Source organism: Shigella dysenteriae, assembly GCF_022354085.1.
GTDB lineage: Bacteria > Pseudomonadota > Gammaproteobacteria > Enterobacterales > Enterobacteriaceae > Escherichia > Escherichia coli.
Genome location: NZ_CP055055.1, coordinates 2,533,425 through 2,591,095, shown reverse-complemented (window position 1 = coordinate 2,591,095; position 57,671 = coordinate 2,533,425). Strand labels below are relative to the sequence as shown.

At 49.3% G+C, this 57,671-nt stretch carries 57 protein-coding genes, 1 other RNA gene and 1 other annotated feature (2 of these 59 cut by a window edge); of the genes, 33 read left to right on the top strand and 25 right to left on the bottom strand.

The annotated features are described in order from the left end of the window. Positions 1-126, top strand: partial view of a YniB family protein gene (locus tag HUZ68_RS12365; RefSeq protein ID WP_047644298.1) — the 3' end only. The gene continues 411 nt to the left of window position 1, outside the view; the window shows 126 of its 537 coding nt (coding positions 412-537); its start codon lies beyond the left edge, outside the window; its stop codon occupies positions 124-126. A 40-nt stretch (positions 127-166) separates the two neighbouring features. On the opposite strand, the gene HUZ68_RS12360 is transcribed toward HUZ68_RS12365, so the two are convergent. The 3 genes from HUZ68_RS12360 to pfkB all read right to left on the bottom strand — a co-directional run bounded on the left by HUZ68_RS12360 (position 167) and on the right by pfkB (position 2,453). Next, positions 167-1,027 (bottom strand): fructosamine kinase family protein, encoded by an 861-nt coding sequence (locus tag HUZ68_RS12360; RefSeq protein WP_000267654.1) that lies wholly within the window; start codon positions 1,025-1,027, stop codon positions 167-169. Between the two features lie 105 nt (positions 1,028-1,132). Beyond that, a complete protein-coding gene (gene ghoS / locus HUZ68_RS12355) occupies positions 1,133-1,423 on the bottom strand; it encodes a type V toxin-antitoxin system endoribonuclease antitoxin GhoS (RefSeq protein WP_000146159.1) in 291 nt (96 codons plus the stop codon). A 100-nt stretch (positions 1,424-1,523) separates the two neighbouring features. Then, the gene (gene pfkB, locus HUZ68_RS12350; protein ID WP_000251735.1) at positions 1,524-2,453 is read right to left on the bottom strand and encodes a 6-phosphofructokinase II; all 930 of its coding nucleotides are present in this window, start codon (positions 2,451-2,453) and stop codon (positions 1,524-1,526) included. 286 nt (positions 2,454-2,739) lie between these two features. On the opposite strand from pfkB, the gene HUZ68_RS12345 reads away from it, so the two are divergent. Next, complete coding sequence (locus HUZ68_RS12345; RefSeq protein ID WP_097470437.1) at positions 2,740-3,498, top strand: DUF481 domain-containing protein; 759 nt, start codon at positions 2,740-2,742, stop codon at positions 3,496-3,498. A 52-nt stretch (positions 3,499-3,550) separates the two neighbouring features. On the opposite strand, the gene yniD is transcribed toward HUZ68_RS12345, so the two are convergent. Then, positions 3,551-3,658 (bottom strand): small membrane protein YniD, encoded by a 108-nt coding sequence (gene yniD / locus HUZ68_RS12340; RefSeq protein WP_001142445.1) that lies wholly within the window; start codon positions 3,656-3,658, stop codon positions 3,551-3,553. Positions 3,659-3,832: 174 nt separating this feature from the next. Beyond that, positions 3,833-5,731 carry a type III secretion system effector EspL1 gene (espL1, locus tag HUZ68_RS12335; RefSeq protein WP_097470438.1) on the bottom strand — a complete coding sequence of 633 codons (1,899 nt, stop codon included), beginning with the start codon at positions 5,729-5,731 and terminating at the stop codon, positions 3,833-3,835. 522 nt (positions 5,732-6,253) lie between these two features. Between espL1 and thrS the strand changes: the two genes are divergently transcribed. From thrS to selO, 14 genes are all read left to right on the top strand, one after another. Further along, positions 6,254-8,182: a threonine--tRNA ligase gene (gene thrS / locus HUZ68_RS12330; protein ID WP_001144199.1), complete on the top strand. Its 1,929-nt coding sequence runs from the start codon at positions 6,254-6,256 to the stop codon at positions 8,180-8,182. 3 nt (positions 8,183-8,185) lie between these two features. Beyond that, a complete protein-coding gene (gene infC / locus HUZ68_RS12325; RefSeq protein WP_001700733.1) occupies positions 8,186-8,728 on the top strand; it encodes a translation initiation factor IF-3 in 543 nt (180 codons plus the stop codon). 96 nt (positions 8,729-8,824) lie between these two features. Further along, on the top strand, positions 8,825-9,022 hold the full coding sequence (rpmI, locus tag HUZ68_RS12320; protein WP_001124225.1) for a 50S ribosomal protein L35: 198 nt from the start codon (positions 8,825-8,827) through the stop codon (positions 9,020-9,022). 52 nt (positions 9,023-9,074) lie between these two features. Beyond that, a complete protein-coding gene (gene rplT / locus HUZ68_RS12315; protein WP_000124850.1) occupies positions 9,075-9,431 on the top strand; it encodes a 50S ribosomal protein L20 in 357 nt (118 codons plus the stop codon). 116 nt (positions 9,432-9,547) lie between these two features. Then, positions 9,548-9,672 (top strand) — a sequence feature (Phe leader region). Then, entirely contained in the window at positions 9,554-9,598 is a 45-nt protein-coding gene (pheM, locus tag HUZ68_RS12310; RefSeq protein WP_001386830.1) for a pheST operon leader peptide PheM, read from the top strand. Its footprint overlaps the feature before it by 45 nt. Before the next feature lie 208 nt (positions 9,673-9,880). Next, positions 9,881-10,864: a phenylalanine--tRNA ligase subunit alpha gene (gene pheS, locus HUZ68_RS12305; protein WP_000018588.1), complete on the top strand. Its 984-nt coding sequence runs from the start codon at positions 9,881-9,883 to the stop codon at positions 10,862-10,864. 14 nt (positions 10,865-10,878) lie between these two features. Then, complete coding sequence (gene pheT, locus HUZ68_RS12300) at positions 10,879-13,266, top strand: phenylalanine--tRNA ligase subunit beta (protein WP_000672327.1); 2,388 nt, start codon at positions 10,879-10,881, stop codon at positions 13,264-13,266. Between the two features lie 4 nt (positions 13,267-13,270). Then, positions 13,271-13,570 carry an integration host factor subunit alpha gene (ihfA, locus tag HUZ68_RS12295; protein WP_001229265.1) on the top strand — a complete coding sequence of 100 codons (300 nt, stop codon included), beginning with the start codon at positions 13,271-13,273 and terminating at the stop codon, positions 13,568-13,570. A 100-nt stretch (positions 13,571-13,670) separates the two neighbouring features. Next, positions 13,671-14,651, top strand: coding sequence for a vitamin B12 ABC transporter permease BtuC (gene btuC, locus HUZ68_RS12290; protein ID WP_000956517.1), 981 nt, complete (start codon positions 13,671-13,673; stop codon positions 14,649-14,651). 62 nt (positions 14,652-14,713) lie between these two features. Then, positions 14,714-15,265 (top strand): bifunctional thioredoxin/glutathione peroxidase, encoded by a 552-nt coding sequence (gene btuE / locus HUZ68_RS12285; RefSeq protein ID WP_001154187.1) that lies wholly within the window; start codon positions 14,714-14,716, stop codon positions 15,263-15,265. Further along, the gene (btuD, locus tag HUZ68_RS12280) at positions 15,265-16,014 is read left to right on the top strand and encodes a vitamin B12 ABC transporter ATP-binding protein BtuD (protein ID WP_000029466.1); all 750 of its coding nucleotides are present in this window, start codon (positions 15,265-15,267) and stop codon (positions 16,012-16,014) included. The genes btuE and btuD overlap by 1 nt, the downstream gene beginning before the upstream one ends. Before the next feature lie 77 nt (positions 16,015-16,091). After that, positions 16,092-16,556 (top strand): C40 family peptidase, encoded by a 465-nt coding sequence (locus HUZ68_RS12275; protein WP_001209785.1) that lies wholly within the window; start codon positions 16,092-16,094, stop codon positions 16,554-16,556. Positions 16,557-16,802: 246 nt separating this feature from the next. Then, positions 16,803-17,516: an anti-FlhDC factor gene (gene ydiV, locus HUZ68_RS12270; RefSeq protein WP_097489804.1), complete on the top strand. Its 714-nt coding sequence runs from the start codon at positions 16,803-16,805 to the stop codon at positions 17,514-17,516. 62 nt (positions 17,517-17,578) lie between these two features. Then, on the top strand, positions 17,579-19,015 hold the full coding sequence (gene selO / locus HUZ68_RS12265) for a protein adenylyltransferase SelO (protein WP_077039212.1): 1,437 nt from the start codon (positions 17,579-17,581) through the stop codon (positions 19,013-19,015). 3 nt (positions 19,016-19,018) lie between these two features. Here selO and hemP read toward each other — a convergent pair whose 3' ends face one another. The 3 genes from hemP to ppsR form a co-directional block, all read right to left on the bottom strand. After that, the gene (hemP, locus tag HUZ68_RS12260; RefSeq protein WP_021577553.1) at positions 19,019-19,210 is read right to left on the bottom strand and encodes a hemin uptake protein HemP; all 192 of its coding nucleotides are present in this window, start codon (positions 19,208-19,210) and stop codon (positions 19,019-19,021) included. A gap of 131 nt (positions 19,211-19,341) precedes the next feature. After that, positions 19,342-20,388: a 3-deoxy-7-phosphoheptulonate synthase AroH gene (gene aroH, locus HUZ68_RS12255; RefSeq protein WP_028132268.1), complete on the bottom strand. Its 1,047-nt coding sequence runs from the start codon at positions 20,386-20,388 to the stop codon at positions 19,342-19,344. Between the two features lie 156 nt (positions 20,389-20,544). After that, positions 20,545-21,378 (bottom strand): posphoenolpyruvate synthetase regulatory kinase/phosphorylase PpsR, encoded by an 834-nt coding sequence (gene ppsR / locus HUZ68_RS12250; RefSeq protein ID WP_000368046.1) that lies wholly within the window; start codon positions 21,376-21,378, stop codon positions 20,545-20,547. Positions 21,379-21,710: 332 nt separating this feature from the next. On the opposite strand from ppsR, the gene ppsA reads away from it, so the two are divergent. From ppsA to HUZ68_RS12225, 5 genes are all read left to right on the top strand, one after another. Further along, positions 21,711-24,089 (top strand): phosphoenolpyruvate synthase, encoded by a 2,379-nt coding sequence (gene ppsA, locus HUZ68_RS12245; RefSeq protein WP_000069375.1) that lies wholly within the window; start codon positions 21,711-21,713, stop codon positions 24,087-24,089. 489 nt (positions 24,090-24,578) lie between these two features. Next, positions 24,579-25,979, top strand: a complete 1,401-nt coding sequence (locus HUZ68_RS12240) for an anion permease (RefSeq protein WP_001278076.1) — start codon at positions 24,579-24,581, stop codon at positions 25,977-25,979. Positions 25,980-26,014: 35 nt separating this feature from the next. Next, positions 26,015-26,974 carry a 2-hydroxyacid dehydrogenase gene (locus tag HUZ68_RS12235; protein WP_021556864.1) on the top strand — a complete coding sequence of 320 codons (960 nt, stop codon included), beginning with the start codon at positions 26,015-26,017 and terminating at the stop codon, positions 26,972-26,974. Positions 26,975-26,984: 10 nt separating this feature from the next. Further along, positions 26,985-27,464, top strand: coding sequence for a NanQ anomerase/TabA/YiaL family protein (locus tag HUZ68_RS12230; RefSeq protein ID WP_000639093.1), 480 nt, complete (start codon positions 26,985-26,987; stop codon positions 27,462-27,464). Between the two features lie 12 nt (positions 27,465-27,476). Further along, positions 27,477-28,220 carry an SDR family oxidoreductase gene (locus tag HUZ68_RS12225; RefSeq protein ID WP_000160968.1) on the top strand — a complete coding sequence of 248 codons (744 nt, stop codon included), beginning with the start codon at positions 27,477-27,479 and terminating at the stop codon, positions 28,218-28,220. A gap of 50 nt (positions 28,221-28,270) precedes the next feature. On the opposite strand, the gene fadK is transcribed toward HUZ68_RS12225, so the two are convergent. From fadK to HUZ68_RS12200, 5 genes are read right to left on the bottom strand one after another with little or no spacing between them, the layout of a single operon-like run. Beyond that, the gene (gene fadK, locus HUZ68_RS12220; protein ID WP_033814689.1) at positions 28,271-29,911 is read right to left on the bottom strand and encodes a medium-chain fatty-acid--CoA ligase; all 1,641 of its coding nucleotides are present in this window, start codon (positions 29,909-29,911) and stop codon (positions 28,271-28,273) included. Between the two features lie 56 nt (positions 29,912-29,967). Next, complete coding sequence (locus tag HUZ68_RS12215) at positions 29,968-30,261, bottom strand: ferredoxin family protein (RefSeq protein ID WP_033814675.1); 294 nt, start codon at positions 30,259-30,261, stop codon at positions 29,968-29,970. Further along, the gene (locus HUZ68_RS12210) at positions 30,258-31,547 is read right to left on the bottom strand and encodes an FAD-dependent oxidoreductase (protein ID WP_115740035.1); all 1,290 of its coding nucleotides are present in this window, start codon (positions 31,545-31,547) and stop codon (positions 30,258-30,260) included. Before HUZ68_RS12210 ends, HUZ68_RS12215 begins: the two co-directional genes overlap by 4 nt. Before the next feature lie 55 nt (positions 31,548-31,602). After that, positions 31,603-32,541, bottom strand: a complete 939-nt coding sequence (locus HUZ68_RS12205) for an electron transfer flavoprotein subunit alpha (RefSeq protein WP_000080709.1) — start codon at positions 32,539-32,541, stop codon at positions 31,603-31,605. Between the two features lie 19 nt (positions 32,542-32,560). Next, positions 32,561-33,325: an electron transfer flavoprotein gene (locus HUZ68_RS12200; protein ID WP_001549257.1), complete on the bottom strand. Its 765-nt coding sequence runs from the start codon at positions 33,323-33,325 to the stop codon at positions 32,561-32,563. A 315-nt stretch (positions 33,326-33,640) separates the two neighbouring features. Between HUZ68_RS12200 and HUZ68_RS12195 the strand changes: the two genes are divergently transcribed. Then, positions 33,641-34,552 carry an AraC family transcriptional regulator gene (locus tag HUZ68_RS12195; RefSeq protein ID WP_097489808.1) on the top strand — a complete coding sequence of 304 codons (912 nt, stop codon included), beginning with the start codon at positions 33,641-33,643 and terminating at the stop codon, positions 34,550-34,552. Between the two features lie 42 nt (positions 34,553-34,594). On the opposite strand, the gene HUZ68_RS12190 is transcribed toward HUZ68_RS12195, so the two are convergent. From HUZ68_RS12190 to ydiK, 9 genes are all read right to left on the bottom strand, one after another. Further along, the gene (locus HUZ68_RS12190; protein WP_239593888.1) at positions 34,595-35,746 is read right to left on the bottom strand and encodes an acyl-CoA dehydrogenase; all 1,152 of its coding nucleotides are present in this window, start codon (positions 35,744-35,746) and stop codon (positions 34,595-34,597) included. A gap of 13 nt (positions 35,747-35,759) precedes the next feature. Further along, positions 35,760-37,355 (bottom strand): acyl CoA:acetate/3-ketoacid CoA transferase, encoded by a 1,596-nt coding sequence (locus HUZ68_RS12185; protein WP_077039209.1) that lies wholly within the window; start codon positions 37,353-37,355, stop codon positions 35,760-35,762. Between the two features lie 144 nt (positions 37,356-37,499). Then, positions 37,500-38,258 (bottom strand): type I 3-dehydroquinate dehydratase, encoded by a 759-nt coding sequence (aroD, locus tag HUZ68_RS12180; protein WP_115740034.1) that lies wholly within the window; start codon positions 38,256-38,258, stop codon positions 37,500-37,502. Positions 38,259-38,288: 30 nt separating this feature from the next. Further along, positions 38,289-39,155 carry a quinate/shikimate dehydrogenase gene (ydiB, locus tag HUZ68_RS12175; RefSeq protein ID WP_000383469.1) on the bottom strand — a complete coding sequence of 289 codons (867 nt, stop codon included), beginning with the start codon at positions 39,153-39,155 and terminating at the stop codon, positions 38,289-38,291. Positions 39,156-39,166: 11 nt separating this feature from the next. Beyond that, positions 39,167-40,432: an MFS transporter gene (locus HUZ68_RS12170; protein ID WP_032184339.1), complete on the bottom strand. Its 1,266-nt coding sequence runs from the start codon at positions 40,430-40,432 to the stop codon at positions 39,167-39,169. Positions 40,433-40,658: 226 nt separating this feature from the next. Continuing rightward, on the bottom strand, positions 40,659-41,873 hold the full coding sequence (locus tag HUZ68_RS12165; protein WP_239593887.1) for an MFS transporter: 1,215 nt from the start codon (positions 41,871-41,873) through the stop codon (positions 40,659-40,661). A 99-nt stretch (positions 41,874-41,972) separates the two neighbouring features. Beyond that, positions 41,973-42,329, bottom strand: a complete 357-nt coding sequence (locus HUZ68_RS12160) for a YdiL family protein (protein ID WP_001310864.1) — start codon at positions 42,327-42,329, stop codon at positions 41,973-41,975. Positions 42,330-42,464: 135 nt separating this feature from the next. Next, an RNA gene (gene rprA / locus HUZ68_RS12155) (antisense sRNA RprA) lies at positions 42,465-42,572 on the bottom strand. A gap of 185 nt (positions 42,573-42,757) precedes the next feature. Beyond that, entirely contained in the window at positions 42,758-43,870 is a 1,113-nt protein-coding gene (ydiK, locus tag HUZ68_RS12150) for an AI-2E family transporter YdiK (RefSeq protein ID WP_000248636.1), read from the bottom strand. A gap of 213 nt (positions 43,871-44,083) precedes the next feature. On the opposite strand from ydiK, the gene ydiJ reads away from it, so the two are divergent. The 10 genes from ydiJ to ldtE all read left to right on the top strand — a co-directional run bounded on the left by ydiJ (position 44,084) and on the right by ldtE (position 55,049). Next, complete coding sequence (gene ydiJ, locus HUZ68_RS12145; protein ID WP_115740032.1) at positions 44,084-47,140, top strand: D-2-hydroxyglutarate dehydrogenase YdiJ; 3,057 nt, start codon at positions 44,084-44,086, stop codon at positions 47,138-47,140. Next, on the top strand, positions 47,137-47,547 hold the full coding sequence (menI, locus tag HUZ68_RS12140) for a 1,4-dihydroxy-2-naphthoyl-CoA hydrolase (RefSeq protein ID WP_000637986.1): 411 nt from the start codon (positions 47,137-47,139) through the stop codon (positions 47,545-47,547). The genes ydiJ and menI overlap by 4 nt, the downstream gene beginning before the upstream one ends. 99 nt (positions 47,548-47,646) lie before the next feature. Further along, positions 47,647-47,835 (top strand): YdiH family protein, encoded by a 189-nt coding sequence (locus tag HUZ68_RS12135; RefSeq protein WP_001296104.1) that lies wholly within the window; start codon positions 47,647-47,649, stop codon positions 47,833-47,835. A 548-nt stretch (positions 47,836-48,383) separates the two neighbouring features. Next, positions 48,384-48,752 (top strand): Fe-S cluster assembly scaffold SufA, encoded by a 369-nt coding sequence (gene sufA, locus HUZ68_RS12130; RefSeq protein WP_115740031.1) that lies wholly within the window; start codon positions 48,384-48,386, stop codon positions 48,750-48,752. 8 nt (positions 48,753-48,760) lie between these two features. Further along, entirely contained in the window at positions 48,761-50,248 is a 1,488-nt protein-coding gene (gene sufB, locus HUZ68_RS12125) for a Fe-S cluster assembly protein SufB (protein ID WP_000089364.1), read from the top strand. A 9-nt stretch (positions 50,249-50,257) separates the two neighbouring features. Beyond that, complete coding sequence (sufC, locus tag HUZ68_RS12120) at positions 50,258-51,004, top strand: Fe-S cluster assembly ATPase SufC (protein WP_000948872.1); 747 nt, start codon at positions 50,258-50,260, stop codon at positions 51,002-51,004. Then, complete coding sequence (sufD, locus tag HUZ68_RS12115) at positions 50,979-52,250, top strand: Fe-S cluster assembly protein SufD (RefSeq protein ID WP_000908012.1); 1,272 nt, start codon at positions 50,979-50,981, stop codon at positions 52,248-52,250. The genes sufC and sufD overlap by 26 nt, the downstream gene beginning before the upstream one ends. Continuing rightward, the gene (gene sufS / locus HUZ68_RS12110; RefSeq protein WP_000144563.1) at positions 52,247-53,467 is read left to right on the top strand and encodes a cysteine desulfurase SufS; all 1,221 of its coding nucleotides are present in this window, start codon (positions 52,247-52,249) and stop codon (positions 53,465-53,467) included. The genes sufD and sufS overlap by 4 nt, the downstream gene beginning before the upstream one ends. Positions 53,468-53,479: 12 nt before the next feature. Further along, positions 53,480-53,896, top strand: coding sequence for a cysteine desulfuration protein SufE (gene sufE, locus HUZ68_RS12105; protein WP_000279734.1), 417 nt, complete (start codon positions 53,480-53,482; stop codon positions 53,894-53,896). A gap of 148 nt (positions 53,897-54,044) precedes the next feature. Next, positions 54,045-55,049 carry a L,D-transpeptidase LdtE gene (ldtE, locus tag HUZ68_RS12100; protein ID WP_060616590.1) on the top strand — a complete coding sequence of 335 codons (1,005 nt, stop codon included), beginning with the start codon at positions 54,045-54,047 and terminating at the stop codon, positions 55,047-55,049. A 63-nt stretch (positions 55,050-55,112) separates the two neighbouring features. Here ldtE and lpp read toward each other — a convergent pair whose 3' ends face one another. The 3 genes from lpp to ynhH all read right to left on the bottom strand — a co-directional run bounded on the left by lpp (position 55,113) and on the right by ynhH (position 57,274). Continuing rightward, the gene (lpp, locus tag HUZ68_RS12095; protein ID WP_000648420.1) at positions 55,113-55,349 is read right to left on the bottom strand and encodes a murein lipoprotein Lpp; all 237 of its coding nucleotides are present in this window, start codon (positions 55,347-55,349) and stop codon (positions 55,113-55,115) included. A gap of 310 nt (positions 55,350-55,659) precedes the next feature. Continuing rightward, positions 55,660-57,072: a pyruvate kinase PykF gene (pykF, locus tag HUZ68_RS12090; protein WP_001295403.1), complete on the bottom strand. Its 1,413-nt coding sequence runs from the start codon at positions 57,070-57,072 to the stop codon at positions 55,660-55,662. A gap of 7 nt (positions 57,073-57,079) precedes the next feature. After that, the gene (ynhH, locus tag HUZ68_RS24940; protein ID WP_240806354.1) at positions 57,080-57,274 is read right to left on the bottom strand and encodes a protein YnhH; all 195 of its coding nucleotides are present in this window, start codon (positions 57,272-57,274) and stop codon (positions 57,080-57,082) included. A 354-nt stretch (positions 57,275-57,628) separates the two neighbouring features. On the opposite strand from ynhH, the gene fumD reads away from it, so the two are divergent. Continuing rightward, on the top strand, positions 57,629-57,671 hold the beginning of the coding sequence (fumD, locus tag HUZ68_RS12085) for a fumarate hydratase FumD (RefSeq protein WP_000528342.1). The gene runs 167 nt beyond the window's last position; the window shows 43 of its 210 coding nt (coding positions 1-43); its start codon is at positions 57,629-57,631; its stop codon lies beyond the right edge, outside the window.

Sequence of the window (57,671 nt, the reverse complement as noted above, 5' to 3'; positions counted from 1 at the left end):
CAAATTGAGTCACGTATTGTTGTTCCGCACCATACTATTTTCCTACAGTTTTTCTCACTGTATATCCTGCCGGTTATTTGTATTGCTGCAGGTTATGTGTTCTTTTCTCTGCTTGGGTTTATTTAATCAAAAGGCCGCACGGAGCGGCCATTATCCTCAACCCATATCATGCTGCTAATAATCTATCCAGTGACTGCTGAGCAATAACCAAATGCTGACCGCCAAATAATCTTGCACGATTTAACAGCGTGTAGAGTTGGTAAACCGGTTGACGTTCAAGGAAATCGGCAGGTAGCGGGGATACTGACTGATAGCCGTCATAGATTTGTGGCGGCTGTTCAGTATGCAGCGGTAACATCGCCAGGTCGCACTCTCGGTCACCCCAGTAGCAAGCCGGGTCGAAAATGTACGGGCCATCCGGACCCAGCGCACAGTTGCCGGACCATAAATCGCCGTGCAACAGAGAAGGCTGCGGTTGATGTGAGGCGAGACGCTGCTGAATATGCTCGACGATGGCGTCGATATTGCCGAAAGCGATCCCTTTCTCTGCTGCCAGTTCCAACTGCCAGCCAATCCGTTGTTCAGCAAAAAACGTTGACCAGCGACGTTGCCAGGTGTTGGGCTGTGGAGTTGTGGAGAGCGAGTTATCAAAATCGAGGCCAAATTGTGGTTGGTCACTCCATTGATGTAAACGCGCAATTTGCTGACCAAGAATAAATGCGCTATGCGCATCCAGCGGACGAGGTGGGAGATAATCCATCACCAGAAAACTGTAGTCACGGTCAGCGCCTACTGCCCAAACCTTAGGCACGGTGACGGTTTTACTACGCGACAGTAACTCCAGTTGGTCGGCTTCGGCGGTAAAACCGGGAAGCAGTTCCCTTTCATCACATTTGACGAAAAAGTCATGTCCTGCATAGCGCAAATGCCATGCGGCATGGACTTCTCCGCCAGGCAGTTCATTACGCAGTTCGATTTCGCCTTCACCTAACTGCTCGCTCAAAAGACGACTGATTGCCTGCCACATGATGTCTCTCCCATGTTGTCTGCCAGATCATAAGGTTAGCGCAAGAATGCGGTGTAAAAACACGAGCTAACGCACACCACAGACTGATTATTGCCCAAAAACCATTTATTTTCTGTTGCTATTCCATTCCTCCCAGGTCGTGATGGTGATTTCAGGATCTTTGCCGGTTGCACTTTGGGTAAGCCCCGAAACCAGTTCTCTAATTTCTTCTTCACTTTGGGTACTGATAAGTCCAAAAGTGTTAGTCCCCAGCTCATGGATATTTCCCTCATCATCCGTCATGGTGAGCAAAAAACCGTCGCGAGTCAGGTAATTATTCAACTCGTTAATTTCAGTCAATGTATCCTCATGCAACATGACGGTTATGACATAACGGACAAGATCGCCACTGGCCATAGTTCACCCCTTTGTTATCACATGACTTTTGAGCATAGTCGGAGAAACGCGTTGCCGACAGGTTGGTGATGATTCCCCCAATACTGGGGGAATGTTTTTGTTAGCGGGAAAGGTAAGCGTAAATTTTTTGCGTATCGTCATGGGAGCACAGACGTGTTCCCTGATTGAGTGTGGCTGCACTCCCCGCAGCTACGCCAAAACGAACCATCTCTTCAAGAGAGGCATTTTCTGCCAGTTTCAGTGTCATCGCGCCGACCATGCTATCACCAGCGCCAACGGTACTCTGGCTTTTCACCGGTGGTGGCACCACCTGAATGCAGTTTTCACTATCAACACCCAGCGCTCCTTGTGGACCCAGGGAAACGACAACCCGTTTGGCCTTGCCGCTATTAACGATTTCTTGCGCGGCTTTGCGGACATCGTCTGGCTGGGTGAGTTCGCGATTCACCAGCGCACTGAGTTCTTTTTGGTTAGGCTTAACCAACTCGATGTTACCAATCGCCAGTGCTGCACTTAACGCTTCGCCAGAACTGTCGATGATGCAGCGGATCCCTTGGTTTTGCGCAGCGGAAATCAGTTGGGTTAATTTTTCCAGCTTCACACCTGGCGGCAGGCTTCCGCTTATGACCAGGATGGCCCCGGATTCAATTTCCAGAACTTGCTCTTCAAGCTGGCGAAACTCATCTTCATTTAATGCCGCGCCTGGCATAACAAAACGATACTGCTCACCGCTTGCTTCCACATGTACGTGTAAATTCTGCCGGGTCCAGTCTTTGGCTTCTACAGTAGCGACGGGGACATTTTCATCCGCCAACAGTGAAACCAGGTGTTCGCCGGTCGCGCCACCCGCCGGGAAGATCGCTGTGGCACTGCCTCCAAGATGGGCAATGGCGCGGGCGACGTTGATGCCGCCGCCCCCGGGTTCGAACACCGGTGCGGTACAGCGCAGTTTTCCTTCGGGATAAATTTGCGGGGTAATTGTTGCGCTATCGAGAGAGGGCGCAAGTGTCAACGTATAGATACGTACCATCATTTCCTCCTATAGGCTGATTTCAGTCTGGCACCGAATCAGCGGAAAGTGAAGAAATTAACAATATGATTTATTAGAGCTTTATTTAAAATTTTGCAGATAAATATATATAAATAAAAATCTGTTTTCGCCACATGCTTATTCAAAAAATGAAATAAGAATACATTGCTAAGTTATTCGAGCCTTTTTATAATTCGTTACCTTTCCAGGGACGCTAATCTTTGATCCTTAAGAAAGTTTCCGGGACCGCGATGGTCTCTTTTTTTGTTGTACGGACTCTTGATAAATGAAGCTTTTGAAGACAGTTCCTGCCATCGTTATGTTGGCGGGGGGCATGTTTGCGTCATTGAATGCAGCTGCCGATGATTCCGTTTTTACTGTCATGGACGATCCTGCCAGCGCTAAAAAACCTTTCGAAGGTAATCTGAACGCAGGATATCTTGCACAATCAGGCAATACGAAAAGCTCCTCACTTACGGCTGACACCACCATGACCTGGTATGGACAAACCACTGCCTGGTCGCTGTGGGGGAACGCCAGTAATACTTCTTCTAATGATGAGCGTTCTTCAGAAAAATATGCGGCGGGCGGGCGTAGCCGTTTTAATTTAACTGATTATGACTATTTATTTGGTCAGGCAAGCTGGCTGACAGACCGTTATAACGGCTATCGAGAGCGCGATGTGTTGACCGCGGGTTATGGTCGTCAGTTTTTGAATGGCCCGGTACACAGTTTCCGCTTTGAATTCGGTCCAGGTGTGCGTTACGACAAATATACCGACAATGCCAGTGAAACTCAGCCGCTGGGCTATGCCTCCGGTGCTTATGCATGGCAGCTGACTGACAACGCTAAATTTACGCAGGGTGTTTCCGTCTTTGGCGCGGAAGACACAACGCTGAACTCCGAAAGCGCATTAAATATTGCTATTAATGAACATTTTGGACTGAAGGTGGCTTACAACGTCACATGGAACTCTGAACCTCCAGAGTCTGCACCGGAACATACCGACCGTCGGACAACCTTATCGCTGGGCTACAGCATGTAAAATTATCTGCCGGACCGTGTTATGCGGTCTGGCTGTCTTCGTTTGTCACTGCTCAGCCCCAAATCATTGCTGCCCAACGTAGCAACAACATAGCGCCACAGATTGCCAGTAGCACCACCACCATCTTCCAGTGTTTTTTATCAAAGCGTTTAGTCGGCATACCAGTGTCCTGCATATCTCTTGTGCGTGATAACGGAGTGTAACAAAAGGGACAGGCATCAAGGGATTTTTTGTTATTACAGCCGTCGGGTGGCGTTGTGCACATGGTCACTGTTTCTGCGTTTTATGAAAAAATAAAATTATGTATCGATATACAAATATCATAAATAGCTGGTTATAAATACGTCTTTAGTTCATCAGCACTAAAACTCAGGCTTTGGCTGATTGCATTAATAGCAGCATAATATGTTTCTACAGTTTTATAATGATTATGATGAATGGCTATATGAACAGCTGACATGTTGTCATGATTTTTAGCAGCCAACAGTGTAAATAACTGATGTTGGCTAAAAGAATATTTTTTTGCAAAAGTATCCAGCGTCGATATATAAGATAACATGACGTCTTTATTACCCTTGCTCATAGCGATGTATAAAGCAGGGGTTCCATGTACTGTTGCGCCTTTTAATAAATCTATGATGTTAATTTTGCTGAGGTTATATTTAACAGCGATTCCATAAATTTTAGATAGGAACCGTGTGACACACAACGGGTGATTATTTTCCATTGCAGCAAATAACCCTGGTTCACCATCACGTGTTTTCATGGCTAAAATATCCATCACCATTTTTTTGTTTAAATGCTTTTGTGCTATTGGAGCGGTTAATGTATTCAGAAAGATATCGATTATCTCATCGAATCCATACAACATGGAGATATAAAGTCCAGGTGTTTCGTTAGCACTTTTAGTTTGCAGTAATTTAACCAGATTATCTTCATGAATGATGTGATTATCTACCAGTGACTGAATTTCTTGCATAAATATTTTCACGTTGTCAGTATGTCCGTTCATCATAGCCAAAAATAAAGCAGGTGTACCAACGCTATTCTGCGCAGTTATTATTTCAATGATTTCTTTTTCAGGGAGTATGGGCAACTGTCTGAATAATGTAATAAGCTGTTGAGTCTGGCCTGTGGCCATTATTAACAACATTGCCGATGGATGCATAGGGGCAAATGGCATTCGTGTCGCGATACCCGTGAAAATAGCCCCTGGAACTCCCTCAGGTAATAGGGGCAGAATAGCAATTGCACAGTTGCGAACATACCTATCAGCCCAGGTCTGAGCATCGGGACCTGAACTGATGAACTTATCAAGCGAGAGAAAGCCCCGTGCTGTCCTGTGGGTGCCTCTGACGGCAACGTTGGTATCGTTCGGGTCGTAAACGGACACAACATAATTTAATTGCCCATACGCCGACTGCTTTATTCGTAGCCTTACTGACAAAGTATGATTGTCTATATATAAAATCGCAGACATATGACTGACATTGTTTGCCATCATTCGACAGAAGAAAATATCTAAAGCGAAGCCAAAATCCTTACTCGCGATAACGCGACTCCCTGCAGGAGGATGGCGAAGTAATGCTCTGAACTCCGCGTCCCGGACTAAGGGGACATGCTGCTGTATGGATTCAACGGAGGAGTAATGTTTAATCAGGTTAACCTTGCCTTTTCCATTTCTCAATGAATCAAGTGCGTATTGCAATGACAGATGGCGACAAAAAATAGCGTCAGAAGGAGATTGCGAAAAAAATGCACTACCATTGAGATTTACTGTTGGTTGTATAGTTTTTTCTCTATGGATTTTTTTAGACAGTTTCATACAATGGTTACGATTTTCGGCAGTTAACTGTTCCTGTTCAATATAATCCAGTATGCTTCGCAAATGGTTAGCTTTAATAGGCGTGGTTTCCAGTAATAAGGAAATGATTTCTTTTTTATAGTGTAATGTAATGAGTATATTTTTTGCATGGATGGGTGAAGTGGCAAAGTTAATGGTAAAAAGGGCAGTGGAATAACAATTTTGTGATATTTTTCGACAGTTTGCGGTAAATTCCTGAGTAACACAGTATGACAGCATCGAACTTAAGTCAGAGGTATCAAGTAGGGTGATGAGTTGGCGCGCAAATTGATTAATAGGCTCTGATGAAGGCGTTGGTATGTCGCTATCGATGTGCATTCTATGAGGAGACTTATAATGAGTTCTGATAATAATGTCGTTTTGACTCATAATCTATTCGCCTTATATATGTCTGGAGGTTTTGAGGATGATGATTAATTATTATCGCCAGAACGAAATGTGCACGAAAAATTGCTATAAGAATTGTGTCACTTTTATCATTGTGATATGACCAGTTCGTCATTAATCTCATGATCGTTTAAATACTACCGCCAAATCATGCAACGAACTTTGCTGGATTCAGTTTATGCTGCTGTAAATCCGCTCGCAGTAAACCTTTCAGACGCTCCGTGATGTTATCAGTTGTTCTTTAAGCGTTTTGCTGGTGTACTCACTACAAACGAATTGCGAATCGAATCAATGTGAAACGGAAAGGTACAATCTCCCTTTTTTTAGTGTTAACATCGCTCAACCGGGTGGAAGGTGAGAGGTTAATGTCTTTCATTTGTGTACCTGATTGCGAACCAATTTAGCATTTGTTGGCTAGATGGTTTCGCAATGAACTGTTAATAAACAAATTTTTCTTTGTATGTGATCTTTCGTGTGGGTCACCACTGCAAATAAGGATATAAAATGCCTGTTATAACTCTTCCTGATGGCAGCCAACGCCATTACGACCACGCTGTAAGCCCCATGGATGTTGCGCTGGACATTGGTCCAGGTCTGGCGAAAGCCTGTATCGCAGGGCGCGTTAATGGCGAACTGGTTGATGCTTGCGATCTGATTGAAAACGACGCACAACTGTCGATCATTACCGCCAAAGACGAAGAAGGTCTGGAGATCATTCGTCACTCCTGTGCGCACCTGTTAGGGCACGCGATTAAACAACTTTGGCCGCATACCAAAATGGCAATCGGCCCGGTTATTGACAACGGTTTTTATTACGACGTTGATCTTGACCGCACGTTAACCCAGGAAGATGTCGAAGCACTCGAGAAGCGGATGCATGAGCTTGCTGAGAAAAACTACGACGTCATTAAGAAGAAAGTCAGCTGGCACGAAGCGCGTGAAACTTTCGCCAACCGTGGGGAGAGCTACAAAGTCTCCATTCTTGACGAAAACATCGCCCATGATGACAAGCCAGGTCTGTACTTCCATGAAGAATATGTCGATATGTGCCGCGGTCCGCACGTACCGAACATGCGTTTCTGCCATCATTTCAAACTAATGAAAACGGCAGGGGCTTACTGGCGTGGCGACAGCAACAACAAAATGTTGCAACGTATTTACGGTACGGCGTGGGCAGACAAAAAAGCGCTTAACGCTTACCTGCAGCGCCTGGAAGAAGCCGCGAAACGCGACCACCGTAAAATCGGTAAACAGCTCGACCTGTACCATATGCAGGAAGAAGCGCCGGGTATGGTATTCTGGCACAACGACGGCTGGACCATCTTCCGTGAACTGGAAGTGTTTGTTCGTTCTAAACTGAAAGAGTACCAGTATCAGGAAGTTAAAGGTCCGTTCATGATGGACCGTGTCCTGTGGGAAAAAACCGGTCACTGGGACAACTACAAAGATGCAATGTTCACCACGTCTTCTGAGAACCGTGAATACTGCATTAAGCCGATGAACTGCCCGGGTCACGTACAAATTTTCAACCAGGGGCTGAAGTCGTATCGCGATCTGCCGCTGCGTATGGCCGAGTTTGGTAGCTGCCACCGTAACGAGCCGTCAGGTTCGCTGCATGGCCTGATGCGCGTGCGTGGATTTACCCAGGATGACGCGCATATCTTCTGTACTGAAGAACAAATTCGCGATGAAGTTAACGGATGTATCCGTTTAGTCTATGATATGTACAGCACTTTTGGCTTCGAGAAGATCGTCGTCAAACTCTCCACTCGTCCTGAAAAACGTATTGGCAGCGACGAAATGTGGGATCGTGCTGAGGCGGACCTGGCGGTTGCGCTGGAAGAAAACAACATCCCGTTTGAATATCAACTGGGTGAAGGCGCTTTCTACGGTCCGAAAATTGAATTTACCCTGTATGACTGCCTCGATCGTGCATGGCAGTGCGGTACAGTACAGCTGGACTTCTCCTTGCCGTCTCGTCTGAGCGCCTCCTATGTGGGCGAAGACAACGAGCGTAAGGTACCGGTAATGATTCACCGCGCAATTCTTGGGTCGATGGAACGTTTCATCGGTATCCTGACCGAAGAATTCGCTGGTTTCTTCCCGACCTGGCTTGCGCCGGTTCAGGTTGTTATCATGAATATTACCGATTCACAGTCTGATTACGTTAACGAATTGACGCAAAAACTATCAAATGCGGGCATTCGTGTTAAAGCAGACTTGAGAAATGAGAAGATTGGCTTTAAAATCCGCGAGCACACTTTGCGTCGCGTCCCATATATGCTGGTCTGTGGTGATAAAGAGGTGGAATCAGGCAAAGTTGCCGTTCGCACCCGCCGTGGTAAAGACCTGGGAAGCATGGACGTAAATGAAGTGATCGAGAAGCTGCAACAAGAGATTCGCAGCCGCAGTCTTAAACAATTGGAGGAATAAGGTATTAAAGGCGGAAAACGAGTTCAAACGGCGCGCCCTAACCGTATCAATGGCGAAATTCGCGCCCAGGAAGTTCGCTTAACAGGTCTGGAAGGCGAGCAGCTTGGTATTGTGAGTCTGAGAGAAGCTCTGGAGAAAGCAGAAGAAGCCGGAGTAGACTTAGTCGAGATCAGCCCTAACGCCGAGCCGCCGGTTTGTCGTATAATGGATTACGGCAAATTCCTCTATGAAAAGAGCAAGTCTTCTAAGGAACAGAAGAAAAAGCAAAAAGTTATCCAGGTTAAGGAAATTAAATTCCGTCCTGGTACAGATGAAGGCGACTATCAGGTAAAACTCCGCAGCCTGATTCGCTTTCTCGAAGAGGGTGATAAAGCCAAAATCACGCTGCGTTTCCGCGGTCGTGAGATGGCGCACCAGCAAATCGGTATGGAAGTGCTTAATCGCGTGAAAGACGATTTGCAAGAACTGGCAGTGGTCGAATCCTTCCCAACGAAGATCGAAGGCCGCCAGATGATCATGGTGCTCGCTCCTAAGAAGAAACAGTAAGGCCTTCAAGTAGCACTGTCTGTGGAGCCTTCGGGCTTCACAGGCTTTGTTCGCCTTTGTTTCGTTTATTAACAATGCGAAGTGGAAGTTATTAAAATGCCAAAAATTAAGACCGTACGCGGTGCTGCTAAGCGCTTCAAAAAAACCGGTAAAGGTGGTTTTAAGCACAAGCACGCTAACCTGCGTCACATTCTGACCAAAAAAGCGACCAAACGTAAACGTCACCTGCGTCCGAAAGCCATGGTTTCCAAAGGCGATCTGGGCCTGGTAATCGCGTGCCTGCCGTACGCATAAGCCGTTAACGTTTTTAACTTTTTAATTAGAATATAGATACAGGAGAGCACATATGGCTCGCGTAAAACGTGGTGTTATTGCACGCGCACGTCACAAGAAAATTTTGAAACAAGCTAAAGGCTACTACGGTGCACGTTCTCGCGTATACCGCGTTGCCTTCCAGGCTGTTATCAAAGCTGGTCAGTATGCTTACCGTGACCGTCGTCAACGTAAGCGTCAGTTCCGTCAACTGTGGATTGCGCGTATCAACGCAGCAGCACGTCAGAACGGTATTTCTTACAGCAAATTCATCAATGGCCTGAAAAAAGCCTCTGTTGAAATCGACCGTAAGATCCTGGCTGATATCGCAGTATTCGACAAAGTAGCGTTCACCGCTCTGGTTGAAAAAGCGAAAGCAGCTCTGGCATAAGCCAGTTGAAAGAGGGAGCTAGTCTCCCTCTTTTCGTTTCAACGCCATCAAAACATTGACTTTTATCGCCGTAGCCTTTTCAATAAAGGTCTTTTGAAGAGTACCAAAAGGTAACGCAAGCAATGAATGCTGCTATTTTCCGCTTCTTTTTTTACTTTAGCACCTGAATCCAGGAGGCTAGCGCGTGAGAAGAGAAACGGAAAACAGCGCCTGAAAGCCTCCCAGTGGAGGCTTTTTTTGTATGCGCGTTTTGAAAAATAAAAAGCCAGTCTATCAGGCGTAATTGTCGCAGCCAGTCTGGATACGGCCAGTGCGGAGAAACCGGAGCGTACTTAAGTACGTGAGGATTTCGAGCACTGCCCGGGACCAAAATGGCAAGTAAAATAGCCTGATGGGATAGGCTCTAAGTCCAACGAACCAGTGTCACCACTGACACAATGAGGAAAACCATGTCACATCTCGCAGAACTGGTTGCCAGTGCGAAGGCGGCCATTAGCCAGGCGTCAGATGTTGCCGCGTTAGACAATGTGCGCGTCGAATATTTGGGTAAAAAAGGGCACTTAACCCTTCAGATGACGACCCTGCGTGAGCTGCCGCCAGAAGAGCGTCCGGCAGCCGGTGCGGTTATCAACGAAGCGAAAGAGCAGGTTCAGCAGGCGCTGAATGCACGTAAAGCGGAACTGGAAAGCGCAGCGCTGAATGCGCGTCTGGCGGCGGAAACGATTGATGTCTCCCTGCCGGGTCGTCGCATTGAAAACGGCGGTCTGCATCCGGTTACCCGTACCATCGACCGTATCGAAAGTTTCTTCGGTGAGCTTGGCTTTACCGTGGCAACCGGGCCGGAAATCGAAGACGATTATCATAACTTCGATGCTCTGAACATTCCTGGTCACCACCCGGCGCGCGCTGACCACGACACTTTCTGGTTTGACGCTACCCGCCTGCTGCGTACCCAGACCTCTGGCGTACAGATCCGCACCATGAAAGCCCAGCAGCCACCGATTCGTATCATCGCGCCTGGCCGTGTTTATCGTAACGACTACGACCAGACTCACACGCCGATGTTCCATCAGATGGAAGGTCTGATTGTTGATACCAACATCAGCTTTACCAACCTGAAAGGCACGCTGCACGACTTCCTGCGTAACTTCTTTGAGGAAGATTTGCAGATTCGCTTCCGTCCTTCCTACTTCCCGTTTACCGAACCTTCTGCAGAAGTGGATGTCATGGGTAAAAACGGTAAATGGCTGGAAGTACTGGGCTGCGGGATGGTGCATCCGAACGTGCTGCGTAACGTCGGCATCGACCCGGAAGTTTACTCTGGTTTCGCCTTCGGGATGGGGATGGAGCGTCTGACTATGTTGCGTTACGGCGTCACCGACCTGCGTTCATTCTTCGAAAACGATCTGCGTTTCCTCAAACAGTTTAAATAAGGCAGGAATAGATTATGAAATTCAGTGAACTGTGGTTACGCGAATGGGTGAACCCGGCGATTGATAGCGATGCGCTGGCGAATCAAATCACGATGGCGGGCCTGGAAGTTGACGGTGTAGAACCGGTTGCCGGTAGCTTCCACGGCGTGGTCGTTGGTGAAGTGGTTGAGTGTGCGCAGCATCCGAACGCTGACAAACTGCGTGTGACAAAAGTGAATGTCGGCGGCGATCGCCTGCTGGACATCGTCTGCGGTGCGCCAAACTGCCGTCAGGGCCTGCGTGTGGCGGTAGCGACCATTGGTGCTGTTCTGCCGGGTGATTTCAAAATTAAAGCGGCGAAACTGCGCGGCGAACCGTCTGAAGGGATGCTGTGCTCCTTTTCTGAGCTGGGAATTTCTGACGACCATAACGGCATTATCGAACTGCCTGCAGATGCGCCGATTGGCACTGACATCCGCGAATACCTGAAACTCGATGACAACACCATCGAAATCAGCGTAACGCCAAACCGTGCAGACTGTTTAGGTATCATTGGTGTTGCGCGTGACGTTGCCGTGCTGAATCAGCTGCCGCTGGTTGAACCGGAAATCGTTCCGGTTGGTGCGACCATCGACGACACGCTGCCGATTACAGTCGAAGCGCCGGAAGCCTGCCCGCGTTATCTTGGCCGTGTGGTAAAAGGCATTAACGTTAAAGCGCCAACTCCGCTGTGGATGAAAGAAAAACTGCGTCGTTGCGGGATCCGTTCTATCGATGCAGTTGTTGACGTCACCAACTATGTGCTGCTCGAACTGGGCCAGCCGATGCACGCTTTCGATAAAGATCGCATTGAAGGCGGCATTGTGGTGCGGATGGCGAAAGAGGGCGAAACGCTGGTGCTGCTCGACGGTACTGAAGCGAAGCTGAATGCTGACACTCTGGTCATCGCCGACCACAACAAGGCGCTGGCGATGGGCGGCATCTTCGGTGGCGAACACTCTGGCGTGAATGACGAAACACAAAACGTGCTGCTGGAATGCGCTTTCTTTAGCCCGCTGTCTATCACCGGTCGTGCTCGTCGTCATGGCCTGCATACCGATGCGTCTCACCGTTATGAGCGTGGCGTTGATCCGGCACTGCAGCACAAAGCGATGGAACGTGCGACCCGTCTGCTGATCGACATCTGCGGTGGTGAGGCTGGCCCGGTAATTGATATCACCAACGAAGCAACGCTGCCGAAGCGTGCAACCATCACTTTACGTCGTAGCAAACTGGATCGCCTGATCGGCCATCATATTGCGGATGAGCAGGTAACTGACATTCTGCGTCGTCTCGGCTGCGAAGTGACCGAAGGCAAAGACGAGTGGCAGGCAGTTGCGCCGAGCTGGCGTTTCGACATGGAGATTGAAGAAGATCTGGTCGAAGAAGTCGCGCGTGTTTACGGCTACAACAACATCCCGGATGAGCCGGTACAGGCAAGCCTGATTATGGGTACTCACCGTGAAGCTGACCTGTCGCTCAAGCGCGTGAAAACGCTGCTCAACGACAAAGGCTATCAGGAAGTGATCACCTATAGCTTCGTTGATCCGAAAGTGCAGCAGATGATCCATCCAGGCGTTGAAGCCTTACTGCTGCCAAGCCCGATCTCTGTTGAAATGTCAGCAATGCGTCTTTCTCTGTGGACCGGCCTGCTGGCAACCGTGGTGTACAACCAGAACCGTCAGCAGAACCGTGTGCGCATTTTCGAAAGCGGTCTGCGTTTCGTACCAGATACTCAGGCACCGTTGGGCATTCGTCAGGATCTGATGTTAGCCGGTGTGATTTGCGGTAACCGTTACGAAGAGCACTGGAACCTGGCAAAAGAGACCGTTGATTTCTATGATTTGAAAGGCGATCTTGAATCCGTTCTCGACCTGACCGGTAAACTGAATGAGGTTGAGTTCCGTGCAGAAGCGAATCCGGCACTGCATCCGGGGCAATCCGCAGCGATTTATCTGAAAGGTGAACGTATTGGTTTTGTTGGGGTTGTTCATCCTGAACTGGAACGTAAACTGGATCTTAACGGTCGCACTCTGGTGTTCGAACTGGAGTGGAACAAGCTCGCAGACCGCGTGGTGCCTCAGGCGCGCGAGATTTCTCGCTTCCCGGCGAACCGTCGTGACATCGCGGTGGTGGTCGCAGAAAACGTTCCCGCAGCGGATATTTTATCCGAATGTAAGAAAGTTGGCGTAAATCAGGTAGTTGGCGTAAACTTATTTGACGTGTACCGCGGTAAGGGTGTTGCGGAGGGGTATAAGAGCCTCGCCATAAGCCTGATCCTGCAAGATACCAGCCGTACACTCGAAGAAGAGGAGATTGCCGCTACCGTCGCCAAATGTGTAGAGGCATTAAAAGAGCGATTCCAGGCATCATTGAGGGATTGAACCTATGGCGCTTACAAAAGCTGAAATGTCAGAATATCTGTTTGATAAGCTTGGGCTTAGCAAGCGGGATGCCAAAGAACTGGTTGAACTGTTTTTCGAAGAGATCCGTCGCGCTCTGGAAAACGGCGAACAGGTGAAACTCTCTGGTTTTGGTAACTTCGATCTGCGTGATAAGAATCAACGCCCGGGACGTAACCCGAAAACGGGCGAGGATATTCCCATTACAGCACGGCGCGTGGTGACCTTCAGACCCGGGCAGAAGTTAAAAAGCCGGGTCGAAAACGCTTCGCCCAAAGACGAGTAATCTGATCTAACTAAAAAGGCCGCTCTGCGGCCTTTTTTCTTTTCACTGTCGAAGAGTCACCGTAAAATCAACGCCATGACACTTCAGCAGAACGGATACCATGCTGACACTTGCCCGCCAACAACAGCGACAAAATATTCGCTGGTTATTATGCCTGTCAGTTTTGATGCTGCTGGCGCTTCTCTTAAGCCTTTGCGCCGGTGAACAATGGATCTCGCCAGGTGACTGGTTTTCTCCTCGTGGCGAACTGTTCGTCTGGCAAATTCGCCTGCCACGTACGCTGGCTGTATTGCTGGTTGGTGCGGCGCTGGCTATATCCGGCGCTGTAATGCAGGCGTTGTTTGAAAATCCTCTGGCAGAACCTGGACTACTTGGCGTCTCTAACGGCGCAGGCGTGGGGCTTATCGCCGCGGTATTGCTTGGGCAAGGGCAACTCCCCAACTGGGCGCTAGGGCTGTGTGCGATTGCTGGCGCGCTTATCATCACTTTAATACTCTTACGTTTCGCCCGTCGTCATCTTTCGACCAGTCGGTTATTGCTGGCTGGCGTTGCATTAGGGATTATCTGTAGCGCACTAATGACGTGGGCTATCTACTTTTCCACCTCTGTTGATTTACGTCAGCTGATGTACTGGATGATGGGCGGTTTTGGCGGCGTAGACTGGCGGCAAAGCTGGCTGATGCTGGCATTGATCCCCGTGTTGTTGTGGATCTGTTGTCAGTCCAGGCCGATGAATATGTTAGCACTTGGCGAGATCTCGGCGCGGCAACTGGGTTTACCCCTGTGGTTCTGGCGCAATGTGCTGGTGGCAGCGACCGGCTGGATGGTTGGCGTCAGTGTGGCGCTGGCGGGTGCTATCGGCTTTATTGGTCTGGTGATCCCACATATTCTTCGGTTGTGTGGTTTAACCGATCATCGCGTATTACTTCCCGGCTGCGCGCTGGCAGGGGCGAGCGCATTGCTGCTGGCCGATATTGTAGCGCGCCTGGCATTAGCTGCCGCAGAGCTGCCTATTGGCGTGGTCACCGCAACGTTGGGTGCGCCGGTGTTTATCTGGTTATTGTTAAAAGCAGGACGTTAGCCGCAAAAAGACGGTCTATGATTAAAAGCTAAGATTTTTACTGACCACACCCAGGAGAAACGATGCAAGATTCCATTCTGACGACCGTAGTGAAAGATATCGACGGTGAAGTGACCACGCTGGAGAAGTACGCCGGTAATGTGCTGTTGATTGTCAATGTCGCCTCAAAGTGTGGCTTAACGCCGCAATATGAGCAGTTGGAGAATATTCAGAAAGCCTGGGCCGATCGAGGTTTTGTGGTGCTGGGATTCCCGTGCAACCAGTTTCTGGAACAAGAACCGGGCAGCGATGAAGAGATTAAAACTTACTGTACCACCACATGGGGGGTGACGTTCCCGATGTTCAGTAAGATTGAAGTTAATGGCGAAGGACGCCATCCGCTGTATCAAAAATTGATTGCCGCAGCGCCGACCGCAGTCGCGCCGGAAGAGAGCGGATTCTATGCCCGTATGGTCAGCAAAGGTCGTGCACCGCTGTACCCTGATGATATTTTATGGAATTTTGAGAAATTTTTAGTTGGCAGGGACGGATTGGTCATCCAGCGTTTTTCCCCGGATATGACGCCGGAAGATCCCATTGTGATGGAAAGCATTAAACTGGCGTTGGCAAAATAATGTCTATTGTGATGCAGTTACAGGATGTTGCGGAATCAACCCGCCTGGGGCCGCTTTCTGGCGAGGTTCGGGCTGGGGAGATCCTGCATCTGGTGGGGCCGAATGGCGCGGGTAAGAGTACCTTACTGGCGCGAATGGCCGGAATGACCAGCGGTAAGGGAAGCATTCAGTTCGCGGGGCAACCACTGGAAGCATGGTCCGCAACAAAACTCGCGCTGCATCGCGCCTATCTTTCACAACAGCAGACGCCGCCGTTTGCAATGCCGGTCTGGCACTACCTGACACTGCATCAGCACGATAAAACGCGTACCGAACTACTGAATGATGTCGCAGGGGCGCTGGCTCTTGATGACAAACTCGGACGTAGCACCAATCAACTTTCCGGCGGTGAATGGCAACGCGTACGTCTTGCTGCGGTGGTGCTGCAAATCACACCACAAGCCAATCCCGCAGGCCAATTGCTGCTTCTTGATGAGCCGATGAACAGTCTTGATGTTGCGCAACAAAGTGCGTTAGACAAAATTCTGAGCGCGCTGTGTCAGCAAGGACTGGCGATTGTGATGAGCAGTCACGATCTCAACCACACATTGCGTCATGCGCATCGGGCGTGGTTGCTAAAAGGTGGAAAAATGCTGGCCAGTGGACGCAGAGAAGAGGTGCTCACGCCGCCAAATCTGGCGCAGGCCTATGGGATGAATTTTCGCCGTCTGGATATCGAAGGTCACAGAATGCTGATTTCGACCATCTGATTTCATTAGTATCTTGAAAATCGGGTAATTACGACGCTAAATTAATGCAAGAATAAAAAACAGAGGAACCGTACGGAATGCGTTTCTGCCTTATTTTGATCACAGCACTGTTTCTGGCCGGGTGTAGCCACCATAAAGCACCGCCGCCAAATGCCAGACTTTCTGATTCGATTACCGTTATTGCCGGTTTGAACGACCAGCTACAAAGCTGGCATGGCACGCCGTATCGTTATGGTGGCATGACGCGGCGCGGTGTGGACTGTTCGGGATTTGTGGTTGTGACGATGCGCGATCGTTTCGATTTGCAGCTGCCCCGAGAAACCAAACAACAAGCCTCTATCGGCACGCAAATTGATAAAGACGAGTTGCTGCCTGGTGACCTGGTCTTTTTCAAAACGGGTTCCGGACAAAATGGTTTGCATGTAGGTATTTACGATACCAACAACCAATTTATCCACGCCTCTACCAGCAAGGGAGTGATGCGTTCCTCACTTGATAATGTCTATTGGCAGAAAAATTTCTGGCAGGCGAGACGAATCTAGTATGTCGAAAAATGGACGGTGATGATACATCGCCGTCCATTTACTCCTGAATACAGTAGTATTTTGCAGACAAAAATTCCGTAAATGGATTATTCGTTTATAATCAGGATAATCTAAAAAAAGGACCCCTGAAAAAGTGGTTAACATGGAACAAATGAAAGTTACTCCTTATGTAATTGTTATGTCTTATGGCCTCATCCCTTTTAGCCGGATACTGAAAAACATCCTTCGAGAGGGACGGTTACCATGAAGATTTTTTTGGAGAATCTTTATCATTCTGATTGCTATTTCCTGCCGATAAGAGATAACCAGCAAGACCTTGTCGGCGTTGAGTTAATTACCCATTTCTCCAGTGAAGATGGTACGGTTCGTATCCCGACGAGTCGGGTTATAGCGCAACTTACCGAGGAGCAACATTGGCAATTATTTTCAGAGCAGTTGGAATTACTAAAATCATGCCAACATTTTTTTATTCAACATAAACTCTTTGCCTGGCTTAATTTAACGCCACAAGTGGCTACATTATTATTAGACAGGGATAATTACGCGGGCGAACTATTAAAATATCCGTTTATTGAACTGTTGATTAATGAGAATTACCCGCATCTCAATGAAGGAAAAGATAATCGCGATCTTTTGTCCTTATCGCAAATGTATCCCCTTGTGTTAGGTAATTTGGGAGCAGGCAATAGCACAATGAAAGCGGTTTTTGATGGTCTTTTCACCCGCGTCATGCTGGATAAAAGTTTTATTCAGCAACAAATCACGCATCGCTCCTTCGAACCGTTTATTCGTGCGATCCAGGCGCAAATTTCCCCTTGTTGCAATTGCATCATCGCGGGGGGCATTGATACGCCAGAAATATTGGCACAGATTACCCACTTCGATTTCCATGCTCTCCAGGGATGCCTGTGGCCTGCCGTTCCTATAAATCAGATAACGACGTTGGTTCAGCGATAACCCTCCTGTTTGCTGGTGTTTAAGACGAGAGTAACCGTCTACACTATCAAACAGGAGGATCTATGACCCTGTCTTTTATTACCCGCTGGCGCGATGAATTGCCAGCAACCTATACAGCACTTTCCCCTACGCCTTTAAATAATGCCCGGCTGATTTGGCATAATACCGAACTCGCTAACACGCTGAGTATTCCATCGTCGCTGTTTAAAAATGGCGCAGGTGTCTGGGGCGGCGAAACCCTACTGCCTGGTATGTCACCACTGGCGCAGGTTTACAGTGGTCATCAGTTCGGCGTCTGGGCGGGCCAACTGGGTGATGGGCGCGGCATTTTACTCGGCGAACAACTGCTTGCTGATGGCACTACAATGGACTGGCATCTGAAAGGTGCTGGCCTGACGCCTTATTCGCGAATGGGTGATGGACGGGCGGTTTTACGTTCGACGATACGAGAAAGTCTCGCCAGTGAGGCGATGCATTATCTGGGCATTCCGACGACCCGCGCGTTAAGTATCGTCACCAGCGATTCGCCAGTGTATCGGGAAACGGTGGAGCCAGGCGCGATGCTGATGCGTGTGGCACCAAGTCATCTGCGTTTTGGTCATTTCGAACATTTTTACTATCGCCGCGAGCCGGAAAAGGTTCGTCAGTTAGCTGACTTTGCCATTCGTCATTACTGGTCACATCTTGAAGATGATGAGGACAAATACCGTCTCTGGTTTAACGATGTTGTCGCACGTACCGCATCGTTAATTGCCCAATGGCAGACGGTCGGCTTTGCACATGGGGTGATGAATACCGACAACATGTCGCTGCTGGGACTGACGCTTGATTACGGGCCGTTTGGTTTTCTTGATGATTACGAACCCGGTTTTATTTGTAATCACTCGGATCATCAAGGGCGTTATAGCTTTGATAATCAACCTGCTGTCGCGTTGTGGAATTTACAGCGTCTGGCGCAGACATTGTCACCATTTGTTGCCGTAGATGCCCTGAATGAGGCCCTGGACAGCTATCAGCAGGTTTTGTTGACGCATTATGGACAACGGATGCGGCAGAAACTGGGCTTCATCACGGAGCAAAAAGAGGATAACGCGCTACTGAATGAATTATTCAGTCTGATGGCGCGAGAGCGCAGCGATTATACCCGCACATTTCGCATGCTGAGTCTGACCGAGCAGCACAGCGCGGCGTCACCGCTACGTGATGAGTTTATTGATCGTGCGGCATTTGATGACTGGTTTGCCCGTTATCGAGGGCGTTTGCAACAAGACGAGGTTAGCGATAGTGAGCGTCAGCAACTGATGCAAAGCGTTAACCCAGCTCTGGTATTGCGCAACTGGTTGGCGCAACGGGCGATTGAAGCGGCAGAAAAGGGTGATATGACGGAATTGCACCGCCTGCATGAGGCGTTGCGAAATCCTTTCAGCGACAGAGATGATGACTATGTCAGTCGTCCACCTGACTGGGGTAAACGGCTGGAAGTCAGCTGCTCGAGTTAAAGGCTACTTGGTCAACAGCAGCTTGCCAGCCTGAGTTTTACGGAGCAGATATTCTTGCCCGTCATGATCGATAATCAGTTTGCCATCCGGACCTAACAGTGTCTGGCTGGAAATTCGCCGAATAGTCTGCGGGGAAGCGGTCTTGTGATTGGCATCCGTTTCAGGCGTGAGTTTTCTGCTATCCGTATAACGCATAAAAATTAATAATAATTGATATAACAATGATTCTTATTATCAATATTATGGCTGACCAGAGCAAGCAGTAATGTGTTGAGAAGACAACAAGTTGCGCAGAAATGCCCATCCCATCAGGAATGGGCACGCATTCAGAAGCGGGTATCTACCGCAGAGGCGAGTTTTTCGACCAGGCGTTCGGTATCTTCCCAGCCCAGACACGGGTCGGTAATGGATTGACCGTAAGTGAGCGGCTGACTGCCGACGATTTTTTGCGTTCCTTCGCGCAGGAAACTTTCCGCCATAATTCCAGCAATCGCCGTAGAGCCATTGCGGATTTGCTGACAAATATCCTCACAAACTTCTAACTGGCGACGGTGCTGCTTTTGGCAGTTACCGTGGCTGAAATCCACCACCAGATGTTCAGGTAAATCAAACTCGTGCAGCGTATCGCAGGCTGCGGCGATATCATCGGCATGATAATTCGGTTTTTTGCCGCCACGCATAATAATGTGGCCATACGGGTTGCCGCTGGTCTGATAGATGGTCATCTGACCATTTTTGTCTGGCGAGAGGAACATATGGCTGGCGCGGGCTGCGCGGATAGCATCCACAGCAATCCGCGTATTGCCATCGGTACCATTTTTAAAACCTACCGGACAGGAGAGTGCCGAAGCCATTTCACGGTGGATCTGACTTTCGGTAGTACGTGCGCCAATCGCGCCCCAACTGATTAAATCAGCAATAAACTGACCGGTCACCATATCGAGGAACTCAGTCGCGGTTGGGACGCCCAGCTCATTTACCTGTAAAAGTAATTTGCGCGCCAGCTCCAGACCGTGATTTACCCGATAGCTGCCGTTTAAATCTGGATCGGAGATTAGTCCTTTCCAGCCGACAACAGTTCGTGGTTTTTCAAAATAGGTGCGCATTACGATTTCCAGCCGTGACTGGTACTGGTTGCGCAGCGACTGCAGACGGGTGGCGTACTCCATTGCAGCGGTGAGATCGTGGATCGAGCAGGGGCCAATAATGACCAACAGTCGCTTATCTTCACCATTGAGTATTTTTTCAATTCTGCGGCGTGAGTCGGTGACATAGGTGGCGACGCCAGGCGTTACGGGATACCGTAGCGCGAGTTCGGCGGGCGTTACCAGGCTCTCAATACGCGCAGTACGGAGTTCGTCAGTTCTGTTCATTACAAGTCTCAGAAATTTGTTGCTTCTACGGCAGGACTGCCGGGAAGTGATGCGCATCACGATAAACCAATCGCTGCTGATTTCAAGTGCGAGGTGTGTCACACCTCGCCGGGTGGTTAGCATGATAACAAAAAAATAAGCTAATGCACTAGTTCTCTAGTACATTCGGCGACTAAGGCCCATGATATCGAGGATCTTGGTGGCAATCTCTTCTACCGAATAATTGGTACTGTTAATCCACGGGATCTGATTTTTACGGTACAAGGCTTCCACTTCCGCGACTTCCATCCTGCACTGACGAAGCGAGGCATAGCGACTGTTCTCCCGACGTTCCTCGCGAATCGCCGCCAGACGTTCCGGGTCGATAGTCAGGCCGAACAATTTATGCTGAAGCGGTTTGAGCGACGCGGGTAGCACCAGATTATCCATATCGTCGGCAATAAAGGGGTAGTTTGCCGCGCGGATACCAAATTGCATTGCCAGATACAGACTGGTGGGGGTTTTACCACAGCGAGAAACACCGAGCAGGATCACCTGAGCCTGATCCAGATTGCGCAACGAAATGCCGTCATCGTGGGCGAGGGTGTAATCAATCGCCGCAATGCGCGCATCATATTTATTGAGATTATTAGGGTTAAGGCCATGGGTACGATGAGCAATCGGCGTTGGATCCAGTTTCATCTCTTGTTGTAGCGGGGCAACCAGCGCCTGAACGATATCCTGGCAAAAACCTTCACTTTGCAAGATGATGGCGCGAATCTCCGGCAACACGATGGAGTAGAAGACCAGCGGGCGCACGCCTGTCTGGTGATAAATTGCGTCAATCTGATCCTTCACTGCCCGTGCACGGCTCTCATTTTCGACAAACGGCAGCGTGATGCTGCTGATAGTGACGGGAAATTGTGACATTACTGCGTGTCCTAATACCTCCGCAGTTATTGCCGTACCATCAGAAATATAAAAAACGTGGCGATCAACAGCATTATCCATTTTGTTCTTCCCGTGATGCAGACATAATTCTATGAAAGCATAAATTAAAAACACACAGAAGCGTAGAACGTTATGTCTGGTTTATAAAATGAACCTTCAATTTTATTTTTTATGAAAACAGCATTTCATTTTTATGGTTTCGTTTATACCGATGGTTTATGTGGAAATTGTCGAAGAGAGCAGATTTGCGCAACGCTGGGATCAGTCTTAAAAAGTAAAAAAATATATTTGCTTGAACGATTCACCGTTTTTTTCATCCGGTTAAATATGCAAAGATAAATGCGCAGAAATGTGTTTCTCAAACCGTTCATTTATCACAAAAGGATTGTTCGATGTCCAACAATGGCTCGTCACCGCTGGTGCTTTGGTATAACCAACTCGGCATGAATGATGTAGACAGGGTTGGGGGCAAAAATGCCTCCCTGGGTGAAATGATTACTAACCTTTCCGGAATGGGTGTTTCCGTTCCGAATGGTTTCGCCACAACCGCCGACGCGTTTAACCAGTTTCTGGACCAAAGCGGCGTAAACCAGCGCATTTATGAACTGCTGGATAAAACGGATATTGACGATGTTACTCAGCTTGCGAAAGCGGGCGCGCAAATCCGCCAGTGGATTATCGACACTCCCTTCCAGCCTGAGCTGGAAAACGCCATCCGCGAAGCCTATGCACAGCTTTCCGCCGATGACGAAAACGCCTCTTTTGCGGTGCGCTCCTCCGCCACCGCAGAAGATATGCCGGACGCTTCTTTTGCCGGTCAGCAGGAAACCTTCCTCAACGTTCAGGGTTTTGACGCCGTTCTCGTGGCAGTGAAACATGTATTTGCTTCTCTGTTTAACGATCGCGCCATCTCTTATCGTGTGCACCAGGGTTACGATCACCGTGGTGTGGCGCTCTCCGCCGGTGTTCAACGGATGGTGCGCTCTGACCTCGCATCTTCTGGCGTGATGTTCTCCATTGATACCGAATCCGGCTTTGACCAGGTGGTGTTTATCACTTCCGCATGGGGCCTTGGTGAGATGGTCGTGCAGGGTGCGGTTAACCCGGATGAGTTTTACGTGCATAAACCGACACTGGCGGCGAATCGCCCGGCTATCGTGCGCCGCACCATGGGGTCGAAAAAAATCCGCATGGTTTACGCGCCGACCCAGGAGCACGGCAAGCAGGTTAAAATCGAAGACGTACCGCAGGAACAGCGTGACATCTTCTCGCTGACCAACGAAGAAGTGCAGGAACTGGCAAAACAGGCCGTACAAATTGAGAAACACTACGGTCGCCCGATGGATATTGAGTGGGCGAAAGATGGCCACACCGGTAAACTGTTCATTGTGCAGGCGCGTCCGGAAACCGTGCGCTCACGCGGTCAGGTCATGGAGCGTTATACGCTGCATTCACAGGGTAAGATTATCGCCGAAGGCCGTGCTATCGGTCATCGCATCGGTGCGGGTCCGGTGAAAGTCATCCATGATATCAGCGAAATGAACCGCATCGAACCTGGTGACGTGCTGGTCACTGACATGACCGACCCGGACTGGGAACCGATCATGAAGAAAGCATCTGCCATCGTCACCAACCGTGGCGGTCGTACCTGTCACGCGGCGATCATCGCTCGTGAACTGGGCATTCCGGCGGTAGTGGGCTGTGGTGATGCAACAGAACGGATGAAAGACGGTGAGAACGTCACTGTTTCTTGTGCCGAAGGTGATACCGGTTACGTCTATGCGGAGTTGCTGGAATTTAGCGTGAAAAGCTCCAGCGTAGAAACGATGCCGGATCTGCCGTTGAAAGTGATGATGAACGTCGGTAACCCGGACCGAGCTTTCGACTTCGCCTGTCTGCCGAACGAAGGCGTGGGACTTGCGCGTCTGGAATTTATCATCAACCGTATGATTGGCGTCCACCCACGCGCACTGCTTGAGTTTGACGATCAGGAACCGCAGTTGCAAAACGAAATCCGCGAGATGATGAAAGGTTTTGATTCTCCGCGTGAATTTTACGTTGGTCGTCTGACTGAAGGGATCGCGACGCTGGGTGCCGCGTTTTATCCGAAGCGCGTCATTGTCCGTCTCTCTGATTTTAAATCGAACGAATATGCCAACCTGGTCGGTGGTGAGCGTTACGAGCCAGATGAAGAGAACCCGATGCTCGGCTTCCGTGGCGCGGGACGCTATGTTTCCGACAGCTTCCGCGACTGTTTCGCGCTGGAGTGCGAAGCAGTGAAACGTGTGCGCAACGACATGGGGCTGACCAACGTTGAGATCATGATCCCGTTCGTGCGTACCGTAGATCAGGCGAAAGCGGTGGTTGAAGAACTGGCGCGTCAGGGGCTGAAACGTGGCGAGAACGGGCTGAAAATCATCATGATGTGTGAAATTCCGTCCAACGCCTTGCTGGCAGAGCAGTTCCTCGAATATTTCGACGGCTTCTCAATTGGCTCAAACGATATGACACAGCTGGCGCTCGGTCTGGATCGTGACTCAGGCGTGGTGTCTGAACTGTTCGATGAGCGCAACGATGCGGTGAAAGCACTGTTGTCGATGGCGATTCGTGCCGCGAAGAAACAGGGCAAATATGTCGGGATTTGCGGTCAGGGTCCGTCCGACCACGAAGACTTTGCCGCATGGTTGATGGAAGAGGGGATCGATAGCCTGTCTCTGAACCCGGACACCGTGGTGCAAACCTGGTTAAGCCTGGCTGAACTGAAGAAATAAAATAAATACCCGGCGGCGTTTTGTCGCCGGGTCCATTTCTATATCCCCACCTTTTAACAACCTACTTCAGGCAAACGCGCTCGTGCAATATAAAAAGCTTCCGAGCATCATCTGAATAATTGGCTGGTGTTCTTTCTGATTTTAATTCGTTTGAGATCTTCTCCACAGAATAATTCTCGATACCATTTTTTCTCAAAGTCGAATGTGACCACTCGTCAATTTCCTTAAGCATATGCGTAATTTTTTCGTCCAGAGTTCGTTGGATTGCACGAAGTCACTGGCGAGTCCCGTTTTTATACTGTCTTCAACCACAGCATAAAAAGAGATATGGCTATGAAAAATTACCGCACCGTTATTCAGACATAAGCGCAGATTATGTAATTCAGAGAATTTATTCGAACTAAAGCCGATTTTCTGATTTGTCTGGCTGTACAGAAAACAGGATAAATTCCCTCCACGAGCGGAGGGAAACAGCTACAGGGATTGCATATGAGTTGCTATTTGAAAGTCCTGATTTGTGCGATTGTCGCACTCGCTATATGGTTTTCCCCCGTCCCCGACGGGTTAACACCCTTAACCTGGCACATTCTGGCAATATTCATCACCACTGTGGTGGCGTTTATTCTGCAACCGTTGCCGGTAGGCGCTATCGCGTTAATAGCCATCAGTTTTATTATGCTTACCGGCATGATGAAAACCAGCGAAGCCTTAAAAGGTTTCAGCAGCACCACGGTATGGCTTATTGTCGCCGCATTCCTGTACGCGAAAGGATTCATCAAAACGGGGTTAGGACGACGTATCGCCTATTTACTGATTCGCGGATTTGGCGGCAGCTCGTTGCGTCTGGGTTATACCTTAGCGCTAAGTGATATGATTATCGCGCCCGCAACGCCATCAAACACAGCGCGAGCAGGGGGGATTTTGTTCCCGATTGTTCGCAGTGTCTCTAACAGCTTTGGATCTGAACCGGATCAAGGGCCGCGTAAAATCGGCGCTTATCTGATGCAGACGGTGTTCCATTCCAACTGTCTCTCATCCTCGATGTTTATGACGGCCAGCGCGCCAAATGCGCTAATTGTATCTCTGGCGGCCAGCACCTTATTTGTTGATATCTCATGGGGGATGTGGACGCTAAGTGCACTGGTACCGGGCATTATCGCTTTTATCACTATGCCGTTGGTCATTTACAAACTTTACCCGCCAGAGATCAAAAAGACGCCAGAAGCCAAAGCGTTGGCACAGGAAGAACTTATCAAAATGGGGCCGGTAACCCGTGATGAGCGCGTGACGATTGGCATTTTCCTGCTTTCATTATTGGCCTGGAGTACATCGAAATGGACTGGCCTGGATGCGACGGCTGTCGCGCTTTCCGGCGTCTGTTTAATGTTGATGACCCGGATTATCACCTGGCAGGATGTGCAGTCAGAGAAGGGGGCCTGGGACATTCTGGTCTGGCTGGGAGTCATGATCTGTATGGCAGATAAGCTCAATCAGCTTGGCCTGTTCAAATGGTTTGCCGTCACAACCTCGGCGCTGTTCACCGGCATTCCCTGGGAAATAACACTGACGGTTTTGCTGATAGTTTACTGCTATTCCCACTATTTCTTTGCCGGAAGTACGCCGCATGTAGTGGCGATGTATGCCGCTTTTGGCAGCGTCTCGGTTGCTGCAGGCGCACCGCCGATGATGGCAGCTCTGTCACTGGCGTTCGTCACTAACCTGATGAGCGGCATTTCGCATTATGGCAACGGACCCGCAGTGATCTATTACGGCGCAGGCTATGTCTCGCAACGAGAATGGTGGCGGCTGGGCTTTATCGTCATGTTGTTGAACATTGTCATCTGGTTCGGACTGGGGGCGGTGTGGTGGAAAATTCTTGGCCTGTGGTAAGTGGTCTGCGGCAAACATCAATCAAGGAATAGTGTATGAACTTAAAAGATATTCAGGTGGCGATCGTCGGCAAATTAAGCGACCGCTTAATGGCTAAAGTTGAATCTACCTTCACCGCATATCGCCTGTGGGAACTGACCGACGCAGACGCTTTTTACACGCAGATCGCGCCGGATATTCAGGCGCTGGTGACCAGTGGTAATCCGGTAATGGGAGCTTCTCGGGCGCTCATTGAAAAATTTCCGAATCTGAAGATTATTGCCAGCAACGGTGTGGGCTATGACCCTATTGATATCGTGGCAGCAAGGGAGCATGGCGTTATCGTCACCAACACCCCTGGCGTGCTTAATGATTGTGTTGCAGACATTGGCATGGCGTTGTTACTCAATGTTGCCCGACGTATTAACATTGCCGATCGTTATGTTCGTGACGGCCGTTGGCCAAACGAAGGGCGTTTCCCGATGGCGACGAAAGTGAGTGGTAAGCGTTGCGGAATTGTTGGTCTGGGGAACATTGGTAACGCTGTAGCCCGCCGTGCAGCAGCATTTGAAATGGAAATTCACTATTTCGACCCAAAACCGCATAACAAACCTGGATGGACGGCGCATGATTCGCTGGTTTCTCTGGCGCAAGCGGTGGATTTCCTCGTTCTGACGCTGCCAGGCGGGGCAAGTACACGCGGCGTTATTGACAAAACTGTGCTGCAGGCTCTGGGGGGGACCGGGCATTTGATCAGTATTTCCCGGGGTTCAGTGGTGAACGAAACTGATCTGATTGATGCTCTGCAAAATAACATAATTGCTGGTGCGGCACTGGACGTTTATGCCAACGAACCACATGTGCCAGAACAATTAATGTCGCTGGATAACGTTGTCCTTACGCCACATATCGCCAGTGGTACGAGCGAAACGTTTAATGCGATGGCGGATTTGGTTTTTGATAACTTACAGGCTTTCTTTAGCGGACAGCCAGTTATTACCCCTGTTACTCAATAAGGCGGAAAATATGATTTATGGTGATATCACTTATCTTAGTGAACAACAAAAACGAACATTTCATCCTGTTATCGCTCGTGTCATTGAGTATCTTTCACAACATGATCTGAATAGTGTTCCTGTAGGGGAGAAGGTTTTTATTCAGGATGACTCAATTTTTTATACCGTGGTTGAACCGATGACTAAACCACTACATGAATGCCGACCAGAAGTTCATCGTAAATATCTTGATGTCCATTTCTTAATTGCCGGAGAAGAGCGGATTTGTGTGGATTTTGATGATGGCGAAAACTCGGTTGTAGAAAGCCACCTGGGCGACCGTGACGTTATTTTTTATGCTGATGAACGTATTAATGATCGGATAATCACGTTGACACCAGGACAGTTTGTGGTGGTCTTCCCGGAAGAGGTACATCGGGCATGTTATAAAGTCGATAACGTGGAGAAAATCAAAAAAACAGTCGTGAAAATCGACATGAGTCTATTATAGGTGGAGCTGGTTATGACAAAAATTGCCCTGGTGACAGGGGGAAGTAAAGGTATCGGCTACGCGGCAGCAAGGGCGCTCTATGACATTGGATATACTGTTATTGTTGCCGCGCGTAACGAAGAAACCTTACAGCAATGTGCACAAGAATTAGCCAAGGAACGCTTTATTCCTCTGGTTGCTGATGTAACGGATGAGTCCGCTGTCGTTGCACTATTTGCCGAGATTAAGGCTCGTTTTGGTCGACTGGATCTCTTGTTCAATAATGCGGGCAATAATAGTCCGGCAAAAAGTATTGAAGAGGTTGAGTTTACTGAGTGGATACGCGTATTTAACGCCAATATTCACTCGACATTTTTGTGTTCGAAAGAGGCGATTAAAATTATGAAAGCGCAGCAGCCAATGGGAGGACGTATTATTAACAATGCGTCGATTTCCGCACTGACGCCGCGCCTCTATACTGCGCCATACACGGCGTCGAAACATGCTGTTACCGGGTTGACCAAGGCCATTTCCCTGGATTGTCGCAAATTTAATATCGCTTGCGGGCAAATTAATATCGGCAATGCGGAAACGACATTATCGAATCGGATGCGTAAGGGCGTTTATCAGGCAGATGGCGCTATTAAAGCGGAAGATATGATGAATGTTGCTGATGTTGCAGCAGCCATTCAGATGATGGCCCAATTGCCAGTAACCACGAATGTGCTGGAAATAACGATTATGGCAAATAATATGCCATATGTCGGACGTGGTTAATCGGGATTGAATAAAGCACCTTGCGTATAAGGTGCTTTATTATTTATGACTTATGCCTCAACGCATGATTGTTCCAGCCGTTGAACAATATCTTTCCGTAACAAAAACTTTTGTATTTTACCTGAGGCAGTGCGCGGTAGTTTTTCGATTACCACGATATGTTCAGGATATTTATATTTTGCGACCCGTTTACGGCTAAAAAAAGCCACCACCTCTTCCAGCGATAATGAATGATGCGGCGCTTTCAGCACGACATAAGCGCATGATCGTTCACCTAAACGTTCATCGGGCATTGCAACCACACAGGCATCGTGAATTTTAGGATGCTGCAATAAAATATCTTCCACTTCACGGCTGCTAATATTTTCGCCGCCGCGGACAATAATATCTTTTTTGCGTCCGGTAATTTTTATATAGCCAGCCTCATCCATACGGCAGAGATCGCCGCTGTAATACCAGCCTTCTTCATCCAGCGCACGGGCGGTTAATTCAGGTTCATCAAAATATCCCATAAACACATTGGGGCCACGCGAGGCTTCTTCACCTTCGCAACCTGGCGGTAAGGTCTTGCGTGCGTCATCGACCACTTTAATCTCTACACCTGCGGCAGCGTAACCATCGGTGTGCATAATGCGCGACAAAGGATCATCGAGATTCACCACCGCATGCGGCGAACTTTCTGTGGAACCATAAACACTTAATAATTTAATGCCGCGCTGCTGGCATTCACGCGCCACTTTTTTGGGGATTGTGGTACCGCCGCAAAGAAAGAATCGCAGCGCTGAAAGGTCTGCGGGTTGTTTCTCTAGTAAATTCAAAAGATCATAGACAAACGGCGTTGCGCCGAGCATACAGGTGCAACGCTGCTGCTCAAGCAGCGCGAGACACGCATCAGGAGTGAAAATATCTAACAACACGCTGCGAGCGCCAATTAAGAATGGTGCCGTTACGCCATGCAGAAAGCCCGTTGCGTGGCCGAGTGGCGCAGGCATCATAAAGACATCCTGCCAGGTCAGATTCAGCCGCGCGCAATAAGCCCGCTCACTGGCGAGAATATTGTTATGCGTTAGCATCACGCCCTTTGGCAGACCCTCGGTTCCGGAGGTAAACAGCACCGCAGCTAATTCATCGCCGTGGGTCGTTATCGCCGTGGTCAGTGGGGTATTGTCGGCGATAATCTGACTTAATGAGAGGGAAGAGGTGGCGGGAGCCAGTTTGTCCACGCCGACAATTTGTTGTAGTTGTGGAAGCTGATTTTGCAGCGGCAGGATTAAATCTACCGGACGCGTTTGTTTAAACAACGTCGGTGCAAAGAACATTTTTGCCTGACACTTATTGAGCACCCATACCAGTTCTGCTTCCCGCCAGGAAGGCAACAGCGGTACGGAAACCGCACCGATTTTCAGGCAGGCAAGATAGATAACGGTAAATTCACACCAGCCTGGCAGTTGAAATGCGATGCGATCGCCTGATTCAATACCCTTCGCTAACATCCAGTTTGCCAGACAGCTCGCGGCGTGATTGAGCGCGCTATAGGTGTACGATGCTCCATGATTATCGACCACGGCAATTTTGTCTGGCATCGCACGAGCGGTCTGCTGCCAGTAATCGGCCAGCGAAGCATCGCCCCATAGCCCTTGCTGACGATACGCCGCACGACGTTGTTCGTTAAACGTTAATGTCACTTTCATTTTGGACTCTCGAAACAGAACATCAGGCCCGAGATGCGGGCCTGTGGGATGCATGATTAGCCGTAGCGAAAATCAATACCGAAGGTGCCTGCGGGATATTGCCACTGTTCGAGAATAGTGTTACCGCACAGCACCCGACAGGTGCCGCACTCCAGACAACCGGCAGAATCAAAATGAATGTTGCCGGCGTCATCCTGCTTATAAAGTCCGGCAGGGCAGGCTTTCATTAATTTTTGAAATTCATTGATATCGGGATTTGCCGCCAAAATGATATGCGGGTGGCCCTCATCAACATGGAATTTATTGACGCCTAATTTGATGTCGACGTTAACCGTAGTGTTCTGGCTCATAGCGCGGTTGCTCCCTTAATGCCATCTTTCAGCAAGTTGATTAGCCCAATTTTCTTCGCGTGTCCCATGATCATTTTGCGTACCGGCTGGTTTGGTTTGCCGTCAATGGTGAACATCTCGTTCATGATGTCGGCTACCATTCGTGGGTATTGGCTAAACAGGCGCGGGTTTTCCATCAGCGCCGGGATCTTGCGAAAATGCTGCATATCACGCATGACGCAGCTTTGTTCCAGCTCACGTTTGTATTGCGCAAGACTGCTGGCGGAGAAATCCGCGCGTTCTTTGGCGGCGATCACCGTTGTGGCGGCAGCCTGAGCCGATGCAATGGCTAAATCCATGCCGCGGACCGTAAAACCCAAATTCAGGCAGAAGCCTGCGGCGTCACCAACGATCATCACGCCCTCGTTAACCAGTTGCGGCACCATTGCCAGACCGCCTTCCGGCACCATATGCGCGGAATATTCAAGCAGTTTGCCACCGCTAATCAGCGGGCGAATGGCGGGGTGTTGTTTAAAATCTTCCAGCATTTGCGGCACGCTTTTTTGCGCATGGGCGATATCACCCAATCCACAAACCAGCCCCAAGGATATGGAATCCTTGTTGGTATAGAGAAATCCCCCGCCCATCAGGCCGTCAGAAGGGGAACCGGCAAACAGCCAGGCGGCACCTTCCTCGCCCGTAATATTAAAGCGATCGTTGATCTGTTCTGGTGTGAGGCCAATAACCTCTTTAACACCAACAGCGTAATGATGCGGATCGGAAGCGGGAACCATTCCCAGCGAGCGGCCAAGCATCGAGTTAACGCCATTAGCCAGAATCACCACATTCGCTTCGAGAATATCATCCCCAGCCTGCACGCCAGTGACCTTGTTTCCTTCACGAACCAGCGTATCGACGCGAACGCCCGGGATAAACTGTGCGCCCGCCTGCTCGGCTTGTTCCATCAACCACGGGTCCAGACGATTACGCAATACGGTATAAGATGCGTGTTGCGGAACATCTGGTTGCTCGCGGTGAAAATCGAGGGTAACGGCGCTTTCTTCGGTTAAGAAGGAGATTTTCTCGCGTGTGACCTTGCGTTCTACCGGCGCTGATACTGCAAAGCCTGGAATGATTGCTTCAAGTGTGTGGGCATAAAGACGCCCGCCGGTCATGTTTTTACATCCGGCACTGTCGCCGCGTTCTATCACCAGGACATCCAGCCCGGCTCGCGCCATGACCAGTGCGGCAACGCTACCAGCAACGCCCGCACCGACCACAATGGCATCAAATTTGTCATCCGACATGCGTTATGCTCCCTTCCCGCTGCGTTTACAGCGGGAGATGTGGTTGAAAGGGGAATTAGCGGCTCAACTGGCTAATCAGGGCAGGGACGACTTTGTAGATATCGCCCACCAGACCGTAGTCGGCATAGTTGAAGATTGGCGCATTTTTATCTTTATTGATGGCGACAATCACTTTTGCGCCGTTGCCGCCAACCATATGTTGGATCTGCCCGGAGATCCCCAGCGTCAGGTAGAGATCGGATTTCAGCAACACGCCGGAGACACCGATATAACGTTCACGCTCCATCCAGTTCTCGCCTTCGGCAATTGGACGTGAACAGCCGACTTCAGCATTCAGCACCGCCGCCAGTTCGTGGACCATTTTCAGGTCATCCTGCGCCGCCAGACCACGACCGACGCCAACCACACGTTTTGCTTTGCTCAGGTCCACGCTGCTTGCGGCTTTCGCACGGCGTTCGCGACAGAGAATTTCATGACGCGGAGCAACGTAAGGTACCGTTTCTGTCGGGCACTGATGAGAGGTATCACTGGTGCACGGTTCCTGAACACCGGGTGCAAGGGTAATGATCGCCAGCGAGCTGTTGATCTTTTCCTGAGCGAACGCTAACCCGCCATACATCCGGTGTTCGGCGCAAATGTGACCATCGACAATATCCACCGCCGTGGCATCGTTCACCAGCGCCGCATTCAGTTGCACACTTAACCGTGCTGCCAGCGCTTTACCACGTTTCGTCGCGGCCAGTAGCAACATAGCGGGGTGTTTATCTTTCAGCAGAGCAGCAATGCTTTCGGCGTAATTTTCAGTGCGTTGCAGCGCGTCGTTTTGCTCAAGAACATAAATACATTTTGGACCATAAGGCATAACTGCCTGCGCCTGGTCGGTATTTTGTACAATGGCATACACCTGTTGGCCCCATTGCTGAGCGCCGCCAAACAGTTCAGCATAACGTTCAGGATTATCGCTAAAGACCCAGACGCTGTTTAATTGACTCATCGTTTCTTCTCCGTAGGCTTCAGTTCAGGGCTTTCTTCAGATGTTCCGCCAGCTCGGCAATGGCCTCCGGCGAATCGTTATCGAGAATGATGTGCTTACGTTCTGTTTGCGGCGGTACGCGAATGCCGGTCAGTTCAGCAAGTGGTGCGCTCTGGCTCCAGCCAATATCACTTGCCTGCCACTGATTTACCGGTTTTTTACCCGCGCCGAGAATGGCTTTCATCGAAGGAATGCGTGGCACGTTAATATCGGAGGTGACGCAGAGCACGGCTGGAACAGAGAGTTCAATAACTTCAACGTTATCTTCAAGCGTGCGTTCAATCACCAGTGTATTGCCCTGACGCTGAATAGCACTCACTGCATTAATCACCGGAAGTTGCAGAATTTCTCCGACCAGCAAGCCAACCTGCTGGGCATAAAGGTCGCCGGAACCTTCACCAAAGATCAGTAAATCGAAGCCGATCTTTTCAACTGCTGCCGCCAGCGCTTTTGCGGTATCGAGAGGCAGTGCATGTTCAAGTTGCGCATCCTGCACCAAATACAGGCTGTGCGGCCCGCGGGATAACACGTCTTTGCGCACTTTCGAGTTCTGCAACAATGAGCCGCCAACGGTCAGCGCGGCTATCTCATCGTCATCTGTTGCAAGCTGGCTTGCAGCTTCAATGGCATTGAGATCGAACTGGCTGATTTTGGCGTCGGCATTGTCGAAATTCAGGGTATATTCTGGAGTGACAACAATGTCCTGTTCTTCAGGCACCAGCTTAAAGCAGGTTATTATTTTCATGATTTCTCCTGTGAGTCGCATACGGAACCATCTCCGATGGAAGGTAAAAATGGCCTGAAAATAGTGTGCGATAGCGGTGCGGGGTTTTCGACGGAGCAAGCTGTTTTCCTTGCCAACAATCTTGCAAAAAAAATGCGATCGCTAAAACAAAAGTGCAATTTGCGGCAATATAGTTATTCCATGACCGTACAATCTTGCATTCAGTGTAAATAATCTTGTTTAGCTCTCGCTAAACGCGTTTGTATAACCGCAATACACGCCGTATTTTATCCGGCATATATTGTTTTTGCTTGCTCATGGAATAGGGAGGTTGTCATGTATCAACGCTGTTTTGATAATGCCAGTGAAACGCTGTTTGTCGCCGGTAAAACGCCACGGCTTTCACGTTTTGCATTTAGCGATGATCCAAAATGGGAGTCTGGACATCACGTTCATGACAATGAAACCGAGCTGATTTACGTCAAGAAAGGGGTGGCAAGGTTTACCATCGATTCTTCGTTATATGTCGCGCATGCAGATGATATAGTGGTGATAGAACGCGGCAGGCTGCATGCGGTGGCCTCTGACGTTAACGATCCGGCAACGACGTGTACCTGTGCGCTGTACGGCTTTCAGTTTCAGGGGGCTGAGGAAAATCAGCTACTGCAACCGCATTCTTGCCCGGTAATTTCCGCAGGGCAGGGAAAAGAAGTCATTAAAACCTTATTTAATGAGCTAAGTGTGATTTTGCCGCAAAGTAAAAATAGCCAAACATCTTCGTTATGGGATGCATTTGCCTATACATTAGCAATTCTTTACTACGAAAACTTTAAAAATGCTTATCGTTCGGAGCAGGGGTATATTAAAAAAGATGTTCTGATAAAAGATATTCTTTTCTATCTGAATAATAATTATCGCGAAAAAATCACTTTAGAACAGTTATCGAAAAAATTTCGTGCCAGCGTCAGTTATATTTGCCATGAATTTACCAAAGAGTATCGTATTTCCCCTATTAACTATGTTATTCAACGGCGTATGACGGAAGCGAAATGGTTACTCACTAATACTGAATTATCACAGGCAGAGATCTCCTGGCGTGTGGGTTATGAAAATGTCGATCACTTTGCCAAACTGTTTTTGCGCCATGTCGGCTGTTCTCCCAGCGATTACCGCAGGCAATTTAAAAACTGTTTTGCGGAACAAGAAATCTTATCTGAATTTCCTCAACCGGTAAGTCTTGCCGGGTAAATCTGGCGGCGCACTTTGTTAAGAAGCTGCGCCGCCTGCAGATTATTTGTTCTGATAGTCTTTCAGGATCTGCCGACCTGCTACGTAAATCATAATTTCGTCTGTACCGCCGCCAATACGTTCACAACGGACATCACGCCAGAAGCGAGAGACGCGCGCCTCATCGGTATAGCCCAGACCGCCCATGATTTGAATCGCATCATCAATGACTTCCATTGCGGTACGTGCGCAATACAGTTTTGCCAGCGCCGCGCTGGTGCGCAGTGACTGATGCTGATCGGCTTGCCATGCCACTTTCAGCACCATGTTGCGCATGTTGTCAATCTTAATCGCCATCAGCGCCAGTTTTTCCTGGATCATCTGGTTATGACCAATGGGTTTACCAAAAGCGATACGCTGGTTGGCATAGCGAGCGGCATCTTCAAAGGCACACTCGGCAAAGCCGGTGCTGCGCGCGGCGTTGATCAGGCGCTCCATCTCAAAGTTGTACATCACGTTGAGGAAACCCATTCCTTCTTCGCCCACCATGTCGCTCTCTTCAACTTCCACGTTGTCGAGATAGACTTCGCAGGTGCTGAGCATATGCCAGCCGATTTTATGCAGCGGGTTAATCTTAATGCCGGGCTTACTGGAGTCGACCCACCACAGGGTGAAGGCTTTTTTGGGATCTTTCGGTTCAGGATCGCGCGCCAACACCAGCATATATGGGTACTCTTTCGCACCGGTAATAAAGGTTTTCTGTCCGTTGATGTAAACCTTGCCGTTTTTACACGTGTAAGTGGTGGTGGCGCTGTTGTTATCTGAGCCAGCACCTGGTTCCGTCAACGCCAGGGCATAGGCGGGATCACCCGTTTCCTGGGTGCTCTCTGCCGTTTTACGTAGCTGCTCTGCAGAACCGAAACGGCGCATACTGTGAATACATTGACCGTTGGTGATCAAAAATGCCGGAGCACCGCATTTTGACACTTCCATCAGCGCCAGCATCTGGGTGACGTAATCCGCAGGGATACTACCAAATTCTTCCGGCACGCCAAGCATGGAAATACCGTTATCCGCCAGTGCCCGCATAAATTCACGCGGGTATGTCCCGTTTTGATCGCAGGTGCGGAAATACTCTTCCGGAAAGTTAGTCGTAATCAGTTCGCGAATACTGGCCAGCAGCAGTTCTTGTTCTTCAGTTAAAGAAAAATCCATCGTGATACTCCTGTTAATGAGCCGCTTCAGGCAGGACAAAACCCATCGCCGCATCGATAAATAATCTTTCGTCCATCAGTTTGAGTTCTGGCGAAATCACTGGGGTGAAATCCATTTTGTCGAGAATATCTTTTTGTAAATCGACGCCAGGGGCGATTTCGATTAAATGCAGGCCGTCTTCTTTCAGCGTGAATACTGCGCGCTCAGTGATATAACGAACATCCAGCCCTCGCTCGAGAGCGATTTTTCCGCTGAAAGTAATTTCCGGTAGTTCCCGAATAAATTTCTTCACCCGTCCTTCCTGGACGATATTTAATTTGCCGTCGGTAATTTCTGTTTTTAAACTGCCCGCAGTTAATGTGCCGCAGAAAATGATTTTCTTCGAAGTGGCACTGATATCAATAAATCCACCGGTGCCCATGATTTTACCATTGAATTTATGCACGCCGACGTTACCGTGCTGGTCGACTTCAGCAAAACTCAAATAACAAACATCCAGACCGCCACCGTGATAAAAATCAAACTGGGACGTCATATCCAGAATGGCACGGGTATTCACGTTCGCGCCAAAGGCGATCCCCTGTGAAGTAATTCCGCCAATCGGACCTGTTTCTACCGTCAGAATAAAGTCATCAGCACAACCTTCTTCTCGGGCGACCAGGCCAATGCCGTCAGCAATACCGACGCCGACATTCCCCACCGCGCCTTTACGCATTTCGAATAATGCGCGCCGCGCAACTAATTTACGTTGGTTTAGGGGCAGGCTAAGTTTGGTACTGTCATCAAGGGTGAAGTCACCAGAAATAAAGCGGTTAACCGGTGCACCGCCATACAGTTGGCTTTGATCCGGATCGACCACCACAATATCCACCAGATAACCCGGAATACGGACAGATTTAGGATGCAGCGTGGCTTTCTTAACCATTTTCTGCACCTGCATCATCACAATACCGCCGTTATTGTGCACCGCCTGGGCAATAACCAATGCGTCGAGATACATCACCTCATCTTCAAAAGTGGCGTAGCCTTCGCTGTCGCAGGTGGTAGCGCGAATGAAGGCGATATCTGGCGCAATCGCTTTGTAATAGAGATATTCTTTGTTATCAAACTCGACCAGTTTAATCAGGTCTTCTTTAGTGACTTCATTCAGTTTGCCGCCTTGCTGGCGTGGATCGACAAATGTCCCGATGCCAATATCACTAATAATACCAGGCTGGTGGGCTGCGGCGGCGCGTAAGGTTTGTGTAAGTACACCTTGTGGATAGTTATAAGCAATAATTTTATTTTGTTCTGCGAGTTCAGAAATACGCGGCGATTGTCCCCAGTGACCACATAATGCCCATTTCACCAGACCTTCTTGCGCCAGAGGACTAATACCACGGTCGGCGCGATCGCCAAGCCCTGTTGGACTAATAATCGATAAATTACGTGGCGTTTGAGTCTGTTTATATTTATCAGCAAGAGCAGTAATTAACGTGGTGGCTTCCAGAATACCGCCGCCAGCGCCTAACACACAAAGTGTTGCTTCGTCGGGAATATAATTCACCGCTTCCTGTGCCGACAGGACCGGCACTCGTCCATTAATACGAGGTGGTTTTACAGGTTTCATTGTTAATTCCTGATTCAGGTGTGATTTTCCCTACGCCAGATGGATAATTAGCGCACAGAGACTCACGAAATATTTTTATTAAATACGGTTGAATATGTTTTTTTAGTTCGGCGGGGGAGGATATTCCCGCCGAAATATTATTGCTTATGCCTGATGTAAAATAGTTAATACTGTGCGCAAATCATTTACCGAGATTTGCCCTGGCGCAGAGGCTTTTTTTACCGCACCAAAAGTTGCCGCCGAGCCAAATACTTCACCAGCCAGACGAGAAATTACGCCAGTTTTTGCCATTGACATCGTGATGATTGGACGATCGGCATACTGCTCCTGCATCTCCAGGGTCGCGGCAAGCAACGTCAGCACATCGCTGGTACTTTGCGGCATCAGCGCAATCTTAGGAATATCGGCGTCGAAGGACTGCATTTTGCGCAGACGGGCAATGATTTCTTCGGCTTCCGGCGTTTTATGGAAGTCATGGTTGGACATGACAACTTTCACATCATGCGCGTGGGCGTAGGCGACGGTTTCTTTAACCTGATCATCGCCGGTAAATAACTCCAGATCGATCATATCAACCAGGCCGCTGTCGATGGCTGCACGATTGAGAGCAATATAAGCCTCGGTGGAAATCGCCTGCTCGCCGCCTTCTTTGGCACTGCGGAAGGTAAACAGCAGCGGTTTTTCTGGTATGGTTTCACGGAGAATTTTTGCCGCCGCCATTACAGACTCCACATTGGAGAGGTCGGCAAAGTGGTCCACACGCCATTCCAGAATATCAAAGTCCGCTTCACGATAGGCGAGAGCTTCGGATTTCACGCGGGCGATATCTTTCGCCATCAGCGAGACGATGATTTTAGGTGCGCCCGTACCAATGACGAGATCTTTTACAGTTACGGTTTTCATTTTTTACCCTTTCTGCACGCGGTCAGCCTGTCAGGCACCGAACCCCATGACCTGTTTAACATATTCCAGAGGGAAATCTTTGCCAGTCCATAACGTGAACTGTTCAGCCCCTTGCCACAACAACATGCCGTATCCATCAATCGTTTTGCAACCAGCTTGTTGCGCCTGCTGCAATAACTTCGTCATATGCGGGTTATACACGCATTCAGTGACCAGCAGTCCCGGATGTAACAGACTGATATCATTAACCAATGATTCATTCTCAAGGGGTTTCATACCCACTTTTGTGCCATTGGTTAAAATGTCGGCGGAAGCCAGGGCTTCAGCAAAGGCTTGCTGATCGGCGAGATCGGTAACCGTGACGACACAATCGGTGTTTTCGTTAACCCGCTGCGCGAAGGCGAGGGCTTTATCGAAGAACTCATCCCGACGGTTAAAGAGTTTAATTTCTTTTAAACCTTCAATTGCCCCCTGCGCGCCAATCGCCGTTGAGGCACCTCCGGCCCCTAACAGCACCATTGTTTTGCCTTTGATATCAAAACCGCTCTCTTTAATGGCGCGAATATGGCCCGTGCCGTCGGTGTTATAGCCGCGCAGGTAGCCATCATCATTAACGATGGTGTTGATGGCACCCACCAGTTTGGCTGCTGGCGTTAATTCATCAACATATTCACACGCCAGTTGTTTGTTCGGCATTGATACACCAGTTCCGCGCATTTTTAGAGCTTTTAATCCTTCAATTGCTCCGGGAAAGCTATCGTTATCCACTTCGAAGGCCATATAGGTAAATGGCAATCCCGCTTTTTCTAAGGCTTTATTCTGCATTTCAGGCGATAAACTGTGGCGGATAGGATAAGCCATCAACCCAATCAATTCGTATTTTGCGGTAACATCCATAATTAACTCCTTTAACCTCTATGCTTAATTGTGTTTAACCGGGTGCTAAATTTGCGCTCGCCAAACCGCACATCATTCTCAGGAATAATAAAAACGCGGTAATAGCGGATAAAAACAATAATTGCGGTAATCAGGGCCAGCAGCGCGAAAGTAAAATCGAGAACAATGATATATTGCAGGCCGATGTTCGACAGATAACCGGTAATCAGCGGAATAACAAAGTTAGCCAGTCCACCCATCATCATATAAATACTGGTGACTTTGGCTTTGCTTTTTGGGAAAAACTCTGACATGACCGAAACACCGAGCTGTAAAATGCCGCCAGCTGCTGAGAAACCGATAACAAAGGCTCCGGCATTACACACCAGTGGAGAAGGGTACAGGTAGATAATGGCTGCTGTTATTGTTGCCAGTGCAGAGTTAAATACATTAGCCCAGATGGGCCGGACCATTTTTTTCAGTAGTGCGGCAAAAATAAAGACACAGACCAACGAGCCCATACTGTAATAAGAGATGGTTTTTAATGCCTCAGCTTCTGACATACCAGCAAAAGCCATCGCATATTTGGGCATCCACACCACAATCACATAAAAGGTCGAGAATGCAGCTACACCGAACAGTACCGATGAAACACCTTCCAGCCAGACTAACGGTTTGCTGTTCATTTGCGGTAATTCATTAGCTACGCTGGCGTCCACCAACTGGCTGGGGAATTTGCTTTTCAACAGCATCAGCGTGATCAGTACAAACAGAATACCCGGAATAATCAGCCCATAGCCGTACCAGATATTATTGAGCAACATATAGCTCACCAGCATTGGGTAGAACATTTGCCCGAATGACACCATCGCTTTAACCAGTATGACCGCCGAACCAGAGGCTTTCGGAAAGCATTCCATGAGCGCGGGATAGCCACCCGTATCCAGCGCTGAGTTAGCGATACCTACGCACACTGCCAGACAGTAGGCGAGAGTTAAATTCGGGCAAGCGGGAATACCAAAGAAGAATAGCAGATACATTATTACTGCCATTAATATCACCGCCCGGCGACCAAACTTATCGGAGATCACACCGAAGAATAAAATACTGATCAATCGCCCCAAACCGATACCGGAAATTAAGTAGGCAATGCCCGCGTTGTCAGTGGAAAACTTTTCCGCCAGAGATGACATATTTTGGGCAAGCGTAATAACACTAATGCCGTGCAGGAAGTAGCTGAAGTAAATACAAAGAACAGCCAGGATAAATGGCGTGCTGAAAGCCTTATTTTGAGACATTTTCACAGCTCCTTGCTGAAAGATAATTTCGTTACCGTACGTATTGTTCTCCGACGGTTTACATAATTACTATACTGAAGATGATTTTCCCTGGGTACATGGCATAAAGTTTATGTTTCCAGGAATATTGCATGTCATAGTTTGTTTTTGATCGCGATTTTCCTTAGTTAGCGCAGAAAGAGTTATTTATCCGTAAGATCTTGCATGACCTGAAAAGAATATTGCATTACCCACCCGGAGCGACATTTTCCTTTAGCGAGTGATACCGCGTTTTTTTGCGGCTGCGTAAGCCGATAAACAGTGCCAGTAAAAAGCCGATGGCAGCGATGGCGGTATCGAACCACATAATATCGGCAATACTTCTTTGGGACAGATGAGCCGTAATCAACGGAATAGTAAAGGTCGCAATACTGCCCGCACTGTAATAGATCCCTGTAGCTTTACCTTTAGCGTAAGGGAAACGTTCAGCCATTAACGTCAAGCCAATTTGCACAACACCTCCAGCAGAGGTAAAACCAATGACAAAAGCAAATATTATCACCACATAAAATGTGGGATGCAGGCAGACGGTAAACAGAGCAATAAATGAGATAAAGGTGTACAGCATCAGTAATGTTGTTGGGCGAACGGTATTACGAATGAGTGGAGCGGTAATAAATACACAAAGCAGCGAACCCACGGTGTAGATACTGAGTAGTTTGATCGACATAGTGTATGACATGCCTGCAACAAATTGTCCGTACTGTGCCAGCCACTGGCTAACCAGATAAAACGTTGCCATTGAGATATAGCCATATAAGGTATAACTGGCTAAATCGATAATTGAACAGCGATGTTCCGTAGAGCTGGTGGTTTTCTTTATGACAGGTAAGCGACGACCCGGATGGGGTGGGAACGTACAACGGTATAAAAACAGAGCGTTAATAAACATAATGCCTGCAGCAATCATAAAGGACCAACCGAACCACAGTTCAGCCCACACTAACAGGCTAATGATTAGCGGTAATAAAAATTGTCCGCTGGAAACAAATGCTTTAATTAAAATATTGGCTGTCCTAGGTGAACGTGGAAAAGCTTCCATCAAACTGGGATAAGTGCCTGCATCGAGAAAACTGTTTGCCATTCCCGCCAGAAAGCCAAAAACATAAGCGATAATGATGTTATTGGTCTGCAGGATGCCAAAAAAGAAGGCCATATAGCAGCACATCCCGAGCATGATAAAAGGGCGGCGACCAAAGCGATCGGATAATAATCCTGCAAAAAGCAAGACACTTAATCGACCAATGCCCAGCGATGAGATAACTATCGAGACACCCGCGGCATTAGTCTGCCAAAGTGTCTCCAGCGAGGCCATATTCAGGCTCATCAAAATGACGCCCATACCATGCACCAGGTAATTAAAATACAACCCAAGTGCGGTAGGGTAATAGGGATTTTTCATAGGTTCTACTTAGCAAAGGTGCTTTAAAAAGTGTAGCGATGTTGTGTCAGTATCCATTCATTATTGTTGTAACAACGACAATTCCTTTCTGTGGAAAAATTAACAAAGCCGCTCCAGATCGTGTGCATATAATTCAGCGGCTACCGATTGATAGATCTTCCAGTCAATAAAATTGCCATCAGGGTAGACTCGTTGAAATGCGGTTAAGTCGGGGAAAAAACGCATGGTGTTGTTGCCGATGCGGTTATTTATTTTCTCTATGATGGCATGAAGATGTTTTTTTCTTTGCTGACGCATAGCCAACAGTTGCTCGACTACACGATCAGGAATGGCACACTTGCCATTTTCCCACTGACGCCAGCTTTCACTGTCACCGGTCTGGGCAATCCAGGTCGCGCATTCATCAATAGTCATGGCAAAAATATGGCGGAGTGCCTGGAGTTCATAAGCGTTCATCGTGTAATGGCTGCATGAAATAAACAATAAAATATAAATAACATTATCAGCCTGCTGACGGCTTGAAGAGAGTCACAGTATCTTGTGCAACATTATTGGAAAGAGTGAGGGGCGAGGTAGCGAAGTGGAAAAATGTTAAAAAAAAGCCCATCGTGGGAGATGGGCAAAGACTACACACAGCAATTCGTTGTTTCACTCAGGGGATTTCCATGCTTATAAATCAATATGTTGATTTATAACCGTGAGCTAATAGTAGGCATACGGACTTTTTGCGTCGATCAGATTCGTCTCATTAGTTTAAAAACTGTAAAGAATTTGCGACAGGTACTACCAGCTGAATGGCGGTAAGCAGGAAAATATGGGGAAGAGCAAGCAAATATCAATTAGCGGGGGTTAACAATCAGGCGGCAGAGCCGCCTGATGAGAAATTACTTATTCGGTTTCTCGATTTCGCCCAGTTCTTCGAGAATTTCTTCCGGTTGGTCCGTCGGCGGCGGGACTTCTTCCACCCACGCGGCAAACAGACGCCAGGAAACGGCTAACAGAACCGGACCAATAAACAGACCGATCATCCCGAAAGCAATCAAACCACCAATAACACCAGAGAGGATCAGGATCAGCGGTAAATCGGCACCCATGCGAATTAACATTGGGCGGATGACGTTATCCAGCGTGCCAACCACACCGCTCCACACTAACAATACCGTTCCCCAGGTGGTATCGCCAGTCCAGTAGAGCCAGATAATCGCCGGAATCAGTACCGGCAACGGGCCAAGCTGGACAAGGCAGGAGAGGATCATTAACACCGTTAGCAACGTTGCATAAGGTACGCCGGATACGGCGAGGCCGATACCGCCAAGCACTGCCTGTACTAACGCCGTCACCACCACACCCAGCGCCACCGCGCGGATAGCCTGTGCCGCCAGCAGCACGGCGGCATCTCCGCGAACGCCTGCCAGACGGGTTGCAAAATGGCGAATGCCTTGTGCCACCTGTTCACCGCGCCAGTACAGCAGGGCACTGAAGAGAAGCATCAGCGCACAATGCACCATAAAGCGCCCGATATGCGCCGCTTGCCCAACGAACCAGGTGGTGGTGGTGCCAATATAAGGGCGGACTTTCGCCATGATCGCCGTCCCCCCCATATCCAGCAAGTTGTGCCAGCCTGCATACAGCTTCGCGCCAATCACCGGAATGGTATTAAGCCACGCCAGATCGGGTAACGTCATGTCACCGCTGGAAATGGCTTTAATTAGCGGGCCGCTGCCGTCGACGATACTGTTAACCAGCAAAGCAATAGGGATGATAAACACCATCACTAATAACAGCGTCATCACCAGAACGGCGAGAGAGCGGCGGCCAAACATGATCTTTTGCAAACGTAACAATACCGGCCAGGTGGCGATAACCACCGTACCGGCCCATGCAAAGCCGAGAATAAAGGGTTGAACAATCCACAGACATGCCACAATCATGATGGCTAAAAACAGCACCGAAAGCAGAATTTGTGCGACATCCCTGGGCTGACGAACATTTACCATAACTACTTTTCACCTTTTTTGTGCGTCAAATCGTCGACGCGACGTGAACACGCGAAACTCACCTACATAATGATGAGCAATTTCAGCGGTTTTTAACAGGCCGATTCTGCCCTTAATTCTGATGGGCGTGTTAGAAAAAAATGTGGTACAACAACTCAGGCAACACGCAAACGATTAATCTCTCATCACAGACCGCAGGAAAGGGTCAATATAATGATTCCACAGATTTCCCAGGCACCCGGCGTCGTTCAACTGGTGCTTAATTTTTTGCAAGAGCTGGAGCAACAAGGTTTTACCGGCGATACGGCGACAAGTTATGCCGATCGTCTGACAATGTCGACCGACAACAGTATTTACCAACTTCTCCCCGATGCGGTGGTATTTCCGCGTTCAACCGCAGATGTGGCGCTGATCGCCCGTCTTGCCGCGCAGGAACGCTATTCATCGCTGATCTTTACCCCCCGCGGCGGCGGCACCGGCACTAACGGTCAGGCGCTCAACCAGGGGATTATTGTTGATATGTCCCGCCATATGAACCGCATCATCGAAATTAACCCTGAAGAGGGCTGGGTGCGCGTTGAGGCCGGGGTGATAAAAGATCAACTCAATCAGTACCTGAAACCGTTCGGCTACTTTTTTGCGCCGGAACTTTCGACCAGCAACCGGGCAACGCTCGGTGGGATGATCAATACCGATGCATCCGGTCAGGGATCGCTGGTCTATGGCAAAACGTCAGATCACGTACTTGGCGTACGCGCGGTGTTGTTGGGGGGCGATATTCTCGATACGCAACCTTTACCCGTCGAATTGGCGGAAACGCTGGGTAAATCCAATACCACAATCGGGCGAATTTATAACACGGTTTATCAACGTTGCCGTCAGCAACGCCAGTTAATTATCGACAACTTCCCCAAACTTAACCGCTTTCTTACCGGTTACGATCTGCGTCATGTCTTTAACGATGAGATGACCGAGTTCGACCTGACGCGCATTCTGACGGGTTCAGAAGGGACGCTGGCCTTTATTACCGAAGCGCGGCTGGATATTACGCGCTTGCCTAAAGTGCGCCGTCTGGTGAACGTCAAATATGACTCTTTTGACTCTGCGCTGCGTAACGCGCCGTTTATGGTTGAGGCGCGGGCGCTTTCGGTAGAGACGGTGGACTCAAAAGTGCTGAATCTGGCGCGGGAAGATATTGTCTGGCATTCCGTCAGCGAGTTGATTACCGATGTGCCTGACCAAGAGATGCTCGGGCTGAACATTGTGGAATTTGCTGGTGATGATGAGGCGCTGATTGATGAGCGGGTAAATGCACTCTGTGCGCGGTTGGATGAGCTGATCGCCAGTCATCAAGCAGGTGTCATCGGCTGGCAGGTGTGCCGTGAGCTGGCGGGGGTTGAACGTATCTATGCAATGCGCAAAAAAGCCGTTGGTCTGCTTGGCAATGCCAAAGGTGCCGCTAAGCCAATTCCGTTTGCTGAGGATACCTGCGTACCGCCGGAACACCTGGCGGATTATATTGCTGAATTTCGCGCGCTGCTCGACAGCCACGGCTTAAGCTACGGTATGTTCGGTCACGTCGACGCAGGTGTCTTGCACGTCCGTCCAGCGCTGGATATGTGCGATCCGCAACAAGAGATTTTGATGAAGCAAATCTCTGATGACGTGGTGGCGCTGACTGCGAAATACGGTGGTTTGTTGTGGGGCGAGCACGGCAAAGGTTTTCGCGCTGAATACAGCCCGGCGTTTTTCGGTGAGGAACTTTTTGCAGAACTGCGCAAAGTGAAAGCGGCATTTGACCCGCATAACCGACTCAACCCAGGGAAGATTTGCCCGCCAGAAGGTCTCGATGCGCCGATGATGAAAGTGGACGCGGTGAAGCGCGGTACATTCGATCGGCAGATCCCCATTGCGGTACGCCAGCAGTGGCGCGGTGCGATGGAGTGTAACGGCAACGGTTTATGCTTCAACTTTGATGCCCGTAGTCCGATGTGTCCGTCGATGAAGATCACCCAGAACCGGATTCATTCACCGAAAGGGCGCGCAACGCTGGTGCGTGAATGGCTGCGTTTGTTGGCGGATCGCGGCGTTGATCCACTCAAACTGGAACAAGAACTGCCTGAATCCGGCGTCAGTTTGCGGACGTTAATTGCCCGCACGCGCAATAGCTGGCATGCGAATAAAGGCGAATATGACTTCTCACACGAAGTCAAAGAGGCGATGTCGGGCTGTCTGGCCTGTAAAGCGTGTTCGACCCAGTGCCCCATCAAAATTGATGTGCCGGAGTTTCGCTCTCGTTTTCTGCAGCTCTATCACACCCGTTATTTACGCCCGCTGCGCGACCACCTCGTCGCTACGGTCGAGAGCTACGCGCCGCTGATGGCACGCGCGCCGAAAACCTTTAACTTCTTCATTAACCAGCCGCTGGTGCGCAAACTCTCGGAAAAACATATCGGCATGGTTGATTTGCCGCTGCTGTCGGTCCCCTCGCTACAACAACAAATGGTGGGGCATCGCTCGGCAAACATGACGCTGGAACAGCTTGAATCTCTCAATGCAGAGCAGAAAGCGCGCACAGTGTTGGTGGTGCAGGACCCCTTTACCAGCTATTACGATGCGCAAGTGGTGGCGGATTTTGTCCGTCTGGTCGAAAAATTAGGTTTCCAGCCTGTGTTACTGCCATTTTCGCCAAATGGCAAAGCCCAGCATATTAAAGGTTTTCTTAATCGTTTTGCGAAGACGGCGAAAAAGACGGCGGATTTCCTCAACCGTATGGCGAAGCTGGGTATGCCAATGGTAGGCGTCGATCCGGCGCTGGTATTTTGTTATCGCGATGAATATAAACTGGCACTGGGCGAGGAACGTGGCGAGTTTAACGTCTTACTGGCGAATGAATGGCTGGCAAGCGCACTTGAGTCACAGCCAGTGGCTACAGTCAGCGGTGAATCATGGTATTTCTTTGGTCACTGTACCGAAGTTACCGCCTTGCCGGGTGCGCCAGCACAATGGGCCGCGATATTTGCCCGTTTTGGCGCGAAACTGGAAAATGTCAGCGTGGGTTGCTGCGGCATGGCAGGGACTTACGGACATGAAGCGAAAAACCATAAAAATTCGCTCGGGATCTATGAGTTATCCTGGCATCAGGCTATGCAGCGACTGCCGCGTAACCGCTGTCTGGCGACCGGATATTCCTGCCGTAGTCAGGTCAAACGGGTTGAAGGCACGGGGGTACGCCATCCTGTGCAGGCTTTACTGGAGATTATTAAATGATATGGAAACGAAAAATCACCCTGGAAGCACTGAATGCCATGGGTGAAGGAAACATGGTGGGGTTACTGGATATTCGCTTTGAACATATTGGTGATGACACCCTTGAAGCGACAATGCCAGTAGACTCGCGGACAAAGCAGCCTTTCGGGTTGCTACATGGAGGTGCATCCGTGGTACTGGCCGAAAGTATCGGTTCCGTTGCCGGTTATTTATGTACCGAAGGTGAGCAAAAAGTGGTTGGTCTGGAAATCAATGCTAACCACGTCCGCTCGGCACGAGAAGGGCGGGTGCGCGGCGTATGCAAACCGTTGCATCTCGGTTCGCGTCACCAGGTCTGGCAGATTGAAATCTTCGATGAGAAAGGGCGTTTGTGCTGTTCGTCACGATTGACGACCGCCATTTTGTGACGTTGTCACCAGAAAAGTGTGACGCATATTGCTTTTGGTCATTATCTGCACAGTAAACGGTGGTATACTGTGCAGGTCTTGTCTAAAAGCGAGGATGCTATGTCTACTCAACTTGATCCTACCCAGCTGGCCATTGAATTTTTACGCCGTGACCAGAGCAATCTTTCACCTGCCCAATATCTTAAACGTCTGAAACAACTAGAACTTGAATTTGCTGACCTGCTTACTCTCTCTTCTGCTGAATTAAAAGAAGAAATCTACTTTGCCTGGCGTCTGGGCGTGCATTGATCCTGACTTAATGCCTCAAGTTCGCCAAATCGACCTGGATTAACCTCCGTCCAGGTTCGATGACCTTCTTAATACTGCTTATCTACCCGCCTGATATTGTTCAAAAATAATACTAATCGCAGTTTGTGTTAAAACGACGGGTTAGCTTTATGAGATTATTCTTATCGCCCCTTCAAGAGCTAAGCCACTGAGAGTGCCGGAGATAAGCGCCGGATGGGGTAGAAACCCTTAAGCCTGTGTCGCACAGACTTAAGGGTTTTCTTATTTCTGAACGCTGCACTTTTTTACCTATCTCTTAAATAGTCATTTTCAATACAACTTTTTCTTTTTCATCACAGCCTTAATGCTCCTTAGATAATAACCATTATCTAACAATGAGATACCTAATTCTTAGCGTGCCTGTTAACCCACACATCAGGGTCTATGCTTATTAAAAGCAGGCAAAAAGCATGTTTTACGGTAAAGCCCCTGCGTTTGCTGGGTTGAACTGATAATCATTATCACTAACATGCTGTTATACGCTGAAAGCGATGAAGTGAGGTAAATAGATGGACATGCATTCAGGAACCTTTAACCCACAGGATTTCGCCTGGCAAGGCTTAACGCTGACACCCGCAGCGGCGATACACATCCGCGAGCTGGTGGCAAAGCAGCCAGGTATGGTCGGCGTGCGCTTAGGCGTGAAGCAAACGGGCTGCGCGGGCTTTGGCTATGTGCTCGACAGTGTTAGCGAGCCGGACAAAGACGATCTGCTGTTTGAACACGACGGCGCGAAGCTGTTTATCCCGCTGCAAGCGATGCCGTTTATTGATGGCACGGAAGTCGATTTCGTTCGTGAAGGACTTAATCAGATATTCAAATTTCACAACCCTAAAGCCCAGAATGAATGTGGCTGTGGCGAAAGCTTTGGGGTATAGGCGGTACTATGTCTCGTAATACTGAAGCAACTGACGATGTCAAAACCTGGACCGGCGGCCCGCTGAATTATAAAGAAGGATTCTTCACCCAGTTAGCCACCGATGAGCTGGCAAAGGGGATAAACGAAGAGGTGGTGCGCGCAATTTCGGCGAAGCGTAATGAGCCGGAGTGGATGCTGGAGTTTCGTCTCAATGCCTATCGCGCATGGCTGGAGATGGAAGAACCGCACTGGTTGAAAGCGCACTACGACAAGCTGAATTATCAGGATTACAGCTACTACTCAGCACCATCGTGCGGTAATTGTGACGACACTTGCGCGTCTGAACCTGGCGCGGTGCAGCAAACTGGCGCGAACGCCTTTTTAAGTAAAGAGGTGGAGGCGGCGTTTGAGCAGTTGGGCGTTCCCGTGCGGGAAGGCAAAGAGGTGGCGGTGGATGCCATTTTCGACTCAGTTTCGGTTGCCACTACTTATCGCGAAAAACTGGCGGAGCAGGGAATTATTTTCTGTTCCTTTGGTGAGGCGATCCACGATCACCCGGAACTGGTGCGTAAATATCTCGGCACCGTGGTGCCGGGGAATGACAACTTCTTTGCCGCGCTTAATGCGGCGGTAGCCTCTGACGGTACGTTTATTTATGTGCCTAAAGGCGTGCGCTGCCCGATGGAACTTTCCACCTATTTTCGCATTAACGCGGAAAAAACCGGGCAGTTTGAGCGCACCATTCTGGTGGCCGACGAAGACAGCTACGTCAGCTACATTGAAGGCTGTTCCGCTCCGGTGCGTGACAGCTATCAGTTGCACGCGGCAGTGGTGGAAGTCATCATCCATAAAAACGCCGAGGTGAAATATTCCACGGTACAAAACTGGTTCCCTGGCGATAACAACACCGGCGGTATTCTCAACTTCGTCACCAAGCGTGCTTTGTGCGAAGGCGAAAACAGCAAAATGTCATGGACGCAATCAGAAACCGGGTCCGCGATTACGTGGAAATATCCCAGCTGCATTTTGCGCGGCGATAACTCCATTGGTGAGTTTTACTCAGTGGCGCTGACCAGCGGTCATCAGCAAGCGGATACCGGCACCAAGATGATCCACATCGGTAAAAACACCAAATCGACCATTATCTCGAAAGGGATCTCTGCCGGACATAGTCAGAACAGTTATCGCGGCTTAGTGAAAATCATGCCGACGGCAACCAATGCGCGCAATTTCACTCAGTGCGACTCAATGCTGATTGGCGCTAATTGTGGGGCGCATACCTTCCCGTATGTCGAATGTCGCAATAACAGCGCACAACTGGAGCACGAGGCAACGACATCACGTATTGGTGAAGATCAACTGTTTTACTGCCTGCAACGCGGGATCAGCGAAGAAGACGCCATCTCGATGATTGTTAACGGTTTCTGCAAAGACGTGTTCTCAGAACTGCCGCTGGAATTTGCCGTTGAAGCACAAAAACTCCTCGCCATCAGTCTTGAACACAGCGTCGGATAAGGAATAAACATGTTAAGTATTAAAGATTTACACGTCAGCGTGGAAGATAAAGCTATCCTGCGTGGATTAAGCCTCGACGTTCGTCCCGGCGAAGTTCACGCCATTATGGGGCCAAACGGTTCGGGCAAAAGTACCTTATCGGCAACGCTTGCCGGGCGAGAAGATTATGAAGTGACGGGCGGCACGGTTGAGTTCAAAGGCAAAGATTTGCTTGCGCTGTCGCCGGAAGATCGTGCAGGCGAAGGCATCTTTATGGCCTTCCAGTATCCGGTGGAGATTCCCGGCGTCAGTAACCAGTTTTTCCTGCAAACGGCACTTAATGCGGTGCGCAGCTATCGCGGCCAGGAAACGCTCGACCGCTTTGATTTTCAGGATTTGATGGAAGAGAAAATCGCTCTCCTGAAGATGCCGGAAGATTTATTAACCCGTTCGGTAAACGTTGGTTTTTCCGGCGGCGAGAAAAAGCGCAACGATATTTTGCAAATGGCGGTGCTGGAACCGGAGTTATGCATTCTTGATGAGTCGGACTCCGGGCTGGATATTGACGCATTAAAAGTGGTCGCCGATGGCGTGAACTCGCTGCGTGATGGCAAGCGCTCATTCATCATTGTTACGCACTACCAACGCATTCTCGACTACATCAAGCCTGATTACGTTCATGTGCTATATCAGGGACGAATTGTGAAATCCGGCGATTTCACGTTGGTCAAACAACTGGAGGAGCAGGGTTATGGCTGGCTTACCGAACAGCAGTAATGCGCTGCAACAGTGGCATCACTTGTTTGAAGCTGAAGGGACAAAACGCTCACCGCAAGCACAGCAGCATTTACAACAATTGCTGCGTACCGGACTGCCGACACGTAAACATGAAAACTGGAAATATACGCCGCTGGAAGGGCTGACCAATAGCCAGTTTGTCAGCATTGCGGGAGAGATATCCCCACAGCAGCGAGATGCCTTAGCGTTAACGTTAGACGCTGTGCGGCTGGTATTTGTCGATGGACGTTACGTGTCAGCACTGAGCGATGCGACTGAAGGCAGCGGGTATGAAGTGAGCATTAACGACGACCGTCAGGGGGTACCCGACGCTATTCAGGCGGAAGTGTTTCTGCATTTGACGGAAAGCCTGGCACAAAGCGTGACGCATATCGCCGTGAAGCGCGGTCAACGGCCGGCAAAGCCATTGCTGTTAATGCATATTACCCAGGGCGTGGCAGGTGAAGAGGTCAACACTGCCCATTACCGACATCATCTGGATCTGGCGGAAGGTGCCGAAGCAACGGTGATCGAACATTTTGTCAGCCTTAATGATGCTCGTCACTTCACCGGCGCACGGTTCACTATCAATGTCGCAGCGAACGCCCACTTGCAGCATATCAAGCTGGCGTTTGAAAACCCGGTCAGTCACCACTTTGCCCATAACGATTTGTTGCTGGCTGACGATGCCACCGCATTTAGCCATAGTTTCCTGCTGGGTGGCGCAGTGTTACGACACAACACCAGTACGCAACTCAATGGCGAAAACAGCACGCTGCGGATCAATAGCCTGGCGATGCCGGTGAAAAACGAGGTGTGTGATACCCGTACCTGGCTGGAACACAATAAAGGTTTTTGTAACAGCCGACAGTTGCACAAAACTATCGTCAGCGACAAAGGCCGCGCGGTATTTAACGGTTTGATCAACGTCGCGCAGCACGCCATCAAAACGGATGGTCAGATGACCAACAATAATCTGCTGATGGGCAAACTGGCGGAAGTGGATACAAAACCGCAGCTGGAAATCTATGCAGATGATGTGAAATGCAGCCACGGCGCGACGGTGGGGCGTATTGATGATGAACAGATGTTCTATCTGCGCTCGCGCGGGATCAATCAGCAGGATGCCCAGCAGATGATCATTTACGCCTTTGCTGCCGAACTGACGGAAGCACTGCGTGATGAGGGGCTTAAACAGCAGGTGCTGGCCCGAATCGGTCAACGGCTGCCAGGAGGTGCAAGATGACTTTTTCCGTCGACAAAGTGCGGGCCGACTTTCCGGTGCTTTCGCGTGAGGTAAACGGTTTGCCGCTGGCTTATCTCGACAGCGCCGCCAGTGCACAGAAACCGAGCCAGGTGATTGACGCCGAGGCCGAGTTTTATCGTCATGGCTACGCGGCGGTGCATCGCGGTATTCATACCTTAAGCGCTCAGGCGACCGAGAAAATGGAGAACGTGCGCAAGCGGGCATCGCTGTTTATTAATGCCCGTTCGGCGGAAGAGCTGGTGTTCGTCCGCGGCACGACGGAAGGGATCAATCTGGTCGCCAATAGCTGGGGCAACAGCAATGTGCGGGCGGGCGATAACATCATCATCAGTCAGATGGAGCACCACGCTAACATTGTCCCCTGGCAGATGCTTTGCGCACGCGTTGGCGCAGAGCTGCGTGTGATCCCTCTCAACCCCGACGGTACGCTGCAACTGGAGACGCTGCCTACGCTGTTTGATGAGAAAACTCGCCTGCTGGCAATTACTCATGTCTCCAACGTGCTGGGAACAGAAAATCCGCTGGCGGAAATAATCACGCTTGCGCACCAGCATGGCGCAAAAGTGCTGGTGGATGGCGCTCAGGCGGTGATGCATCATCCGGTGGATGTTCAGGCGCTGGATTGCGACTTTTACGTGTTCTCCGGGCATAAACTGTATGGCCCCACCGGAATTGGCATTCTTTATGTGAAAGAAGCCTTGTTGCAGGAGATGCCGCCGTGGGAAGGGGGCGGTTCTATGATCGCCACCGTCAGCCTGAGTGAAGGCACTACCTGGACCAAAGCACCATGGCGGTTTGAAGCCGGTACACCCAATACCGGGGGCATCATTGGTCTTGGCGCGGCGCTGGAGTATGTTTCGGCGCTGGGGCTTAATAACATAGCCGAGTATGAACAGAATCTGATGCATTACGCGCTATCACAGCTGGAATCTGTACCGGATCTCACTCTCTATGGCCCACAAAACAGGCTTGGCGTTATTGCTTTTAATCTTGGTAAACACCACGCCTATGATGTTGGCAGTTTTCTCGATAATTACGGCATTGCTGTGCGTACCGGACATCACTGCGCTATGCCATTAATGGCCTATTACAACGTCCCTGCGATGTGTCGGGCGTCGCTGGCCATGTATAACACCCATGAAGAAGTGGATCGTCTGGTGACCGGATTGCAACGTATTCACCGTCTGCTGGGATAACAGGGAGGCACTATGGCTGTATTGCCGGATAAAGAAAAATTGCTGCGTAATTTTTTACGCTGCGCCAACTGGGAAGAGAAATATCTCTACATTATTGAGCTGGGCCAGCGTCTGCCAGAATTACGCGACGAAGACCGAAGCCCACAAAATAGCATTCAGGGCTGCCAGAGTCAGGTGTGGATTGTCATGCGCCAGAATGCGCAGGGAATTATTGAATTGCAGGGCGACAGCGATGCGGCGATTGTGAAAGGGCTTATTGCGGTCGTCTTTATTCTCTACGATCAGATGACGCCGCAGGATATTGTCAATTTCGATGTGCGTCCGTGGTTTGAAAAAATGGCGCTCACCCAACATCTCACCCCATCTCGTTCACAAGGTCTGGAAGCGATGATTCGCGCAATTCGCGCCAAAGCCGCTGCACTTAGCTAAACTAAAGGGACAGCTTTCATCCGGTTGGCTCACATTGCCGGATGGTCAATGTTTACACTGACCTGCACAGGAGTGTTTTGGTTTCAGGTGAACATAAGCGCCATCCGACGTTTCAGCGTGAGTCTCCGGCAAATACAGGAGGTTTACAATGAAACGCGCGTCTTTGCTTACACTCACGCTTATCGGCGCTTTTAGCGCCATCCAGGCTGCCTGGGCGGTTGATTATCCGCTACCACCAACCGGAAGCCGACTGGTTGGGCAAAATCAAACGTATACGGTGCAAGAAGGGGATAAAAACCTTCAGGCTATTGCCCGACGTTTTGATACTGCGGCAATGTTGATCCTTGAAGCCAATAACACTATCGCCCCGGTGCCAAAACCTGGTACGACGATAACTATTCCTTCACAACTGTTATTACCTGATGCACCGCGTCAGGGGATTATCGTTAACCTTGCAGAGCTGCGCCTTTATTATTATCCGCCGGGAGAAAATATCGTGCAGGTTTATCCAATAGGTATTGGATTGCAGGGGCTGGAAACGCCGGTGATGGAAACGCGTGTTGGGCAGAAAATCCCTAACCCAACCTGGACGCCTACGGCAGGCATTCGTCAGCGTTCGCTGGAGCGTGGCATTAAATTACCGCCAGTCGTTCCTGCCGGACCAAATAACCCGCTAGGACGTTACGCACTGCGCCTCGCGCATGGTAATGGCGAATACCTCATTCATGGCACTAGTGCGCCGGACAGCGTTGGTTTGCGCGTCAGTTCAGGGTGTATTCGCATGAATGCACCGGATATTAAAGCCTTGTTCTCCAGCGTGCGGACGGGAACGCCGGTGAAAGTGATCAACGAACCGGTGAAATATTCCGTGGAACCTAACGGGATGCGTTATGTTGAAGTACATCGACCACTATCAGCAGAAGAACAGCAAAACGTTCAGACAATGCCATACACACTGCCAACAGGCTTTACGCAATTTAAAGACAATAAGGCTGTAGATCAGAAGTTAGTCGATAAAGCGTTGTATCGTCGGGCAGGGTATCCGGTTTCGGTGAGCAGTGGAGCAACTCCCGCAGCCAGCAATGCGCCTTCAGTAGAGTCAGCGCAGAATGGTGAACCAGAGCAAGGGAATATGTTACGCGCGACGCAGTAGCGGTAAACGGCAGACAAAAAAAATGGCGCACAATGTGCGCCATTTTTTACTTCACAGGTACTATTACTTGCGGTATTTAGTAGCCATGTTGTCCAGACGCTGGTTAGCACGAGCTGCGTCATCTTTAGCAGCCTGAACGTCGGAACGCATTGCGTTCACGTCGTTGCTCAGCTGGTCAACTTTAGCGTTCAGAGTCTGAACGTCAGAAGACAGCTGATCGATTTTAGCGTTGCTGGAGCAACCTGCCAGCAGAGTAGAACCCAGGATTACCGCGCCCAGTACCAGTTTAGTAGCTTTCATTATTAATACCCTCTAGATTGAGTTAATCTCCATGTAGCGTTACAAGTATTACACAAAGTTTTTTATGTTGAGAATATTTTTTTGATGGGAAGGCACTTATTTTTGATCGTTCGCTCAAAGAAGCATCGAACGCTGGGTTTTAGATAAAAAAATTGAGAGAAAACAGGATGCTTCCATCGGATTCATCTTAGATAAAGTGAGATTATATAGTGAAATCCGATTTGATTTTTTATTGCTTCTGGTTATCGATTAAATAAAAAAAGCGCCCATCAGGGCGCTTCGATATACAAATTAATTCACAAAAGCAATATTACAGGACGTGAACAGATGCGGTGTTAGTAGTGCCGCTCGGTACCAGTGCACCAGAAACCATAACTACGACGTCACCTTTGTGTGCCAGACCGCTCTGCAGAGCCAGTTCTTTACCCAGACGGTAGAAATCATCAGTAGAAGTGATCTCTTTAACCAGCTGCGGCACAACGCCTTTGCTCAGTACCAACTGATGAGCCGTTTTTTCGTTGGTGGTCAGTGCCAGGATGGTGGCATCCGGGAAGTATTTACGTACTGCGCGAGCAGATTTACCGCCCTGGGTAGCAACCACGATCAGCGGAGCATCCAGTTTTTCAGCAGTTTCAACGGCACCACGGCATACCGCTTCGGTAATGCGCAGTTTACGGTTGTCATTGTTGAACTCGAGACGGCTGTTCATCACGCGGTCGGTACGTTCGCAGATGGTCGCCATGATAGAAACCGCTTCCAGCGGGTATTTACCTTTTGCGGATTCACCAGACAGCATCACTGCGTCAGTACCGTCGAGGATGGCGTTTGCAACGTCACCGGCTTCTGCGCGAGTCGGGCGTGGGTTTTTGATCATGGAATCCAGCATCTGGGTCGCAGTGATAACGACTTTACGTGCACGGATACATTTTTCGATCATCATCTTCTGGGCGAAGATAACTTCTTCTACCGGGATTTCTACACCCAGGTCGCCACGCGCAACCATGATGCCGTCAGAGGCTTCGAGGATTTCGTCGAAGTTGTTGAGGCCTTCTTGGTTTTCGATTTTGGAGATGATGTGGATGTTTTCGCCGCCGTGCGCTTTCAGGTGCTCACGGATTTCGATAACGTCAGAACGCTTACGAATAAAGGAAGCAGCAACAAAGTCTACGCCTTGTTCGCAACCAAAGATCAGGTCCTGTTTGTCTTTTTCAGCCAGTGCTGGCAGAGCAATGGAAACGCCAGGCAGGTTCACACCTTTGTTTTCGCCCAGGTCGCCGTTGTTCAGTACTTTACAGATAACTTTGTTACCTTCAATGGCGGTAACTTCCATACCGATCAGACCATCGTCAACCAGTACGGTGTTGCCAACAGACAGGTCAGTAGTGAAACCTTCATACGTTACCGCAACCATTTCGCTGTTGCCGATAACAGATTTATCAGTGGTGAAAGTAAAGGTCTGACCAGCTTTCAGAGAAACGTCGTTACCGCCTTCCAGTTTCATGGTGCGGATTTCCGGACCTTTGGTATCAAGCAGGATAGCGGCGGTTTTACCAGTTTTGCTCATCACGTTGCGCAGATTCTGAATGCGCTGACCGTGTTCTGCATAGTCACCATGAGAGAAGTTCAGACGCATAACGTTCATGCCAGCGTCCAGCATTTTAGCTAACATCTCTTCAGATTCGGTTTTCGGTCCGATGGTGCAAACAATTTTGGTCTTTTTCATGACAGTCTTAGTCTTTAAGTTGAGAAGGATGGGAGAAACTTGCTTTCTGGGCGCACTGCCGGAAAGCGAATCCGGTATTACGAAAGTGGTGGTGCCTCGCTCTAAGGATAGGTGACATCGAAAAAGCGTGCAGAGGAATGTGTGCTTGTGTCTCAGCCCAACGTGAGTGCCTGTTTTTGAGTCGTTGAGTTCTACAGTCCAAAGTGCTGAAACCATTCAAGAGTCAATTGGCGCGCATTATACGCTGAAATTAATCCAAAAGGAAAACAAAAACAGCGTTTCAAAAAATATACAACTTGTTAGACAATAAATTGTTATCAAAGATTTAACGTTCCAGGGAAAAGGTTACGCAAAAACTTCGCTGTTTGCGCAACGTCTGGTGCCAAAGTTGTCAGTGTGAGGATAAGTGAAAGTTCATCCGGTGTATAAATATATCATCGCTCAATTGCTATAGTTAAAATAATTTATCGCGTTATTTGTCTGATTTTGTTTGATTTTTGTTTAATTGGTTAGATTGATATATGCTGATAGTTGGCATGATAAATAGGTATAAAGAATGGGAAATCGGACAAAAGAGGATGAACTGTACCGAGAAATGT

Excerpts from the sequence above, each read along its gene's own strand:
- fadK (WP_033814689.1), bottom strand. The coding sequence starts at position 29,911 with ATGAAAGTGACATTAACGTTTAACGAACAACGTCGTGCGGCGTATCGT.
- HUZ68_RS12185 (WP_077039209.1), bottom strand. The coding sequence starts at position 37,355 with ATGAAACCTGTAAAACCACCTCGTATTAATGGACGAGTGCCGGTCCTG.
- HUZ68_RS12235 (WP_021556864.1), top strand. The coding sequence starts at position 26,015 with ATGAACTTAAAAGATATTCAGGTGGCGATCGTCGGCAAATTAAGCGAC.
- sufS (WP_000144563.1), top strand. The coding sequence starts at position 52,247 with ATGACTTTTTCCGTCGACAAAGTGCGGGCCGACTTTCCGGTGCTTTCG.
- btuE (WP_001154187.1), top strand. The coding sequence starts at position 14,714 with ATGCAAGATTCCATTCTGACGACCGTAGTGAAAGATATCGACGGTGAA.
- hemP (WP_021577553.1), bottom strand. The coding sequence starts at position 19,210 with ATGCGTTATACGGATAGCAGAAAACTCACGCCTGAAACGGATGCCAAT.
- pfkB (WP_000251735.1), bottom strand. The coding sequence starts at position 2,453 with ATGGTACGTATCTATACGTTGACACTTGCGCCCTCTCTCGATAGCGCA.
- ihfA (WP_001229265.1), top strand. The coding sequence starts at position 13,271 with ATGGCGCTTACAAAAGCTGAAATGTCAGAATATCTGTTTGATAAGCTT.
- espL1 (WP_097470438.1), bottom strand. The coding sequence starts at position 5,731 with ATGAGTCAAAACGACATTATTATCAGAACTCATTATAAGTCTCCTCAT.
- btuC (WP_000956517.1), top strand. The coding sequence starts at position 13,671 with ATGCTGACACTTGCCCGCCAACAACAGCGACAAAATATTCGCTGGTTA.
- sufB (WP_000089364.1), top strand. The coding sequence starts at position 48,761 with ATGTCTCGTAATACTGAAGCAACTGACGATGTCAAAACCTGGACCGGC.
- pykF (WP_001295403.1), bottom strand. The coding sequence starts at position 57,072 with ATGAAAAAGACCAAAATTGTTTGCACCATCGGACCGAAAACCGAATCT.
- aroH (WP_028132268.1), bottom strand. The coding sequence starts at position 20,388 with ATGAACAGAACTGACGAACTCCGTACTGCGCGTATTGAGAGCCTGGTA.
- rpmI (WP_001124225.1), top strand. The coding sequence starts at position 8,825 with ATGCCAAAAATTAAGACCGTACGCGGTGCTGCTAAGCGCTTCAAAAAA.
- ghoS (WP_000146159.1), bottom strand. The coding sequence starts at position 1,423 with ATGGCCAGTGGCGATCTTGTCCGTTATGTCATAACCGTCATGTTGCAT.
- sufA (WP_115740031.1), top strand. The coding sequence starts at position 48,384 with ATGGACATGCATTCAGGAACCTTTAACCCACAGGATTTCGCCTGGCAA.
- pheS (WP_000018588.1), top strand. The coding sequence starts at position 9,881 with ATGTCACATCTCGCAGAACTGGTTGCCAGTGCGAAGGCGGCCATTAGC.
- rplT (WP_000124850.1), top strand. The coding sequence starts at position 9,075 with ATGGCTCGCGTAAAACGTGGTGTTATTGCACGCGCACGTCACAAGAAA.
- HUZ68_RS12205 (WP_000080709.1), bottom strand. The coding sequence starts at position 32,541 with ATGAGTCAATTAAACAGCGTCTGGGTCTTTAGCGATAATCCTGAACGT.
- HUZ68_RS12345 (WP_097470437.1), top strand. The coding sequence starts at position 2,740 with ATGAAGCTTTTGAAGACAGTTCCTGCCATCGTTATGTTGGCGGGGGGC.
- HUZ68_RS12190 (WP_239593888.1), bottom strand. The coding sequence starts at position 35,746 with ATGGATTTTTCTTTAACTGAAGAACAAGAACTGCTGCTGGCCAGTATT.
- HUZ68_RS12165 (WP_239593887.1), bottom strand. The coding sequence starts at position 41,873 with ATGAAAAATCCCTATTACCCTACCGCACTTGGGTTGTATTTTAATTAC.
- HUZ68_RS12195 (WP_097489808.1), top strand. The coding sequence starts at position 33,641 with ATGTATCAACGCTGTTTTGATAATGCCAGTGAAACGCTGTTTGTCGCC.
- ppsA (WP_000069375.1), top strand. The coding sequence starts at position 21,711 with ATGTCCAACAATGGCTCGTCACCGCTGGTGCTTTGGTATAACCAACTC.
- sufC (WP_000948872.1), top strand. The coding sequence starts at position 50,258 with ATGTTAAGTATTAAAGATTTACACGTCAGCGTGGAAGATAAAGCTATC.
- sufD (WP_000908012.1), top strand. The coding sequence starts at position 50,979 with ATGGCTGGCTTACCGAACAGCAGTAATGCGCTGCAACAGTGGCATCAC.
- ydiJ (WP_115740032.1), top strand. The coding sequence starts at position 44,084 with ATGATTCCACAGATTTCCCAGGCACCCGGCGTCGTTCAACTGGTGCTT.
- pheT (WP_000672327.1), top strand. The coding sequence starts at position 10,879 with ATGAAATTCAGTGAACTGTGGTTACGCGAATGGGTGAACCCGGCGATT.
- HUZ68_RS12200 (WP_001549257.1), bottom strand. The coding sequence starts at position 33,325 with ATGAAAATAATAACCTGCTTTAAGCTGGTGCCTGAAGAACAGGACATT.
- aroD (WP_115740034.1), bottom strand. The coding sequence starts at position 38,258 with ATGAAAACCGTAACTGTAAAAGATCTCGTCATTGGTACGGGCGCACCT.
- menI (WP_000637986.1), top strand. The coding sequence starts at position 47,137 with ATGATATGGAAACGAAAAATCACCCTGGAAGCACTGAATGCCATGGGT.
- HUZ68_RS12215 (WP_033814675.1), bottom strand. The coding sequence starts at position 30,261 with ATGAGCCAGAACACTACGGTTAACGTCGACATCAAATTAGGCGTCAAT.
- HUZ68_RS12360 (WP_000267654.1), bottom strand. The coding sequence starts at position 1,027 with ATGTGGCAGGCAATCAGTCGTCTTTTGAGCGAGCAGTTAGGTGAAGGC.
- ydiK (WP_000248636.1), bottom strand. The coding sequence starts at position 43,870 with ATGGTAAATGTTCGTCAGCCCAGGGATGTCGCACAAATTCTGCTTTCG.
- lpp (WP_000648420.1), bottom strand. The coding sequence starts at position 55,349 with ATGAAAGCTACTAAACTGGTACTGGGCGCGGTAATCCTGGGTTCTACT.
- HUZ68_RS12230 (WP_000639093.1), top strand. The coding sequence starts at position 26,985 with ATGATTTATGGTGATATCACTTATCTTAGTGAACAACAAAAACGAACA.
- HUZ68_RS12225 (WP_000160968.1), top strand. The coding sequence starts at position 27,477 with ATGACAAAAATTGCCCTGGTGACAGGGGGAAGTAAAGGTATCGGCTAC.
- sufE (WP_000279734.1), top strand. The coding sequence starts at position 53,480 with ATGGCTGTATTGCCGGATAAAGAAAAATTGCTGCGTAATTTTTTACGC.
- btuD (WP_000029466.1), top strand. The coding sequence starts at position 15,265 with ATGTCTATTGTGATGCAGTTACAGGATGTTGCGGAATCAACCCGCCTG.
- thrS (WP_001144199.1), top strand. The coding sequence starts at position 6,254 with ATGCCTGTTATAACTCTTCCTGATGGCAGCCAACGCCATTACGACCAC.
- ldtE (WP_060616590.1), top strand. The coding sequence starts at position 54,045 with ATGAAACGCGCGTCTTTGCTTACACTCACGCTTATCGGCGCTTTTAGC.
- ppsR (WP_000368046.1), bottom strand. The coding sequence starts at position 21,378 with ATGGATAATGCTGTTGATCGCCACGTTTTTTATATTTCTGATGGTACG.
- HUZ68_RS12135 (WP_001296104.1), top strand. The coding sequence starts at position 47,647 with ATGTCTACTCAACTTGATCCTACCCAGCTGGCCATTGAATTTTTACGC.
- HUZ68_RS12275 (WP_001209785.1), top strand. The coding sequence starts at position 16,092 with ATGCGTTTCTGCCTTATTTTGATCACAGCACTGTTTCTGGCCGGGTGT.
- yniD (WP_001142445.1), bottom strand. The coding sequence starts at position 3,658 with ATGCCGACTAAACGCTTTGATAAAAAACACTGGAAGATGGTGGTGGTG.
- HUZ68_RS12170 (WP_032184339.1), bottom strand. The coding sequence starts at position 40,432 with ATGTCTCAAAATAAGGCTTTCAGCACGCCATTTATCCTGGCTGTTCTT.
- ydiV (WP_097489804.1), top strand. The coding sequence starts at position 16,803 with ATGAAGATTTTTTTGGAGAATCTTTATCATTCTGATTGCTATTTCCTG.
- HUZ68_RS12160 (WP_001310864.1), bottom strand. The coding sequence starts at position 42,329 with ATGAACGCTTATGAACTCCAGGCACTCCGCCATATTTTTGCCATGACT.
- HUZ68_RS12210 (WP_115740035.1), bottom strand. The coding sequence starts at position 31,547 with ATGTCGGATGACAAATTTGATGCCATTGTGGTCGGTGCGGGCGTTGCT.
- selO (WP_077039212.1), top strand. The coding sequence starts at position 17,579 with ATGACCCTGTCTTTTATTACCCGCTGGCGCGATGAATTGCCAGCAACC.
- ydiB (WP_000383469.1), bottom strand. The coding sequence starts at position 39,155 with ATGGATGTTACCGCAAAATACGAATTGATTGGGTTGATGGCTTATCCT.
- HUZ68_RS12240 (WP_001278076.1), top strand. The coding sequence starts at position 24,579 with ATGAGTTGCTATTTGAAAGTCCTGATTTGTGCGATTGTCGCACTCGCT.